The sequence below is a fragment of the Exiguobacterium sp. UBA7533 genome, from assembly GCF_002479335.1.
In the GTDB taxonomy this organism is placed as follows: Bacteria; Bacillota; Bacilli; order Exiguobacteriales; family Exiguobacteriaceae; genus Exiguobacterium_A.
The window spans coordinates 597610-655280 of sequence record NZ_DLMP01000005.1 but is presented as its reverse complement, the minus strand read 5'-3'; the positions used below and the strand labels follow the sequence as shown (position 1 = coordinate 655280).

Annotated in this window: 59 protein-coding genes (2 of these 59 only partly in view); 43 read left to right on the top strand and 16 right to left on the bottom strand. The window is 47.5% G+C overall.

All coding sequences use genetic code 11. The features are described from left to right. Nucleotides 1-803, bottom strand: the 5' portion of a protein-coding gene (locus tag B2U10_RS10990; protein ID WP_056060561.1) for a hypothetical protein. 211 nt of this gene lie to the left of the window's left edge; 803 of the gene's 1014 nt are visible here — the first part of the coding sequence; its start codon is at nucleotides 801-803; the stop codon falls past the left edge of the window. A gap of 91 nt (nucleotides 804-894) precedes the next feature. Continuing rightward, nucleotides 895-1335: an RrF2 family transcriptional regulator gene (locus tag B2U10_RS10985; protein ID WP_056060564.1), complete on the bottom strand. Its 441-nt coding sequence runs from the start codon at nucleotides 1333-1335 to the stop codon at nucleotides 895-897. Between the two features lie 140 nt (nucleotides 1336-1475). Here B2U10_RS10985 and B2U10_RS10980 point away from each other — a divergent pair, with 140 nt between their 5' ends. Further along, nucleotides 1476-2273 carry a hypothetical protein gene (locus B2U10_RS10980; protein ID WP_290787639.1) on the top strand — a complete coding sequence of 266 codons (798 nt, stop codon included), beginning with the start codon at nucleotides 1476-1478 and terminating at the stop codon, nucleotides 2271-2273. A 58-nt stretch (nucleotides 2274-2331) separates the two neighbouring features. On the opposite strand, the gene B2U10_RS10975 is transcribed toward B2U10_RS10980, so the two are convergent. Next, nucleotides 2332-3576 carry an MDR family MFS transporter gene (locus tag B2U10_RS10975; protein WP_290787636.1) on the bottom strand — a complete coding sequence of 415 codons (1245 nt, stop codon included), beginning with the start codon at nucleotides 3574-3576 and terminating at the stop codon, nucleotides 2332-2334. Nucleotides 3577-3978: 402 nt separating this feature from the next. Here B2U10_RS10975 and B2U10_RS10970 point away from each other — a divergent pair, with 402 nt between their 5' ends. The 3 genes from B2U10_RS10970 (at nucleotide 3979) to B2U10_RS10960 (ending at nucleotide 7360) form a co-directional block, all read left to right on the top strand. Then, nucleotides 3979-5559, top strand: coding sequence for a peptide chain release factor 3 (locus tag B2U10_RS10970; RefSeq protein WP_035408673.1), 1581 nt, complete (start codon nucleotides 3979-3981; stop codon nucleotides 5557-5559). Nucleotides 5560-5684: 125 nt separating this feature from the next. Then, nucleotides 5685-6152 (top strand): general stress protein, encoded by a 468-nt coding sequence (locus B2U10_RS10965; protein ID WP_290787634.1) that lies wholly within the window; start codon nucleotides 5685-5687, stop codon nucleotides 6150-6152. A gap of 119 nt (nucleotides 6153-6271) precedes the next feature. Then, nucleotides 6272-7360, top strand: coding sequence for an MBL fold metallo-hydrolase (locus B2U10_RS10960; RefSeq protein ID WP_056060573.1), 1089 nt, complete (start codon nucleotides 6272-6274; stop codon nucleotides 7358-7360). Between the two features lie 166 nt (nucleotides 7361-7526). Here the strand turns inward: B2U10_RS10960 and B2U10_RS10955 are convergent, their stop codons facing one another. Next, the gene (locus B2U10_RS10955) at nucleotides 7527-8765 is read right to left on the bottom strand and encodes a purine/pyrimidine permease (RefSeq protein WP_290787630.1); all 1239 of its coding nucleotides are present in this window, start codon (nucleotides 8763-8765) and stop codon (nucleotides 7527-7529) included. 107 nt (nucleotides 8766-8872) lie between these two features. Between B2U10_RS10955 and B2U10_RS10950 the strand changes: the two genes are divergently transcribed. Genes B2U10_RS10950 through B2U10_RS10940 form a run of 3 tightly spaced genes read left to right on the top strand, consistent with a single transcriptional unit; the run spans nucleotide 8873 to nucleotide 11542 of the window. Then, complete coding sequence (locus B2U10_RS10950) at nucleotides 8873-9694, top strand: LysR family transcriptional regulator (protein WP_035408665.1); 822 nt, start codon at nucleotides 8873-8875, stop codon at nucleotides 9692-9694. A 27-nt stretch (nucleotides 9695-9721) separates the two neighbouring features. Beyond that, the gene (locus B2U10_RS10945) at nucleotides 9722-10906 is read left to right on the top strand and encodes an RtcB family protein (RefSeq protein WP_290787627.1); all 1185 of its coding nucleotides are present in this window, start codon (nucleotides 9722-9724) and stop codon (nucleotides 10904-10906) included. 33 nt (nucleotides 10907-10939) lie between these two features. Further along, nucleotides 10940-11542: a hypothetical protein gene (locus tag B2U10_RS10940; RefSeq protein WP_035408660.1), complete on the top strand. Its 603-nt coding sequence runs from the start codon at nucleotides 10940-10942 to the stop codon at nucleotides 11540-11542. A 33-nt stretch (nucleotides 11543-11575) separates the two neighbouring features. Here the strand turns inward: B2U10_RS10940 and B2U10_RS10935 are convergent, their stop codons facing one another. Continuing rightward, nucleotides 11576-12070 (bottom strand): hypothetical protein, encoded by a 495-nt coding sequence (locus tag B2U10_RS10935; protein ID WP_290787624.1) that lies wholly within the window; start codon nucleotides 12068-12070, stop codon nucleotides 11576-11578. Nucleotides 12071-12327: 257 nt separating this feature from the next. Here B2U10_RS10935 and acnA point away from each other — a divergent pair, with 257 nt between their 5' ends. The 10 genes from acnA (at nucleotide 12328) to B2U10_RS10885 (ending at nucleotide 23633) form a co-directional block, all read left to right on the top strand. Beyond that, nucleotides 12328-15054, top strand: a complete 2727-nt coding sequence (gene acnA / locus B2U10_RS10930) for an aconitate hydratase AcnA (protein ID WP_035408655.1) — start codon at nucleotides 12328-12330, stop codon at nucleotides 15052-15054. Nucleotides 15055-15111: 57 nt separating this feature from the next. Beyond that, complete coding sequence (locus tag B2U10_RS10925) at nucleotides 15112-15576, top strand: DUF3939 domain-containing protein (protein ID WP_035408653.1); 465 nt, start codon at nucleotides 15112-15114, stop codon at nucleotides 15574-15576. Nucleotides 15577-15766: 190 nt separating this feature from the next. Next, on the top strand, nucleotides 15767-16474 hold the full coding sequence (locus tag B2U10_RS10920) for a hypothetical protein (RefSeq protein WP_290787621.1): 708 nt from the start codon (nucleotides 15767-15769) through the stop codon (nucleotides 16472-16474). A gap of 76 nt (nucleotides 16475-16550) precedes the next feature. After that, on the top strand, nucleotides 16551-18794 hold the full coding sequence (locus B2U10_RS10915; RefSeq protein WP_290787618.1) for an AAA family ATPase: 2244 nt from the start codon (nucleotides 16551-16553) through the stop codon (nucleotides 18792-18794). A gap of 12 nt (nucleotides 18795-18806) precedes the next feature. Continuing rightward, a complete protein-coding gene (locus B2U10_RS10910; RefSeq protein ID WP_035408645.1) occupies nucleotides 18807-19244 on the top strand; it encodes an acyl-CoA thioesterase in 438 nt (145 codons plus the stop codon). 238 nt (nucleotides 19245-19482) lie between these two features. Beyond that, nucleotides 19483-20541: a D-alanyl-D-alanine carboxypeptidase family protein gene (locus B2U10_RS10905; protein WP_290777506.1), complete on the top strand. Its 1059-nt coding sequence runs from the start codon at nucleotides 19483-19485 to the stop codon at nucleotides 20539-20541. Nucleotides 20542-20558: 17 nt separating this feature from the next. Then, nucleotides 20559-21173, top strand: a complete 615-nt coding sequence (plsY, locus tag B2U10_RS10900; RefSeq protein ID WP_035408639.1) for a glycerol-3-phosphate 1-O-acyltransferase PlsY — start codon at nucleotides 20559-20561, stop codon at nucleotides 21171-21173. 192 nt (nucleotides 21174-21365) lie between these two features. Further along, nucleotides 21366-22130: a DeoR/GlpR family DNA-binding transcription regulator gene (locus tag B2U10_RS10895; protein WP_056060593.1), complete on the top strand. Its 765-nt coding sequence runs from the start codon at nucleotides 21366-21368 to the stop codon at nucleotides 22128-22130. Between the two features lie 25 nt (nucleotides 22131-22155). Continuing rightward, nucleotides 22156-22818, top strand: a complete 663-nt coding sequence (locus tag B2U10_RS10890; RefSeq protein WP_290787615.1) for a copper homeostasis protein CutC — start codon at nucleotides 22156-22158, stop codon at nucleotides 22816-22818. A 185-nt stretch (nucleotides 22819-23003) separates the two neighbouring features. Next, nucleotides 23004-23633 (top strand): DUF975 family protein, encoded by a 630-nt coding sequence (locus B2U10_RS10885; protein ID WP_035408632.1) that lies wholly within the window; start codon nucleotides 23004-23006, stop codon nucleotides 23631-23633. Between the two features lie 52 nt (nucleotides 23634-23685). Here the strand turns inward: B2U10_RS10885 and B2U10_RS10880 are convergent, their stop codons facing one another. Both B2U10_RS10880 and B2U10_RS10875 read right to left on the bottom strand, forming a co-directional pair. Continuing rightward, nucleotides 23686-24567, bottom strand: a complete 882-nt coding sequence (locus B2U10_RS10880; RefSeq protein ID WP_214857215.1) for an NAD(P)-dependent oxidoreductase — start codon at nucleotides 24565-24567, stop codon at nucleotides 23686-23688. Beyond that, the gene (locus B2U10_RS10875; RefSeq protein ID WP_290787612.1) at nucleotides 24564-26309 is read right to left on the bottom strand and encodes an ABC transporter ATP-binding protein; all 1746 of its coding nucleotides are present in this window, start codon (nucleotides 26307-26309) and stop codon (nucleotides 24564-24566) included. Before B2U10_RS10875 ends, B2U10_RS10880 begins: the two co-directional genes overlap by 4 nt. A gap of 124 nt (nucleotides 26310-26433) precedes the next feature. Between B2U10_RS10875 and B2U10_RS10870 the strand changes: the two genes are divergently transcribed. The 4 genes from B2U10_RS10870 to B2U10_RS10855 all read left to right on the top strand — a co-directional run bounded on the left by B2U10_RS10870 (nucleotide 26434) and on the right by B2U10_RS10855 (nucleotide 30701). Further along, on the top strand, nucleotides 26434-26865 hold the full coding sequence (locus tag B2U10_RS10870) for a YaiI/YqxD family protein (RefSeq protein WP_290787610.1): 432 nt from the start codon (nucleotides 26434-26436) through the stop codon (nucleotides 26863-26865). Between the two features lie 83 nt (nucleotides 26866-26948). Then, entirely contained in the window at nucleotides 26949-28583 is a 1635-nt protein-coding gene (locus tag B2U10_RS10865; protein WP_290787607.1) for a sensor histidine kinase, read from the top strand. Between the two features lie 32 nt (nucleotides 28584-28615). After that, entirely contained in the window at nucleotides 28616-30370 is a 1755-nt protein-coding gene (locus B2U10_RS10860) for an EAL domain-containing protein (protein WP_290749385.1), read from the top strand. 61 nt (nucleotides 30371-30431) lie between these two features. Next, the gene (locus tag B2U10_RS10855) at nucleotides 30432-30701 is read left to right on the top strand and encodes a hypothetical protein (protein ID WP_035408622.1); all 270 of its coding nucleotides are present in this window, start codon (nucleotides 30432-30434) and stop codon (nucleotides 30699-30701) included. An 83-nt stretch (nucleotides 30702-30784) separates the two neighbouring features. On the opposite strand, the gene B2U10_RS10850 is transcribed toward B2U10_RS10855, so the two are convergent. Further along, nucleotides 30785-31750, bottom strand: a complete 966-nt coding sequence (locus tag B2U10_RS10850) for a DUF4003 family protein (RefSeq protein ID WP_290787604.1) — start codon at nucleotides 31748-31750, stop codon at nucleotides 30785-30787. Between the two features lie 54 nt (nucleotides 31751-31804). Further along, nucleotides 31805-32320, bottom strand: a complete 516-nt coding sequence (locus tag B2U10_RS10845; RefSeq protein WP_035408615.1) for a DUF1836 domain-containing protein — start codon at nucleotides 32318-32320, stop codon at nucleotides 31805-31807. A gap of 111 nt (nucleotides 32321-32431) precedes the next feature. Between B2U10_RS10845 and trhA the strand changes: the two genes are divergently transcribed. From trhA to B2U10_RS10820, 5 genes are all read left to right on the top strand, one after another. Beyond that, nucleotides 32432-33079, top strand: a complete 648-nt coding sequence (gene trhA, locus B2U10_RS10840; RefSeq protein WP_053453003.1) for a PAQR family membrane homeostasis protein TrhA — start codon at nucleotides 32432-32434, stop codon at nucleotides 33077-33079. 120 nt (nucleotides 33080-33199) lie between these two features. After that, a complete protein-coding gene (locus B2U10_RS10835; RefSeq protein WP_290787601.1) occupies nucleotides 33200-34924 on the top strand; it encodes a M3 family oligoendopeptidase in 1725 nt (574 codons plus the stop codon). 42 nt (nucleotides 34925-34966) lie between these two features. After that, nucleotides 34967-35665: a ribose-5-phosphate isomerase RpiA gene (gene rpiA, locus B2U10_RS10830; RefSeq protein WP_214729552.1), complete on the top strand. Its 699-nt coding sequence runs from the start codon at nucleotides 34967-34969 to the stop codon at nucleotides 35663-35665. A gap of 21 nt (nucleotides 35666-35686) precedes the next feature. Further along, complete coding sequence (locus B2U10_RS10825; protein ID WP_290787598.1) at nucleotides 35687-35947, top strand: hypothetical protein; 261 nt, start codon at nucleotides 35687-35689, stop codon at nucleotides 35945-35947. Nucleotides 35948-36728: 781 nt separating this feature from the next. Next, complete coding sequence (locus B2U10_RS10820) at nucleotides 36729-37283, top strand: hypothetical protein (protein ID WP_290787595.1); 555 nt, start codon at nucleotides 36729-36731, stop codon at nucleotides 37281-37283. A 143-nt stretch (nucleotides 37284-37426) separates the two neighbouring features. On the opposite strand, the gene B2U10_RS10815 is transcribed toward B2U10_RS10820, so the two are convergent. Genes B2U10_RS10815 through B2U10_RS10805 form a run of 3 tightly spaced genes read right to left on the bottom strand, consistent with a single transcriptional unit; the run spans nucleotide 37427 to nucleotide 39183 of the window. Next, nucleotides 37427-37831 carry a DUF350 domain-containing protein gene (locus B2U10_RS10815; protein ID WP_214729562.1) on the bottom strand — a complete coding sequence of 135 codons (405 nt, stop codon included), beginning with the start codon at nucleotides 37829-37831 and terminating at the stop codon, nucleotides 37427-37429. Nucleotides 37832-37844: 13 nt separating this feature from the next. Then, entirely contained in the window at nucleotides 37845-38012 is a 168-nt protein-coding gene (locus B2U10_RS10810; protein ID WP_197026221.1) for a hypothetical protein, read from the bottom strand. 55 nt (nucleotides 38013-38067) lie between these two features. Continuing rightward, nucleotides 38068-39183, bottom strand: coding sequence for a GGDEF domain-containing protein (locus tag B2U10_RS10805; RefSeq protein ID WP_056060621.1), 1116 nt, complete (start codon nucleotides 39181-39183; stop codon nucleotides 38068-38070). Nucleotides 39184-39423: 240 nt separating this feature from the next. Between B2U10_RS10805 and B2U10_RS10800 the strand changes: the two genes are divergently transcribed. The 7 genes from B2U10_RS10800 to B2U10_RS10770 all read left to right on the top strand — a co-directional run bounded on the left by B2U10_RS10800 (nucleotide 39424) and on the right by B2U10_RS10770 (nucleotide 47142). Then, nucleotides 39424-40863 carry a GntP family permease gene (locus B2U10_RS10800; RefSeq protein ID WP_290787592.1) on the top strand — a complete coding sequence of 480 codons (1440 nt, stop codon included), beginning with the start codon at nucleotides 39424-39426 and terminating at the stop codon, nucleotides 40861-40863. A gap of 24 nt (nucleotides 40864-40887) precedes the next feature. Then, on the top strand, nucleotides 40888-41589 hold the full coding sequence (locus B2U10_RS10795; RefSeq protein ID WP_029341303.1) for a CoA transferase subunit A: 702 nt from the start codon (nucleotides 40888-40890) through the stop codon (nucleotides 41587-41589). A 13-nt stretch (nucleotides 41590-41602) separates the two neighbouring features. Further along, the gene (locus B2U10_RS10790; RefSeq protein ID WP_290787590.1) at nucleotides 41603-42265 is read left to right on the top strand and encodes a 3-oxoacid CoA-transferase subunit B; all 663 of its coding nucleotides are present in this window, start codon (nucleotides 41603-41605) and stop codon (nucleotides 42263-42265) included. Nucleotides 42266-42270: 5 nt separating this feature from the next. Then, nucleotides 42271-43047 (top strand): 3-hydroxybutyrate dehydrogenase, encoded by a 777-nt coding sequence (locus B2U10_RS10785; protein WP_290787587.1) that lies wholly within the window; start codon nucleotides 42271-42273, stop codon nucleotides 43045-43047. A 13-nt stretch (nucleotides 43048-43060) separates the two neighbouring features. Next, on the top strand, nucleotides 43061-44254 hold the full coding sequence (locus B2U10_RS10780; protein WP_290787585.1) for an acetyl-CoA C-acetyltransferase: 1194 nt from the start codon (nucleotides 43061-43063) through the stop codon (nucleotides 44252-44254). A gap of 283 nt (nucleotides 44255-44537) precedes the next feature. Then, nucleotides 44538-45878: a branched-chain amino acid transport system II carrier protein gene (gene brnQ / locus B2U10_RS10775; protein WP_290787583.1), complete on the top strand. Its 1341-nt coding sequence runs from the start codon at nucleotides 44538-44540 to the stop codon at nucleotides 45876-45878. Between the two features lie 154 nt (nucleotides 45879-46032). Further along, nucleotides 46033-47142: a glycerol dehydrogenase gene (locus B2U10_RS10770; RefSeq protein ID WP_214855490.1), complete on the top strand. Its 1110-nt coding sequence runs from the start codon at nucleotides 46033-46035 to the stop codon at nucleotides 47140-47142. A 42-nt stretch (nucleotides 47143-47184) separates the two neighbouring features. Here the strand turns inward: B2U10_RS10770 and B2U10_RS10765 are convergent, their stop codons facing one another. Together B2U10_RS10765 and B2U10_RS10760 are read right to left on the bottom strand one after the other, a co-directional pair. After that, nucleotides 47185-48129 carry a peptidoglycan DD-metalloendopeptidase family protein gene (locus B2U10_RS10765; protein WP_290787580.1) on the bottom strand — a complete coding sequence of 315 codons (945 nt, stop codon included), beginning with the start codon at nucleotides 48127-48129 and terminating at the stop codon, nucleotides 47185-47187. Between the two features lie 256 nt (nucleotides 48130-48385). Further along, nucleotides 48386-49126 carry a peptidoglycan DD-metalloendopeptidase family protein gene (locus B2U10_RS10760; RefSeq protein ID WP_290787577.1) on the bottom strand — a complete coding sequence of 247 codons (741 nt, stop codon included), beginning with the start codon at nucleotides 49124-49126 and terminating at the stop codon, nucleotides 48386-48388. A gap of 316 nt (nucleotides 49127-49442) precedes the next feature. Here B2U10_RS10760 and B2U10_RS10755 point away from each other — a divergent pair, with 316 nt between their 5' ends. From B2U10_RS10755 to B2U10_RS10720, 8 genes are all read left to right on the top strand, one after another. Then, nucleotides 49443-49922, top strand: a complete 480-nt coding sequence (locus B2U10_RS10755) for an NUDIX hydrolase (RefSeq protein ID WP_052019056.1) — start codon at nucleotides 49443-49445, stop codon at nucleotides 49920-49922. A gap of 87 nt (nucleotides 49923-50009) precedes the next feature. Further along, nucleotides 50010-50885, top strand: coding sequence for an SDR family oxidoreductase (locus B2U10_RS10750; RefSeq protein WP_035408573.1), 876 nt, complete (start codon nucleotides 50010-50012; stop codon nucleotides 50883-50885). An 11-nt stretch (nucleotides 50886-50896) separates the two neighbouring features. Beyond that, entirely contained in the window at nucleotides 50897-51088 is a 192-nt protein-coding gene (locus tag B2U10_RS10745) for a hypothetical protein (protein ID WP_231496870.1), read from the top strand. A 155-nt stretch (nucleotides 51089-51243) separates the two neighbouring features. Next, complete coding sequence (locus B2U10_RS10740; RefSeq protein WP_056060644.1) at nucleotides 51244-51624, top strand: GntR family transcriptional regulator; 381 nt, start codon at nucleotides 51244-51246, stop codon at nucleotides 51622-51624. Then, nucleotides 51617-52294, top strand: a complete 678-nt coding sequence (locus B2U10_RS10735; protein ID WP_056060648.1) for an ABC transporter ATP-binding protein — start codon at nucleotides 51617-51619, stop codon at nucleotides 52292-52294. Before B2U10_RS10740 ends, B2U10_RS10735 begins: the two co-directional genes overlap by 8 nt. After that, nucleotides 52291-53106 (top strand): hypothetical protein, encoded by an 816-nt coding sequence (locus B2U10_RS10730; protein WP_056060651.1) that lies wholly within the window; start codon nucleotides 52291-52293, stop codon nucleotides 53104-53106. Before B2U10_RS10735 ends, B2U10_RS10730 begins: the two co-directional genes overlap by 4 nt. A 10-nt stretch (nucleotides 53107-53116) precedes the next feature. Continuing rightward, entirely contained in the window at nucleotides 53117-54208 is a 1092-nt protein-coding gene (locus B2U10_RS10725; RefSeq protein WP_290787569.1) for a hypothetical protein, read from the top strand. A gap of 79 nt (nucleotides 54209-54287) precedes the next feature. After that, on the top strand, nucleotides 54288-54581 hold the full coding sequence (locus tag B2U10_RS10720; RefSeq protein ID WP_290782144.1) for a hypothetical protein: 294 nt from the start codon (nucleotides 54288-54290) through the stop codon (nucleotides 54579-54581). 28 nt (nucleotides 54582-54609) lie between these two features. Here the strand turns inward: B2U10_RS10720 and B2U10_RS10715 are convergent, their stop codons facing one another. Continuing rightward, nucleotides 54610-55098: a DoxX family membrane protein gene (locus B2U10_RS10715; RefSeq protein WP_290787566.1), complete on the bottom strand. Its 489-nt coding sequence runs from the start codon at nucleotides 55096-55098 to the stop codon at nucleotides 54610-54612. 126 nt (nucleotides 55099-55224) lie between these two features. Then, nucleotides 55225-56409 carry an MFS transporter gene (locus B2U10_RS10710; RefSeq protein ID WP_056060664.1) on the bottom strand — a complete coding sequence of 395 codons (1185 nt, stop codon included), beginning with the start codon at nucleotides 56407-56409 and terminating at the stop codon, nucleotides 55225-55227. Between the two features lie 190 nt (nucleotides 56410-56599). Here B2U10_RS10710 and B2U10_RS10705 point away from each other — a divergent pair, with 190 nt between their 5' ends. After that, nucleotides 56600-57025, top strand: a complete 426-nt coding sequence (locus B2U10_RS10705; protein ID WP_290787563.1) for an OsmC family protein — start codon at nucleotides 56600-56602, stop codon at nucleotides 57023-57025. After that, nucleotides 57022-57671, top strand: partial view of a beta-N-acetylhexosaminidase gene (nagZ, locus tag B2U10_RS10700; RefSeq protein WP_290787560.1) — the 5' portion only. 571 nt of this gene lie beyond the right edge of the window; 650 of the gene's 1221 nt are visible here — the first part of the coding sequence; its start codon is at nucleotides 57022-57024; its stop codon lies beyond the right edge, outside the window. The genes B2U10_RS10705 and nagZ overlap by 4 nt, the downstream gene beginning before the upstream one ends.

Below are 57671 nucleotides of genomic sequence, written 5' to 3'. Positions count from 1 at the left end.
GGAATCAATTGTTTTTTCTCTTCCATCAACCAGGTATAGTTTGTGTCGTAATACATCTTCGCATATAAATGATAGGGCTCATCGCCACCGGTAAAGAGTGTTTCGCCACGTTTGACTTCTTCAATCAATCGTTCGCTCCAATCAAAACGTTCTTTTTTGCGACTAAGGAATAAGGGCAGGATGTATGGATGAGCCTGATCTGGCATCCGTGAACAACCGCGTTCATGTCGTAGTGCCGCATAAAGAAGTAAGGCGCGATCTTCGAATCCACGTTCGATTGCATACGTCATCCGGCTGAAGGCTTCACAGGATGGGCAATCACTGAGTTCGTCGCTTGGCGCGTCGACCCATTCCGATAAATAGTGATCGGCTTGCTCCTCGTCACCGAGCTTACTGTAAACCATGAAGCTAATATAGTCGCGTGTGCGCGCGAATCCATGCGCGTCACAAAAATCGATGAAGCGGTCAAGATCTTCTTCAAGAAGCGATACCGTCACGTCTTCTTGTTCTGCCATATAGATCAAATAGGACTTATAGTTCCAGTACAAATCAAGTTCTTGTTTTGGAGTTAGTGTCATCTCATCTTTTCGGATCCATTCCATCAAGAGCGTGAAGGACACAAGAAACGATCGGAAGTGTCCTAAATCAAATTGATTTTGTGAAAATGTCCATAAGGAGAGGAAGCGGAGTGAATCATCAGCTGTTTCCTCAAAGATGGCCCATAAGGCCTCACCGCGTGCAACGGAGGGTTCTTCTTCCTTTAAGCGAAGATATAAAAGATGGAGTTCTTCTTGAGGGTTCATCTGTACCCCTCCTTTCTTATATAAGTATACCACGAGCGTTTTGAGAAATCGCAATTGAGCGAGGACGGAATAAAAAAGATTCCGAACCGGCTCAATCGCGGTTCGGAATCATTTCAAGTATTTGGGAATGAGTATTAGCTGTCGGATGTAGCAAATCATGTACTGTGTAACCATTGAGTACTTGATGGAACGCCGCAATGGCATCATCGAAAGCATCACGTGCTGGATTGAGCGAAGGAATCTCGTGAATGCCTTCTTGCGGATCGAGAAAATGAACGGTTGGTTCAAACAGTTGTACGACGTCACCGATATGAATTGCATCCGGAGGGCTCGCTAATCGAAAACCACCTCCACGACCACGGACAGATTCGATCAGACCACTCTGTCCTAAACGATAGACTACTTTCATCAAATGATTCTTAGAAATGTCGTAACAATCCGCTACTTCCTGGATTCGGACTAAACGATCGGGATGAGCTGCTGCGAACAGCAGGGACCGAATCGCGTAATCCGTATAACGTGTCATGCGCATTTTCATCACCTACTTAACACACATACTAGGGGGGGACGCAAGCTTTTACAAATCTCAATGTGCAAAAAATAAGATGCATTTTAGAGATTGTTTTTGAGAGTGGATTCACGCATAATGGATGGTGAAAGGTAGGTTAAATTATGCATTTCGATCAGGCATTACACCTTTTGCAACAGCTCGGTCCATCGATGGAGCAAAAGGGATTGCGGATCGCGACGCGCTTCTATGACTCGCTCGAGGCGACGTACGAAGAAGAATTGCGCGCGCTTCGAGAAGCGGGAGCTCAGGACGGAACTCGGGCACTGCGGATTTTACGCCTGAGTCAATTATTGAATCAGATTACAAACCAGCATGAATCGAGTGAACTGTTTAAATTGATTTTACTGAATGAAATCGATCAGACGAAATCGTTTCTGTTGACGTACCCTGACATCATCAGTCGTGAAATTCTTCAAGCTATTCAAATCGAATATGACCTTAAAGAAAATGCACCTTTACTTCAAGCATGGGCAATTGTTCACCATCAACTCGTCGATACATGTCGGCATTTTTGTAAATACCGCCGTGCTGAAAATTGGCGGCAACAAGATATCTTATTGATCGCAGAAGAACATCATCTAGGAGCCGTCATTGATGAAGCAAGGCATGCTCTCTTAAGCGGCCGGAAAACGACCTTATTACATGTCTCAGCTGAAGAACTAGCAGAACGAATGTTAGCAAATGTCGTATCCTTGACGATGAAAGGCATGATCGTCCACCACATTCGTCAAGAAGGATGGGAACAACAGATGCACGAATTCTTGACGATGATCACAGCGAATGATCCGATCGTCTTCGTCAGTGGATCGACGAACTTCATTGCAGACATCCAGCAGCGACTCGATCCGCTACCGGTTCTGTTCGGTCCGTTCGTAGCGGCAAATCAATTACCTTCTTAATGAGAAAAGCGATGTGACAGGTTCTGACGGAAGTCGGAGCATGACACATCGCTTTTTTTTAGGCTGATTTCGTTAAACGTTTCGCTCGTTGAATCGAACGATCGAGTGCGAGATAGACCCCACCTGATACACAGCAGAGCAGTCCGACGAATCCAAGCGCAAAATCACCTTTTCCGGTATCAAGGAATAAGGATCCGAGAAGTGGGGCGGTGACGCCACCGATCAACCACTGAAGACTCGCAGCACCGTTGTACGTTCCGCGGAGATGTTCCGGGGCAATTAAGGCAATGAATGTCATCTGCACAGGGGACATGATCATCTCACCGAGTGTATAGAATGCATAAATCGCAAGCAATACTGTCACGAGCACGACATAACTCGTTCCGAGTGAGAACAGATAAGACGGCACGAATGCGAGGAAAATCATACCGATTCCGAAGATCGAGGCACCAAGCAACATGACTTTTCCGAATGCCTTCCCTGACAAGCGAGCAGCAATCGGGAACTGGAATAAGACGACCATGATTCCGTTGAGTGCCATCACGTAAGGAAACGGATTTTGCTTCGTCGGTAATCCTGGCAGTGCTTCTTTCAAGAAGACCGGTAACATACTTTCGACGAGGGCAAACCCCATCGAAATGAAGACACCCGCACCGATGAAGATTAAAAAGACGTGATCCTTCCGCAATACAGTGAGCGGTGATACTTTGACTTCGTCTGTCTTTTCGATATACTCCGGTTTCGTTTCTTCGATGAAGAAGTAAAGAACGAGTCCATATAGGAAAAAGACGAAGGCAGCGGAGTAGAAGATGAGCGAACGATCGACGAACAGGACAGCACTTCCGAGAAGTGGTCCGAACGCTGCGCCGACATTATGTCCCATCCGAAGCAGACCGAACGATTCATTCAGGCGTTCTGGTGGTGTGACGTCAGCGACCATCGCGCTTGCTGCCGGATGGAACAGTGAACTCGATAAACCGAGCAACGCGTTCAAAGCGAGCAGCGGTCCGAATGAATCGGCGAACGAGAAACCGATTAGCGCGATGACGTCACCGATGATCGAGAGAACCATCAGTGGTTTTCGACCGAATTTATCAGCGAAGTGGCCACCGAGAATGGCACCGACGAGTGACATGATCGGTCCAGTCGCCATGATGACGCCGACTAGGAAGTAGGAATCGAGTCGATCCGCGTAATAGAGAACTAAAAATGGTGCAATCATGAACATCATGATTCCGGTGATCGTTTCCCCGACGAACCGGATCCAGATGTTGCGATCAAGCTGTTTGAGTGCATTAAACATAGTGAAAACCCCTTATATTCCGTTTTTAGACAATAGAAAAGACGGATACGCACAAATATGGGCATACCCGTCCAAATATAAGAGGGCAGCATGTACGTATACGCATACGCACACCCTGCTTAATTAAAAATTAAACGATTGGGTGACGTACAGTTGTAGCCGATACAAAGACAGTGTGGACAGATGTCCGGGCTTGATGGAATACCATTGTACGTCTCCTCCTTCTGTAATAGTGAACTTCCTAGTCATCGTAAAGAAGATAGTGATGAATTGTCAACTTTAAATCTGAAAATTAAGTCAATGAAGTGAAATGGACGAGACCTTGAAAATTCGGTATGATAGACTAGTTGCGAAAAAGATTGATCGGATTTTTGAATATATCGGTGAAAGGAACTACCATACATGACAAACATTCTACAAACGGAAGTCGAAAAGCGTCGGATTTTCGGCATCATTTCCCACCCGGATGCGGGTAAGACGACACTAACTGAAAAATTCCTCCTACACGGAGGCGCGATCCGTGAGGCAGGTTCTGTCAAGGCACGGAAAAACTCGAAATTCGCGAAATCGGACTGGATGGAAATTGAAAAGCAACGGGGAATCTCTGTTACGTCTTCGGTCATGCAATTCGAATATGATAAAAAAATCGTTTCCATCATGGATACACCAGGTCACTCGGACTTCGGTGAAGATACGTACCGGATCCTGACGGCTGTTGACTCAGCAATCATGGTCATCGATGCGGCGAAAGGGATCGAGTCGCAAACGAAGAAACTGTTCCAAGTCTGTCGAATGCGCGGTATTCCGATTTTTACGTTCATCAACAAGATGGATCGTCAAGCACGTGATCCGCTCGAATTGATGGAAGAACTCGAAGAAGTCCTCGGTATCCCGTCGGTTGCTGTGACATGGCCAGCTGGTTCAGGTCAACAGTTCGAAGGAGTCTATGACCGTGTCAAAGGACAATTCCACTGCTTCAAAAATGATCGTAAGACGATCGAACTCGGCGAGGAAGGTCTCGCGAACGAAGAACTCGCGACGACGATTAACTCAGAAATGTACGAGACGTTGATGGATGAAGTCGACTTACTCGACGGCGCAGGTAACGAATACGATGAAGAATTGATCGCAAAAGGTGAACTGACTCCGGTCTTCTTCGGATCAGCACTCGTCGATTTCGGTGTCACACCACTTCTTGAACATTACTTGAACTTGTCTCCTTCACCGACACCACGTGAGTCAAACAAAGGAAAAGTCGAGCCGGCGCAAGACTTCTTCAGTGGTTTCGTCTTCAAGATTCAAGCGAACATGAACCCAAACCACCGCGACCGGATTGCGTTCGTTCGGATCTGTACAGGTAAGTTCGATCGTGGGATGGACGTCGTCCTGACACGGACAGGCAAGAAGATGAAGCTGTCGCAATCGACTCAATTCATGGCGGATGAGCGTGAAACGGTCAACGAAGCGTTCGCAGGAGATGTCATCGGGTTATATGACTCAGGCAACTATCAAATCGGTGATACGATCACGAATGGCGATCCATCGTTACAATATGAAGCACTCCCGACGTTCGCACCAGAACTCTTCCTGAAGGTCTACACGAAAAACGCCTTGAAGTCGAAACAGTTCCAAAAAGGTGTCGAACAACTTGCACAAGAAGGTGCGATCCAGGTCTACAAAACGGAATACAACGAAATCATCCTCGGAGCGATCGGACAACTCCAATTCGAAGTCTTCGAGCACCGGCTCAAAGGTGAGTATGGCGTTGACATCTTGAAGGATGCCGCGAACTTCCAAGTCGCCAAGTGGATCAAGCCAGCAGAAGTCGCTGCTGTCAAACAATTGACGGATTCACGGACGGTTCTCGTCTATGACCGCTGGGAGAATGCCGTTCTGTTATTTGCGAATGATTTCGTCTACGAGCGATTCGTTCAGAAAAACGAAGGAACGATCACATTGGTCGATTCACCGCAACAACTTTAATGTTTTCACGGACTACTTTTCGAAGTGGTCCGTTTTTTCGTTCTGGAAATCTCGTTTGATGACAATCGAACAAGGGTAAAAATAGAGCGTGTTTGAATTCATATGAAAAAGGACGGTGTCATGTGATGGCGAAACGGTTTGTTGGGATTTATCAGGATCAATCGAGTCTGGAACGAAAAATTGAAGAATTGAAACAGCAAGGACATCATGATTCGGACTTTTCTGTCGTCGGTCGAGATGACGCGGCAGAAGAAGCATCAGGTGCGAGTTGGATTGATCAAGTCAAATCAACGTTCTCTAAAGAACCACCGCTCCGTGAGACGTTAAAACGTGTCGGACATTCGGATGATGAGGCAGAACGGCATTACGCGGAAGTCGAGCGAGGTGGTCTTGCACTGTTCGTCAAGGATCGAGATCACGACCATGACCACGATCACCATCATGACCATGAGCATCATCATCACCATGACCACGATCATCGGTACGATGATAATAAAGTCGAAAATCCAGGGAACAACGCCTATGAATCCAATCACCGTGAGGAAGGTGAGAAGAGCGACCGGGCGAAATGGAAAGCCGACGATATCGACTAATACCTAGAAGTGAAGACGCCATATTGGTGATCTTCACTTTTTTTCGTATCCGAAGTCGCTGGGCAAGATATGTGAGGAATCGTGGTGCTATACTGAGAGCATCGAAGAGGTGATAAGACATGAAAAAAATAGTGACAGCTTTAGCAGGAATCGGTCTTGCCAGTGCTTGGTTCATCAACCGATACCCGGTGTTCGGGAAACGACCAAGCCGTGCAGAGCGGCGGAGTTTCGAACGATCAGATCGTTTTGTTGACGGGAAATTCAAAAATGAGATGGATTTCCAGTTGAAGATGGAATGGGACTCGATGAAAAGCATCTTAAAGGATTACGGACGAAACATTCCGAATCTGCGTCCTGTCAAAGCGTTACCGACGCTTCCGTATCAGCGACGGCAAGACGATAGTGAGGCACCACGTGTGACATGGTTTGGACATTCGGCATTTTTACTTGAACTCGATGGACAAACGATTTTCTTTGACCCGATGCTCGGGCGCGCACCATCACCGTTCCCGAAACTGGGGGGAGGACGTTTTCAAACGACGCAGACCGTTGATCTCGAACGCTTGCCGTTGATCGATGTCGTCGTCTATTCGCACGACCATTATGATCACCTGGATTATCCATCCGTCCTTGCCTTAAAAAATCGAGTCGGTCGCTTCATCGTGCCACTCGGGGTCGGGAGTCGTCTCCGTGGATGGGGCGTCTCGGCGGAGCGAATCACGGAACTCGACTGGCATGAATCGACGCAAGTCGGTGGCATTAAGCTGACAGCGGCTCCGTCGCGCCATTATTCAGGGCGAAATGGTCTTGATCAATTTTCAACGCTGTGGGCGTCATGGGTCATTGAAGGCTCGCAAAAAGTTTTCTTTAGTGGTGATAGTGGGTATGGTCCGCATTTCAAAGCAATTGGTGAACAATATGGTCCGTTTGATTTAACGATGATGGAATGTGGGCAGTATGATGTCCGGTGGTCCAATTCGCACATGTTACCGGAACAAACAGTTCAAGCACATCGTGATGTCAAAGGTCGCGTCTTGATGCCGATTCACTGGTCTGCCTTCATCCTCGCGTTTCATGCCTGGTTCGAACCGGTCGAACGGTTGCTCAAGGAAGCAAAACGCGATGAGATTCCTGTTCTGACACCAATGATTGGGGAGAGTGTGACACCCGAGAGCACGACACGGAAATGGTGGCGAGAAGTGCGTTAAATGATACAGCTTTTTGATTTTAATTAAATATGATGATAAAAAAAGTAGCCATTTCGATTTGACTCGAAATGGCTACTTTTTTAGATGAATAAACGGACGAGATGTTCATCATCGACTCCTACAGGAAAGCGAGGATGATGACATCGTCTGGATCGTACAATACTCTTTAGCTCGCCAATCGATCTGCTTGTATCGCGCGACGAGAACGTACTTTTTCGACAATTTCGAAACCGAGCACAAGCATCGTTCCGACGAGCAATCCATTACTGAGAAACGGACGAAGCGTCAAAGGCAGGACTTCAGCGATGACGGTCGATTGCAACAAAATACTGATGCCGATGACGGCACTGATTGCAAACGCATGGCGACGACGGCTGTTCTCCATGTTACTTTCCGCTGACTGCCAGGCAATTAAAAACATATGCGGCAATGTCGCAAGCAACGCTGCACTCGCGACGCTCCGCGGCAATGTTGCGATGATCCCGATCAAGCTTGGGAAGAAACCAATCAGTGCGATGACGAGTGAGGCAATCAAGAACGGGCGACGTTTCCGGCTTCCCGTTTGCGCGATGAACCCGCTCGTAATGGGTAAAGGCACCGGTACGAGCGTCGAGAACGTAGCAGCGAGTAAATGAATGACACCTTCGATCGACAAGCCTTGGTGCAGACGTCCTTGTTTTTGAAGTGTTGCTTCGACGGCGCTTAAAGCAGCAATCAAATTGACGACAAGCAAGATCGCGAACGGAATCGCGACAAGGAATGCACTGCCGTCAAACTGTGGCCATCCGAACGGTAACGCTTGCGGTGGTGCGAACAAACTAGACGATGCAGGAAGCGACGGACGGCTGACGAGCCAACCGACGATGATTCCGATCATCAAGGCAAACGGACGTAAGCGACTCGGTCCGAACTGGCTGAGTCCGAGTACGAGCAAGAACGTGATGATTCCGGCGAGACGTGTTGCCTCGACGGCAAGAACGGCACCAAGCATGACGCCTGTTAATTGAATACATAATAAAAGCAAAAATGTTCCGCTGACGAGCGGTGTGAAGACGGGTAATAAGTATTTTGTCCATCCTGTCAAACCGAGAATGATAAGAACGATACCGGCAATTACGACGGCTGCCATCGCAATCGTAAAGGCTGTTTTTGAATCGACCGGTAGTGCGGCGATGACAACGAAGATACTGACCCAAGATCCGGCAGGTCCCGATACGATTGGAAGCCGGTGGCCGAAAGCGCCGTGTAGGAAACAGGCAATCCCGCCTACAAAGAACGACCGTTGGACAAGGGCAGCTGTTTCGACTGAGGAGAGGTCGAACAGACTAGCGACGACGATCGGTAAGGCAATCGTGTTCGCAAGTAAGAAGACGATCCACTGGAAAGTAGAAGTCGTTTGTTTCATGAAAAAGCTCCTTTCTTAAACTGAAGATATTCCTGCATCATAGCATATGATTGATGTTATGATTCATATATCTTTATACATGAAAACATATGAAAGAGATGATGAGTATGGATTTACGTCAGTACCGCTATTTTTGTGCGGTCGTCGAGGAACAATCTGTCACACGAGCAGCGGAGCGCTTAAGAATGGCACAACCTGCCTTGACGCAACAAATCCGACGAATGGAAGAAGAGTTAAGCGTTCGTCTAATCGAGCGGGCAGGGCGCGGAATCCGGATCACACCAAGCGGCAACCGCTTATATGAAAGGGCGGTTTCATTGCTACAGTTTGAGCAGGAGACACGAATGGAATTAAGCGACATCGAAGCCGGACGAACAGGAATTTTGCGGATTGGTGTCAACACGTTATCAGCCAGTCGGCTTGTTGACTGGATCGAACAGATGAAACGACGACATCCTGGTATTATCTTACAAGTCCACCAAGGAGAATCGAGTGCGCTCATCGAACGGTTAAAAGAGCGGTCGCTTGATGCAGCGTTGGTCCGTTTGCCGATTGATGCGCAAGGCGTCTCGATTGAATGGATGGAGGAAGAACCGTTTCATCAAGTCTGGCATCCGGATCACCCAACTGCGGATCTTATCATTCCAAGTCAGGAAGGACTTGGTGTCTTTCAGACATTAAGTCAACGGCTCGGTGTCGTATCGCAAGAGACGTGTTCTGACGTCTTGACGCTGATCGGACTCGTTCGGAAGGGGAAGGCTGTGACCGTATTGCCGGAGAGTACGTTGCGGGAACTGGACACGGCAGGACTGCATCAGACATACCTGTCAGGTGCCGCGAGTACGACAGCCTTTGTCTGGTTGACGGAGACGGGACCGACGACACTGACGAAACAATTCATTGAAATCATGCAAGAAACAGCAAAATAATTAAATGGATAAGAAAGGAACAATCGAATGAAAACGATTCAAGGCACATATGGGGAAGCAAAGATTTTCACGGACAACGTCGACGAACTGACGATTAAGCAAGTAACAGCCATGTTGGAGGAACAATTTGCGACAGATAGTCGCGTTCGGATCATGCCGGATTGTCACGCTGGAAAAGGGTCCGTCATCGGAACGACGATGCATGTGACGGACGAGGTCGTACCGAATCTCGTCGGTGTCGATATCGGTTGCGGCATGTTATGTACACGACTTGCTGGACAGGAACCAATCGACTTTGCAGAGCTTGACGCAACGATCCAGCATCTCATTCCAAGTGGCATGTCGGTGCGTCAGCAAGCCCATCCATTGTCAGAACAGGTACCATTTGATCAAGTACTTGCACCGTTCAACGAGACACGGGCACGGTTGTCGATCGGGACGCTCGGTGGAGGGAATCATTTCATCGAACTGAACCAGGATGCAGCAGGACAGCGCTATCTCGTGATTCATTCCGGCAGTCGCAACCTTGGGAAGACGATCGCTGAACATTATCAGGCAGAAGCCGAGACGGCACGCTTCCAATTTGATGCGGGTCAAATCATTGAGGAATTAAAGCAGCAGGGGCGCGAATCGGATATTCAGGCGACCTTGCAGCAATTGAAGGAAAAACGATCTACGTTTAACAAAGATTTAGCATCTGTTTCCGGAGAAACGATGGAGCGTTACCTCCATGATCTTAAGATCGCCCAACGATACGCAGCATTAAACCGTCAAGCGATGACCGAAGTCATTTTCGAGGCGATGGGATGGACGGTAGTGGATCAGTTCGATACGATCCACAACTACATTGATCTTGATGCGATGATTTTAAGAAAAGGTGCCATCTCTGCGAAAGCCGGCGAGCGGGCAATCATTCCGATGAACATGCGCGATGGCTCCTTGATCGTCGTCGGAAAAGGAAACCCTGATTGGAATTATTCCGCGCCACACGGAGCAGGACGCATCATGTCACGATCTAAAGCGTTCAAAACAGTTGAACTCGATGCATTCGAAAAGACGATGACCGATGTCTGGTCAAGTTCTGTCGTCGCGTCGACGCGTGACGAGTCGCCTTTCGTCTATAAACCGATGGACGAAATCATTCGCAATACGAAAGAAACGGTCGATGTCGTCGAGATCATTAAACCGCTATACAACTTTAAGGCAAAGTGATATCAGGGTGTTTTCAAAAGGGGAGGATAGTGTATGCGCTATAAGCGAAACATGGCGATCCTATTTTCGAGTGTATTTTTAAGTGTAGGATGTACGGATGAGGCGGTCACGACGGAACAGAAAAAAGTAGAAGTCAAAACTACTACTCATACGAATCAGAAGACAAAACATCCTATCTTACATCCTGTTCAGTATGAAAAGCTGTTCAAGTATATGGATGAACACTTGAAGATGGATCAATTTCAGTTGCAGGCAAGTACGATAGGTTCAGATTTCACGGCTGTAGATCGATCATTGAGTTTTGGGAAGAGACGTTGGTTAACAGTTGACGGAACGATAGACACACCGTCGACACAAGAGACACTTTATTTTGAAAATCAAAAACAAGATACGCGGTTAGCGATCCATTTTACTTATACAGATCGATATATAGGCAATGACGTGATGCAGTATCAATCAAGTGATGGCTACAAAGGGCTTAATCAAAAGCTATCGAATCAGTCTGATCTTATCATCATCAGCTACAAAAACATCCTCATATCCGTGCAACAAAATGCTTTATATAAAGTCGATCCTGACACGACGCAGGAGGCAGCAAAACAGGTGATTCACGAATTAAAAAACGCTCCCGTTTAAAACGAGAACGTAAAGATGACAACTTTGATTTGATTAGACGGCACCATCCGGCAATGTCTCACCTGTCCGGCGAATCGTCGCTCCGAGTTCAGCGGCAATCGCATTGACGGCTTCTGAATCTTCGTTGACTTCACTGATCAAGATGACACCGTAATGATTGGGATTGATCTGATTCAGTGTCCGGTTAAACAAATCAAACGAATCTCGTTCGTTTTTCTCATCCCGATTCGCACCAATCAAGTAGCCAGCGACGGAACCGACGAGCATCCCGAACGGACCACCGATGACACCAATTGCCATGCCGATCAATGAACCCTTGAACGATTGATCCTGTTGCGTGAAGTCGATCGCATCGATGAAAGAGAACCCCTCTGCTTCGTCGCGTTTTGCGAGAACCATCTGCTCCATGTCGATTTCCTTGATCGCTTCGAGGTCTTTGATCATCGCGAAGCCTGTTTGCGCTTTTTCTAAATCATTGAAAATAATCGTCGTAATGACGTGCGTTGCATCGCTTTTATATTTCGCCATAATAAACGCCTCCACAAGAATCGGATATCATACTACACTTTTTAAGTACCCTGAACATTCTAAATGGAAACGCATGACTGGAAATATGGCAAGAACAGGACAACAGAATAATTTTCTAATATCGGCAATAAGTAAAACTTATCGAAAGTCTTTTGTTCTTTCAAATTGTAACGGAATCCATATTATACTATGATAGAACTGTACAAGTAAGCGGTATCAGGGGCTTGATGTCGTGAACACTTAAAGGGGGAATCACCATGAAGCAAACAGATGTGTCGCAAGATGTCTTTGGCGCACGCCGTTCGTTTGAAGCAAACGGTAAGAATTATCAGTACTACAGTCTTGAAAAATTGGAAGAACTCGGATTGACGGAAGTCAAACGCCTTCCATATTCGATTCGTGTCCTACTCGAGTCAGTACTTCGTCAACAAGATGGTCGTTCGATCACACGTGAACACGTCGAGAACTTGGCGAAATGGGGAACAGCTCAAGTTTCGAATGATGTCGACGTTCCGTTCAAACCGTCACGCGTCATCCTTCAAGACTTCACAGGTGTTCCAACGGTCGTTGACCTCGCATCACTTCGTAAAGCGATGCAAGATCTCGGCGGAGACCCATCGGTCATCAACCCAGAAGTACCAGTAGACCTCGTCGTTGACCACTCGGTTCAAGTCGATGCCTACGGTTTTGCTGGTGCACTTGCAGAAAACATGGATCTCGAATTCGAGCGTAACGAAGAGCGTTACAAATTGCTTCGCTGGGCAACGTCAGCATTTGACAACTACCGTGCCGTACCACCAGCAACAGGAATCGTTCACCAAGTCAACCTCGAGTACTTGGCATCTGTCGTCCTTGAAAAGGAAACAGCAGACGGTACAGTTGATGTCTATCCGGACACACTCGTCGGAACAGACTCACACACGACGATGATCAACGGTCTCGGCGTCCTCGGTTGGGGAGTCGGTGGGATTGAAGCGGAAGCGGGCATGCTCGGACAGCCGTCATTCTTCCCAGTACCTGAAGTCATCGGTGTTCGCATCACAGGTGAGATGCACCCAGGAACGACAGCAACAGACGTTGCCCTTCGTGTAACGGAAATGCTCCGTCAAGAGAACGTCGTTGGTAAATTCGTCGAGTTCTTCGGTCCATCACTCCACTTAATGTCACTTTCTGACCGGGCAACAATCGCAAACATGGCGCCAGAATACGGTGCAACATGTGGATTCTTCCCAGTTGATACAGAGACATTGACGTACCTTCGTTTGACAGGTCGCGATGAAGCATTGATCGAAAAAGTCGAGAACTACTCGAAAGCAAACGGTTTGTTCTACACGCCACAAAACGAAGATCCAACGTTCACGAAAACGGTCGAACTCGATCTTTCAACGATCGTTCCTGCGCTTGCTGGACCAAAACGTCCACAAGACCGGATTGATTTGACGGATGTCCATACATCATTCAAAAAAGCGTTGACGGCTCCACAAGGAAACGCTGGATTTGGTCTTGCAGAAGAAGAAGCAAACAAAGTCGCTGTCGTTCAGTTCGAAGACGAAGCGGTTGAGATGCGTACGGGTGATGTGGCGATCGCTGCGATCACGAGCTGTACGAACACATCAAACCCATACGTCATGATTGGTGCGGGACTCGTCGCGAAAAAAGCGATCGAACTTGGTCTTTCAGTTCCGAAATACGTCAAAACATCGCTTGCGCCAGGATCGAAGGTCGTTACGGATTACCTCGAGAAATCAGGACTCCAAACGTATCTCGACGAACTCGGCTTCAACACAGTCGGTTACGGCTGTACGACATGTATCGGTAACTCGGGTCCACTTGACCGCGCTGTTGAAGATGCGATCCTCGGTTCAGACTTGCTCGTTTCGTCTGTCCTCTCCGGAAACCGTAACTTTGAAGGTCGTGTCCACCCGCTCGTCAAAGCGAACTACTTGGCTTCACCGCCACTCGTCGTCGCGTATGCACTTGCAGGAACAGTCGACGTCGATATCATGAACGCGTCACTCGGGACAGGCAAAGACGGACAAGAAGTCTTCTTCGCTGACATCTGGCCTTCACGTGATGAGATCCAAACGATCATCAACACGGTCGTCACACCAGAAAGCTTCCGTGCAGAATACGATTCAGTCTTCACAGGAAACGAACGCTGGAACAACCTTGACGTGCCAACAGGCGATCAGTATGATTTCGACGGTGAGTCGACGTACATCCAAAACCCACCATTCTTCGAGAACTTGGCGAAGGAAGCGGGTCAAGTCGAAGCCCTCAACGGACTCCGTGTCTTCGGTAAGTTCGCTGATTCAGTCACGACGGACCACATCTCACCAGCTGGTTCATTCTCGAAAACGACACCAGCCGGTCAATACCTCGTCAATAAAGGGGTTGCACCAAAAGACTTCAACTCGTACGGTTCACGTCGTGGTAACCACGAAATCATGATGCGCGGAACGTTCGCGAACATTCGGATCCGTAACCAAGTAGCACCAGGTACAGAAGGTGGCTTCACGACGTACTGGCCAACAGGCGAAACGATGGCGATGTACGATGCTGCGATGAAGTACAAAGAAGATGGCACAGGTCTCGTCATCCTCGCTGGTAAAGACTACGGTATGGGTTCTTCACGTGACTGGGCAGCAAAAGGAACGAACTTGCTCGGCGTCAAAGCCGTCATCGCGGAGAGCTTCGAGCGGATTCACCGTTCAAACCTCGTCATGATGGGCGTTCTTCCACTTCAATACGTGGCAGGCACAACAGCTGAAACACTTGGTCTAACAGGTGAAGAAGCGATCAGTATCGCAATCGATGAGTCTGTTCGTCCACGTGACATCGTTAAAGTCACGGCAACAGCGGCAGATGGAAAAGTCACTGAATTCGAAGCGATTGCTCGTTTCGACTCAGAAGTCGACATCGATTACTATCGTCACGGCGGGATCTTACCAATGGTCCTTCGTGAGCGTCTCCAACAAGCATAAGTTGTCTAATCAAAGGTGGGGGAAACCCCACCTTTTTTTGACGAGAGGAGGAATTCGATGAATCGATTCAAGAAGTGGTTTCAACCGAAGGAAGACCGACCGTTGCCGATGCGTGACGTGACGCTTGATGAAGTCAAACAAGCGACGCATGCGTTTGAATCTGAACTACCGAAAGGGACGAATCGGACAGTGCTTCTGGATAATGAGCAACGGATCGACCTGAAACAGCTGGAGCCGTATTTGAAAGCACGCTCGACACAAGTGTTTTACATGTCGCGTGAGACATTCACCATCATGGAAGCAAAAGACCGGGAACTCGTCTATGAGATGGATCATGTCCAGGTTGCTGTCGATCGCTATTTTGACCGGGTGAAAAAACTTCCTTTAAAACCGTATAGCAAAACGTTTCAAGTCGACTGTGCGATGTTGTTTCAGGATGGTTATTTACGTGAAATGCCACATCATAGTTATTACTTGGTCGATGAGTCGATGATCGTCTCGCTGACGCCGAAGGAAGCGTAAACGTAATCAAGGGTGGACCGAATTCATTCGGTTCGCCTTTTTCTGTCGTCCTGAACGTTTTCTGATTTGTTCAAAAGTCTGACGAATTTACTCAGAAATCGTGAAATCTTGGACAAACCCTTTGTATTTCCCCTTTAAAACCGATACGATGATAGGGAATAGAGACTTGAGCTAGGAAGGTGTACATGGCATGACGAAACGAACGAGCACGTGGATTGCAGTAGCAATCGTGGCAATGGCGATCCTCCTTGCCTACAATTTTTATCTCTTGAACAAGACGCAGACCGCAAGCGATGAAAAAGCCGCAACGGTCAAACCGTTTTATACGATGACACGCATTCAATATGTCGAGAAGAAACTCGCAACGAAAAAAGATGAGCTCGAAGCCCGGACATATGAAGTCGTGTTTGACGACAAAGGGCATTTTCGGACAGAAGTCGTAGACGGACCGTCAAAAGGATCGCTTGCAATCTGGAACGGCACAATGTTCCGTGAGTATGATGCGACAGGGAAGTTAGTCAATGAGACGAAAGCAGGCAAAAGCGTCAGTGCGCCGCGTCCATTCCTCTCTCGTGGATTCAATGAACAGATTCTCGCCTTCATTAAAAAAGGGGACTTTGGACAAGTCGAGGGAGAAGCAGACATTGCAGGGATGGCTGCGGACGTTTACGTGAAAAAAGAACCATCGAGCACGGTTCCTGAAGAATGGATCAAACAGTATCCATCGATCTTCGATAAAGAAAACAACCAGGAACAAGCGACGTATTATATCGCATCTGACCGTTCGAAAGTCCTCGGTGCCGAATCACGCAATAATGGTAAATTGTTCTACTCTGTCAAGATGAAGAGTTTTGAGACAATTGATATGTTCGATAAGGAATGGCTAAAAGCAAAATAAACAAGAAACGACCGGCGATGACGCTACGAAACGGTAGCGGACAAAGTCGGTTTTTTCGAGACGCAGGAGGTTCAACATGGAAGCATTCTCGAAAGAGGAGATGTTCAATCAAATCAAGGCGTGGGAAGAGGGCGCGAAAGTTGAGGAGGTGCTTGCGCTACGTTATGCCCAAAGTAGTCGGCTACTTGGAGAAACGGAAGCACTCGTCCGTATCTTAGCGTTACTTGTCGAGCATCGCTATATCATGACAGGACGACTGGACGCCTTAGCTGAGAGCTGGATGCAAGAAATCCGTCAGCATGGTCGCTTGCCAGCACGTCTTGAGCAGTTATTAACGGAGCAACAACTACAAAGTACGTATCAGCGTCTCGTCGCGCATACGTTCCCGACGATTCGTGAGACGGACAATGCAAACGCGAAACGATCTGCGACAAAGGAACTGATTCTCCAAGCGAGCCAAATCGTCGAGGAGACGGATCAAATCGTCGAACTGACAGAACGACTTCGTCGGCTAGATGCCGAACGCTGGACGGAACTGTTCGATGCTGGAACGGCATTGCTACGTTCGAGTGCAACGCTCGAGCAGACGGCGCAGACATTCGTCGATAGCTTACAAGAACGCTTCTATTCCCGAGAAGCGTTCCGTGAGATGACGGAATTGAAGGCGACGACGATTCAGGATCTTAAGCGTGTCGTTGCCTTACTTCCCGTCGAAAGCAAACAAGTTGAACGATCAGCACTCGAGGAACTCGACGCGATGATTGGTCTCGAAGACATTAAACAACGGGTCCACCACATGTATCGTTTTTTGAAGTACCAACAAAAACGGTCGGAAGACGGCTATCGTTCAAGTGATCAACCATCGCTACACATGATCTTCATGGGGAACCCGGGGACCGGGAAAACGACGCTTGCCCGTTTGATGGCGAAGATCTACCATGAACTTGGACTACTCGAACGACCAGAAGTCGTCGAGACGGATCGTTCGTCGCTCGTCGGTGCCTTCGTCGGACAAACGGAAGAACAAGTCATGAGCAAAGTCCGGGAAGCTGTCGGAGGTGTACTCTTCATCGATGAAGCCTACGCCTTAAAGCGTGCCGGACAAAGTGGGAACGACTATGGGCAGGCAGCGATCGATACGCTCGTCGCTGCGATGACGAGTGGGGAATATGCGGGACGGTTTGCAGTCGTCCTCGCTGGTTATCCGGAAGAGATGCGTGATTTCCTGAAGGCAAATCCCGGACTACGAAGCCGTTTCCCGGAATCGAATCATTATCTGCTTGCAGACTATACGGATCAAGAGCTGCTCGCGATCGGACGCTCGATTGCGACGGCAAATGATTACGTCTTGACGGAACAAGCAGAGCGGGCGTTGCTCGGTCGGCTCGAGCGGGAGCGCGTCGACGCGAGTTTCGGAAACGGACGGGCGGTTCGCAATATCGTGCTTGATGCGATCTTCAAGAAGGGAGCAAGCCTTGGAGAGAGTGCCAGTCACGAAGACTTTGCCTTACTCGAACAAGAAGATTTCGAGATGGTGCAAGAACCGGACGCGACGGTGGAAGAACGGATCGCTTCGCTCGTCGGATTGTCTGATCTAAAGGATGAATTGAAACAGATCGAAGCCTTATTATCAATGCAAAAACGCCGTCGTGAAGCCGGTTATAAGGTATTACCGGTCGAACTGCATGCGGTCTTTAGCGGCAATAGTGGAACCGGTAAGACGACTGTCGCTCAGCTTTATGCCGATGTGTTACGACAATGCGGCTATTTAAAACGCGGACACTTGAAAGTCGTCAGCCGAGCTGACCTCGTCTCCGGATATGTCGGACAGACCGCGAAAAAGACACGCGACGCGATTCGAGACGCGCTGGGTGGTGTCTTATTCATTGATGAAGCCTATGCGTTAAACGGTGGAGCAAATGACTTTGGGAAGGAAGCCATCGATACGCTTGTGGATGAGATGACGAAACATCAAGACAATCTCGTTGTTGTTCTTGCTGGTTACGAGCAACAAATGAACGCCTTGCTCGCGAGTAATCCGGGATTGAAGTCGCGCTTCAAGCGGTCGTTCCACTTCCCCAATTATTCGCCAGACGAGTTGATTCAAATCATTGAAGGATATGCGGCACGATTCGGATATGAGCTGACGGAGGACGCGCGACAGACGCTTACCGAGAAAATCGATGTCGTTCCGAACGGAAACGCACGGGCGGCGATCACGATTGTCGAACAGGCGATCGCGAAACAATCGATGCGATTAATTGACAAAGTTAGCTTATCCGGTTCAGAATGGTCCTATCTTGAAAAAGAGGATTTTTAAGGGGGAAGCTACATGCATACGATTGAAATACCTGTTCGGTACGCCGAGACGGACATGATGGGCATCGTCTATCATTCGAACTATCTCGTCTATCTGGAACTGGCACGGACAGAATTAATCCAGTCCTTGGGTCTTAATTACAAGGAGATGGAAGATGCGGGTTATGTCTCCCCGGTTACGAATGTCAATCTCGATTATAAGCGCTCGTTGACGTACGGTGATACGGCGGTCGTCACGGTCTGGATTGATCATTACGATGGCTTACGGACGATTTATGGTTATACCGTCAAGCATCCAGACGGAAAACTTGCGGTATCGGCAAAGACGACACATGTCGTCGTCAAGAAGGAAAACTTCCGACCGATTCGTTTGCCGAAGGTGTTCCCAAACTGGCACGACATCTACGAGAAGATGAGTGAGACGGACGCAGCACTCTTAACGGAAGCGTGAAGATGTACAACAATAGCGGGATCGATTTTATTGAATCGGTTCCGCTTTTTTTTATTTGCACCCTGAACAGTAAAAATTAGCACTTGGTACTAACGACCGATGACAAAGTCAGAATCATTTGCGAAAATAAAGAAGCTGAAGTAAGGTAGGGTCTTAGTCCATCTGTTGGAAGTAGGCTCGACGGATGGAACAATTAGCGGTAACATAGAGAAGCATAAAAAGAAGAGGGGTCTTACTCATGAAAAAAATCGTAACCGTTAGTACGTTAGCGCTTCTCCTTGCAGGATGTAATCCTGGGGATCAACAAGCGGACGATACGACGAAAACTGAACAGAAATCAGATGAGACAACACAATCAAAAGACGAAACGAAAAAAGAAGACACAGCAAAAGACACGAACAAAGAAGAAACAAACAAAACAGACAAAACAGATGAAACAACGAAAGACGATACGTCAGAAGATGCAAAACAAGAAGACAAGTCATCTGAAGACAAATCATCAGATGAGACGACACAAGAGGACCAAGGATCTTCGGATGAGGCAACGAAGGATGAAACAGAAAAGAAAGATGATACACCTGCAGCAGAGAACAAAACAGAAGACAAAAAGGACGAATCGACGGATAAACCGGATAGTTCGTCTCAGGATCCAGAGCAGGAAAAACCATCGAAACCAGAAGATGAGACGCCAGACGTCGATAAATCAGCAGATGCCAAAGCCGATCTTTCGCTTGGAATGCTCGTCGTCGTCAACAAGAAGTATAGCTTGCCAATCGACTACAAGCCGTCGGATCTCGTCGTTCCAAACGTCAGCTTCTCCTATTCGGGTGTACTTGAACAAAGCTACATGCGAGCACCAGCTGCGAAACAGATGGAAAAGATGTTCGCTGCTGCTAAAAAAGAAGGCGTGACATTGAACGCTGTCAGCGGATTCCGTTCCGGCGCACGTCAAAAAGTATTGTATAATAATTATGTCGCACGTGACGGCAAGGCAGCTGCTGATCAATATTCAGCACGCCCTGGTCACAGTGAACACCAGACAGGTCTCACTTTTGATATTTCGGCACCAAGTGTAGGTAATGGATTAACAGCCGCTCTTGGTGATACGAAAGAAGGAAAATGGATCGCGAATAACGCAGCGAAGTTCGGCTTCATCGTTCGTTACGACCGTGGTTTCCAGTCGCGGACGGGTTATACGTATGAGCCATGGCACATTCGTTATGTCGGAGTCGATGTCGCGACACAAATTAAAAATAACGGACAGACTCTTGAGGAATATATGAAAGTCGGTCACTAAGAGGTTGGAGGTTGACTATGATTGAAATCATAGGGATTTTGGTTCTTGGCTATCTGCTTGGTTCGATTCCGTTCGCATTACTTGTCGGGAAATGGGGACACGGAATCGATATTCGTCAACAAGGTAGCGGGAATCTCGGAACGACGAATACGTTCCGTGTCTTGGGGAAAAAAGCAGGAATCATCGTCTTGATCGGTGATCTTGGAAAAGGAGCCGTCGCGAGCCTTGTTCCGATCTTGATGGGCGCGGATGTGCATCCGCTGTTTGCTGGATTAGCGGCTGTCGTCGGTCATATCTATCCGATTTTCGCAAAGTTCAAGGGCGGAAAGGCAGTCGCGACGTCTGGTGGGATGTTGCTCGTGACGAGTCCGATTCTCTTCATCTTTCTGCTCGTATCCTTTTTGACGACACTTCGCCTGAGCCGGATGGTCTCGCTCAGTTCGATCGTCGCAGCAAGTGTCGGGATTGTCGTGTCGATCACGATCGGCGTCTTGACGAACGATTGGATCGTTCCGACGTTCTTTACGGTTCTTGCGTTGTTCGTCATCTTCAAGCACCGTGATAACATCCAACGGATTCGCCAAGGAACAGAGTCTAAGATTCCACTCTTTGCAAAGAAATCATCTGAATGAACGACTAATGACGCGTCTGCATCTCACTCATTGAGAGGCAGGCGCGTCTTTCGTTTGATGAAAGAGTCGGATAACGGACGAATTCAACGACATTTCATAGGAACTACACGTTTATTTACATCGGATTTACAAGACCTTTACAGACGTTCGCTACACTAGAACTAGAACTGGTCTGTAAAGGGGGAAGCGCACGTGTCGTTGTTAGGAGAAGAGCGGAAATCACGCATCATGGAATGGCTGGAAGAGGAAGGGAAAGTCATGACGAAGGATTTGATCGAACGTCTCGATGTCTCGGGAGAAACGGTACGACGCTACTTAGAGGAGTTGGAACGCGAACGTCAATTGAAGCGTGTCTATGGCGGTGCTATCTATCAAGGAGGAAAACGGGAGACGCCGATCTCACGGCGAACGGATCAGCTATCCCGCCGTTTAGCGCGCTATGCGAAAGGGTGGCTCAGTGACTATTCCTGTATCTTTCTCGGACGGGGAGAACCGGTCGAGCATTTGTTACCTTATTTAACGGGAAACGCGACGATTGTCACGAATTCACTGATCGTCGCCAGTCACTTGGAGCAGTGCCGTAAGACGGGACCGTTCACTGGGGAAATTCGATTGTTAGGCGGAACAGTCGATGCATACGGACAGACGGTCGGGGTCGAGGTATTGCAAGCGCTGGATGCCTATGCTTTTGATGCCTGTTTCCTATCGTTTGATGGTGCTGAGATTGAGCGAGGCTTCGTCAGTGATGATATCGAATCGTCACTTATTCAAAAAGCGGTCATTAGTTGCACAAAAGATGTCTACGCCTTCTTAGCCAATGACGAGTTCCAAGGAAATCGAAAATATAAAGTGGCAGAGTTCCGGCGCGCGAAAATCGTCCTCAGCCCAGCCTCCTATCCGCCATCATGGGAGATGAAACTGTTCAACGAACGCGTGAACTGGATGGTCGTCTCATGATACACTGATGCGGGAGGGATGTATCATGTTAGAAATCATTGCATCGACCGTAGAAGAAGCGGTCGCAGCAGAACAAGCCGGAGCGGACCGGATCGAGCTCGTTTCCGCATTATCCGAAGGGGGATTGACGCCGAGCTACGGACTGATCCGTCAAGTCGTCTCGACGGTCGAGATTCCGGTTCACGTCCTCGTGCGACCACATAGCAAATCGTTCGTCTACTCGAAATCAGATGAGGAGACAATCATCACGGATATTGACTTGATCCGTGAACTCGGTGCAGCCGGGATCGTCGTCGGCTCATTGACAGCAGACGGTCGTGTCGACGAAGGTTTCCTCGGTCGCATCATCAAACATAAAGGGGAACTGTCATTGACGTTCCACCGAGCAATCGACAATAGTCGTGATATTCTTGAAGCGGCAGAAGTACTCGCTGATTTTCCGGAAGTCGACCGAATCTTGACGTCAGGTGGTCAAGCGACGGCACTAGAAGGTAAAGAGACAATCGCACGTTTGATTGCAGACTATCCGGACTTGATCATCTTACCAGGATCCGGCATCACACTTGAAAATGCAGAGGCACTTCTTGAAGCAACGAAGGCGTCCGAACTGCATGTAGGATCGGCGGTCTTACAAGACGGTGCCATTCAAAAAGAACGCGTTGAGGCGTTGACACGACTCCTAGGATGATCATCGAGTGAATCAATCCATTTTTCTGATCTGTTGAGATGAGGGAAATGGATTTTTTCATGCGCTCGTGACGACTTTTCGACGATTCGCTTCAAGCAGATGAAAAGCAGAGTGGGAGAACTAGGTTTTTCAAAGGAACTGGGCTAAAATCAAAAGTGGAAATAGTGGATATAAAGGAGTACGACATGAACCCTAAACAATTGAAACAAGCTGCTCTTGGTACGTTAAAAGGACAATGGTTGGTCGGATTAAGCATCTCGATCATCTACTTCCTTATTTTTGCGCTCGCTGCAAGCCGGATGTCATTTGATCAAGATGACATTGATAGTATGGTTCGATTCATCGCACTGAACATGGTCGTCACGATCGTCCTGGCTCCAGTGACAGTTGGTCGAACGATTGCTTACTTACGTTTCACCCGCGGGGAGTCTGCCGGAATCGGAACACTGTTCGAAGGGTTCTCTTCGTTTCGACGTGCTTTCCGGACGATTGCCGCATATGCGATCGTAACGGTATTGGTCTATGTTGGATCATTTTTGATCTTACCGGCACTATACTTTTACCTAGCATATCGTCTCGTTCCGTATATTTTAGTCGATCGACCGGAATTATCGTTTTGGCAAGTACTTGGTGAAAGCCGCCGGATGATGAAAGGGCATAAGCGTGAACTGATCATGCTTTACTTGAGTTTCATCGGCTGGGGGATCCTCGCACTACTCAGTACAGTGGGTGTCATCTTCTTGACGCCATACTTCGATACGACGATGGCACACTTCTATGAACGCTTGAAACCAACACGTTCCGTTAAGGGATGAACGTAAAAAAGCCTGTACATTACGTCAGTAGACGTAGCGTACAGGCTTTTGCTTATTCTACGGAAGCGCGTGAACGCTCAGCAAGCAATAGATAAAGCGCTTGTGTACCGGAATCGGCGTGACCCAGCTCAGCAAGTTGTTCGTATAAGTCTTTCGTGAGTGCGAGACCAGGTGTCGCGATACCCATCTCAGCGCCGCGTTCGAGGGCAAGGCGCATATCCTTGATGAAGTGTTTGACGAAGAAACCAGGTGAGTAGTTTTCGGCGATGACGCGCGGAATCAAGTTCTCAAGACTCCAGCTACCGGCAGAACCAGATTTGATCGTCTCGATGAACTGTGTCGGATCGATTCCGGATCGTGTGACGAACAACAACATCTCCGCTGTTCCAATCATCGATCCGGCGATTGCGATTTGGTTCGCGAGCTTCGCCGATTGTCCTTTACCAGGACCACCGAAGAGTGAAATCGATTTCCCCATCGCCTCGAATAATGGCTTCGCTTGTGCGAAAGCCGCTTCTTCACCACCGACGAGAATCGCGAGTGTTCCGTTCTTCGCACCGAGATCACCGCCCGTGACAGGTGCGTCAAGTGCCTGAAGACCGCGTGCTGTCGCTTCCTGCGCGATTCGTTCAGCAAGAGCCGGACTAGACGTCGTCATATCAATCAGAATCGTTCCTGGTGTCGCATGATCGAGTATGCCGTCTTCGAAGTAGATCTGCTCGACGTCTTGCGGATAACCGACGATCGAGATGACGACGTCGACATCCGTGACGACATCTTGAATCGTATCGACGATTTCGACACCATCTGCTTCAAGGACGAGTCCTTTCTCTTTCGTACGATTGTATCCTTTGACTGTAAAACCTGCCTTACGCAGATTGCGGACCATGCCTTGTCCCATGACACCTAATCCGATGAAACCGACTGTCTTCATACGTGATTCCCCCTTGCACGTTCCGTGCCGATGAATTGTTGCGTTACGAGCTTATTATACAATGGATTGTCGACGACAAGTCGATCATGTGTCCCGATACCTGAAATCTGACCATCTTCAAGAACGATGATTTGATCGGCATGACGGACCGTCGCGAGACGATGGGCGATGACAAACGTTGTCCGTCCGACCATTAATCGCTCGAGTGCTTCTTGAACGACACGTTCCGACTCGGAGTCGAGACTGGATGTCGCTTCGTCAAGCAACAGAATTTCCGGATCACGGAGGAGTGCACGTGCAATCGCAATTCGTTGGCGTTGACCACCAGACAGTTTGACACCCCGTTCTCCAATCTCAGTCGCATAACCTTCCGGGAATCGTTCGATAAACGTATCGGCATTCGCCATCCGTGCAGCCGCACAGATTTTGTCTTCACTGATGTCATCTGTCAGACCGTAGACGAGATTGTCACGAATCGTTCCTGATAAGACGGGGGAATCCTGCGCGACATATCCGATTGCCTGTCGCCAAGACGATAACGTCAAATCAGAAATGGGTTGATCTCCGAGACGGATTTGTCCTGACGTCGGTTGATAAAATCGCTCAAGTAACGCAAATAATGTTGTTTTACCGGAGCCACTCGGACCGACGATTGCTGTCGTCTTGCCGCGTGGTAACGTAAAGCTGACATTCTGTAAGATCGACGTCTCATTGTATCCAAATGACAGGTGTTCGACCGTCACGTCCGTAAACGGACGAGATGCTACAAGCGTTCCAGGTGCTTCCGGTGATTCATCGAGAAGCTCGATGATTCGCTCTGTCGCACCGCGTGCTTTCTGTAACTTCGTGATGAATTCAGTCATCGTCACGAGCGGTGTCATGATTTGGAACAAATAGAGCGAAAAGGCGACGAGTTCACCCGCCGTGATCTGGTTCGTCGCAACGCGGTAGGCACCAAAACCGATGATCAAGATCAGCATCGTCGTTAGAGTGACGTTAAAGATCGGCAACAAGAGGGCTTGAATTCGTCCTTCCTTCACACCATATCCGTATAAGTTCTCAATCCGCGTTTTTCCTCGTCCCAGCTCATAGTCTTCTGTTGCTTGTGATTTGACGAGTCGGACCTCACCGAGCATCTCGGCAAAAAAACCGGATAATCCTGCAAGTTCCTTCTGAGTCTCACGAGAAATCTTGTGTAATTTGCGGACGAGCGGAATGATGATCAACAAGGTCACGGGGACAGCGATGACCATGACGAGCGTCATTTGCCAATCGAGGAAGAATAGGATCGTGATTGCTCCGATGATTGAGACGAGTGACGTCAGCAAACGGACGAGTTGTTCCGATAGCAATTGCTGAAGTGTCGTTGCGTCACTATTGAGTCGTGAGACGAGCTCACCGGATTTTGTCTCATCATAGAACGGAATCGATAGCGTCAATAGATGCTTCCATAGAAGCGTTCGTAAATTGGCGACGATCCGTTGACCGACGATCTGTAACCAATAGATCGATAAAGCGTTCGCGACGACTTGGACGAGGAAAACGATCACAAATAGACTGATCAATTGTGGTGTCAGTCGATCGACAGTAAAACCATCAATCAACGTCTTTAAGAACCAAGGAATGGCGAGCGCAGCCAGCGCTTGGATGACGGAGACGGAAACGGCGGCAGATAATAAACCGACCGGTGGTTTCGTTTTTTTTAATAACAGGTAAAAAGATTGGAACGTCGCAGCGTTCATTTCAACACATCCTCTCTTTTCTATTGTCCGGAAGAACGAAGAGACGGTCAAATGGGAAGCGCGACTTGACAAAAAATCTTTCGATTTGTGACACTGATAGTGGAAACAATAAGGGAGGATTCAAATGTCTATTTTCGTAGATGCGGACGGATGTCCCGTTGTCGATCTTGTCATTCGACACCGACAGGGACGTGACGTCTTTTTAGTTTGTGATACGGCACACCAGATGATCCGAGAAGGAGCGACGACGATTACCGTCGGACAAGGACCAGATGCCGTCGACTATGCGATCGTCAATCGGATGAAACATGGCGATCTCGTTGTGACCCAGGATTTTGGTCTGGCAGCACTCGTCTTAGCGCGAGGGGGACTCGCAATTGATCAAAATGGTCGCCAGTTCACGAACGATAATATCGATTCATTGCTCCACACTCGCCATGTCGGACAACAAATCCGACGAGCAGGCGGGCGTACGAAGGGACCGAAAAAACGGACGCGTGATGCGGACCGTTCCTTTGAAGAATCATTTCGTACATTAGTGCAAACCAGCATGTAAGGAAGACAATGCTGGAACTGTTGATACGGTACGGACCGTGATATAATTTGAAGCATGAATGAAATCAGAAAGGAGGATACACGTTGAAACGAATTTTACGCGACCACTCGAAGGATCGCCCTTACCGATTGCGCCAAGGAACGGTTCCGGCATCAACTGAGGCACGATTCACATCACTCGATCAACGTGAAATCAATCGATTACAACAGAATTTACGAAACGTCGAAGTGAAATTGAAGCAACGCAATGAAATCATGGAAGCGTTGGCGACACAAAATGTTGAAGCAGCCTGTGAGACTGTCTTGATGATCTTGTTGCAACTGCTTGAGGTAGAAGAAGGAGCTATCCTCTTGTACCGGCGGGAGCAGTTAAATCATTTCGTCGCACAAGGGATCGACGATATGGAGCTGATCGAAAAAGATCTCGATCAATATTCGGTCTTGCGTCGCGCATTCGTCATGCGTAAATCGGTCCAATTGCCACTCGGCGACCAGTTCGAGTCAGCAATTCCCGTGCAGTCTCCAAGCAACGGACAAGTCGTCGGACTGCTATACATCCGCCATGCCTTCGCCCAGTTCAATTTAGAACAAGTCGGGGATTTACTTGATCTATCACGAAAACTTGGAATGACGCTTGAACGCCATCTTCTGTTCCATCAAATGGAGCATGAAAAAATCAAGACGTATCAGCTACTCGATTCGATTCGGGAAGCTGTCCTATATATCGAGAGTAGCGGGGAGCAGATTTATGCGAACCAGGCCTTATTGAATATGTTTCCACCAAAGCTCGTCAATCAGGCGCAAGGGTTCCGTCACGCGTATGAACGGGCGACGTCGCTGTTTGAACATGTCGATCAGCCGGAAGCACTTCATGATTACATCGGTCAACTGATGAACGGGGATATTCCGGGAGAAACGATCGAGTTATCGGCATTCAGGGGGAACTTGTTGCTCAGTGCCTACGCTGAACGGATTGCGATTGCGAACGTTGAATGGGGGATGATGCTTGTCTTACGTGACGTGACGAAAGACAAGGAGCTCGACCTTAAGCAGGCAGAGTTCGTCTCGATCGTTTCGCACGAGTTACGGACACCGCTTTCTTCGATCATGGGCTTCACGGAGTTATTGATGAAACGAGAAGTCGATCCGAAGCGGCAGAAACGCTATTTGCAGACGATTCATTCGGAAACCGTTCGATTGGCGGAATTGATCAATGACATCTTGGAAATTCAAAAAGGGGAAGACTCAACACACGGAACACAAAAAGAATTACTTGATTTAAAACAATTGATGTTCGAGATGAAGCCGATGTTCGATCTTGCGAGTCGCGCACATCGCATCAGTGTCCAATTTAGTCCGGGATCCTATACGATTTCAGCCAGCAGTGAGAAGATGAAACAACTGTTTACGAACTTGATCATGAACGCGATTAAATATTCGCCCGAAGGCGGCGCGATTCGGATCAAAGGATCAAATCAGTCAGATCAATTACGAATTGAGATTTCAGATGAAGGGCTTGGTATTCCAGAAAAAGCGCTCCCTTACATCTTTGATAAGTTTTACCGAGCAGATAACTCGGATACGCGCAAAATTGGCGGAACGGGCTTAGGACTCGCGATTTGTCGGATGATCGTCCTCGATCATGGCGGAGCAATCTCCGTCCAATCGATGGAAGGGGAAGGCAGTACCTTCATCATTCAACTTCCGATCGGCGTATGACCGACGACAGACTCAGAAAGGAGGAAGACATGGTGAATAACTCACATATTCGTTATGAAGCATTACATCCACTCGTTGAGGAAATTCTTGAAAAGCTGAGTGAACGAATTGGCGTCAATACGTTATTTTTTGCATTGAACGACTCATACAGCAACTTTGTCGTCAAGGCAATCAATCAAGAACGTCAGTTGATCGAAGAAGGCTCGACCCATGTCTTCCAACATGTCCTCTGTAAGCTAGTCGTCGATGAGACGGACGGGAAGGTCTCGATCAATGAATTGCTCAACGATCCATTGACCGTCAATCATCCGGTCACGAAAGCTCTTGGGAACGGTAGCTTTTTAGGAGTAGCGATCAAAAATGCGGAAAATGAAAAAATCGGGACATTATGTGCCTTTGATGATCAACCATTCGACTTCAAGGAGCAGGATATCGCACTCGTCGAGCGGTATGCGGATATTATTAGTAAATCGATCAACGTCGAAACGTATGTCATCAAAGATGCGCTAACAGATGTCTATAACGAACGATACATGAATAGACTGATCTCGAGTGTGACGATTCATCCTGCTTTCTTAATGGTGTTGAACCTCGACCGTTTCCATGCGATTAATGCGACGCATGGGTACCGGGCAGGGAACGAAGTGCTACGCGAAATCGCGAATCGGCTGAAATATGTTCCTTTACCGAATCATGTCGTCGGTCGAATGGATGGGAATGAATTCGTCGTCTTAGCAGCACTTGAACAGGAACAGGAATTCGAACAATATGCGGAAGATTACGCTCGCATCGTCACGGAAGCGATTGAGCAACCGATCGTTGGTGTTGCAGCCGAACCGATTCAGGTGACGGCATCATCTGGCGTCAGTCTTCTGACCGGTGACATGGCAAGTCGCCAGACACAAATCTACGCAGCAGAAGCCTTGATGCAACAAGTCAAACACGAGGGGAAACAGCGAACCTCATTTGTTAATCCAAATCGGAATGCGGAACAGCATCCATTTGCATCAGTTCTTGAATCAGAGCTTTCGCATGCACTAGAACGGGGACAATTCGAGCTCTACTATCAATGGATCGTTGATGCGAAACAAGAACGCTACGTCGCGGTCGAAGCGCTTCTACGCTGGAATCATCCTGTGCTTGGGTTCGTCAGTCCGACGGATTTTATTCCGATTGCCGAGAAGATGGAGATTTTCCCAGACATCGGTCGATTTACGATCTGTCAGGCGATCCTGGATCAACGGCGCTTGGAGGAGACATTTGGACGTAAGATTTCCGTCGCCGTCAATCTATCGGCAAGTCAGTTCGAGTCGGATCAACTCTTTTCAGAATTACTGAGACTGACAGAAGAATCGTATTTCCCGGGCGAACGACTCATTCTTGAAATCCGGGAGGAAGTATTGCAGACGCGTCGTCGTTTTGCAATCAAACGTTTGGAGCAGCTGCGCCAAGCAGGCTACCGTCTGACGGTCGATCATTTCGGTAGTCACTACGCGTCACTTAATTCGTTATTGCGTTTACCAGTCCAAGCAGTCAAGCTCGATCCAATCTTTACACGTCGACTCGTGCAAAATCAGTTAGAGCGTTCGATGATTCGCTCTGTTCATTCCTTGACGTCGACGTTAAACATCGCGCTCGTGATTCAGGAAGTCGAGACCGCGTCGCAATTGCAACAGATTCAAGTGTTGGATGAGCAACTTTATATGCAAGGCTACGAGGTTCATCACCCTCAGCCGATTGAACAATTACTCATCGAGGACATCGTTCGAGGGCGTGCTGAGGTTTAACCGTTCTTCAGTCGGGAATACATTAAAATGTGGAACAAGTACATTTTAAGGGGGATGCCAAATGGCTGATCAACATGATAAAGAGACGGACCCGATTACTTCAGGAAACCGGATGACGAAGGATGAGATTGCCGGACGTGACCCGCAAGACAATACGGAGGTTCCGGAAAAATCGAAGGATGAAAAAGAAACGAAGCATCAAGATCAAGAAGCTGAGAAAACAGAACGACCAGATGACGAAGCTTCAAGTGAAGAGGCACCGGATTTGTCGCATGCTTCTGATGAAGATGGCGATGTCGAGCCATCCGATGAAGAGAACCAACAAGGTTAAGAATGACTAAAATAAAGGGCAATCGATGTCCGGCAGAAATGCCACACGTCGATTGCCCTTTTTAATGTATTATTTTTAAACGGTTACTCGCCACTCCCACCGCCATCACTTCCACCATCGAATCCACCGTCAATTCCGCCATCTGTCGCATGTGACGTATCGGTCAAATCAACAGGGAAGAGCAAGAACGGAGTCGCATCGGCGCTATCCGGCGGAAGAATCGAAGATGGGAAGAGTTGTTGCAGGATCGTTTGTTGACTCAAGTATAATCGGATCGCCGTCAAATAGACCAAGTCCCTCCGGTACTTAAAACGTAAATCGGAGCGTAACGTCTCTGCCATCTGTTGGAGTGCCGAAGCATGAATGTTGGGGTCGCCGAGTAGTGCAAGCATTCCGTGGAATGACAGCGGGACATGATGCTTACGATGTAATTTACGGGACGACTCCAATTGCGCGATATAACGATCCCAATCGTCCTCTGGTAATAAAGAGAATAACAAGGCGACGATATACGTCTGTTGAGCGCGACCGAAACGTCGTTTCAGTCGTTGATAGACTGCTTCAATACGCGAAGCGAGTTCGTCTAAATCACCGCGTGTCGCAGCATGAAAATAGACGAAGGAGGTCAACAGCGGTGATACGATGAAACGATGCTGTTTTTTAAGAAGAGTGTATAACTGAACGGTCCGCTCGAGTACCGTGTCTTGTGGAGAAATACGACTAATGAACAGCGCAGTGGAGTAGGCATTCAGGGGATGCGACAAACGATGGGATTTAAAATAGCCGTGAAGCGACATCATCTCAGAGATGCGGCTCGGTGCATGAGCGTCAAAAGCATGGATTTTTGAAGCGAGCAGCAAAGCCTGCGTAGTTTGCGTGCGCAATCGTGTCATTAAATCGTCTGCTGTCTCAAGTAACGTGCTTGCGGATACCTGCTCCGTTCCGATCGTCCGGTCAAATGCCAATTCGATGAGAATACCGTCCTGATACGTTCTGAATTCTGGTGCGATATGATCCAGTTGTCGCAAGAAAGTCGTCGCCATCTCCATGACTGTTCCTCCTCTGTTTTTTCTTATAGTGTATCACGCAGTGAAAGCGTTATCTTATTTTTTTAGTTGGGTATCGATCAATTGTTCCGCTGCACGCCGGTACAGATTACTCATATGAGCCAGCGCTAAAATCTGTTCCAGTGGATCGGTCGTCGAGGCGGTAAGAGCATCTTGTTCGGTGATGAAACGGGCTGTATTTCGTTCTGTCAGTTCAAGGTAAGTGCGATAAAAGTCTTCCAGATCGAGTTGATTCTGTTCGATGCCTTCGTTCAAGGGCGTTAGGATCGTCTTGATATCGTTAATCGAAAACGAACTTTTCAACTGATAAATCAAGCTAATTAAAATCAAGTGCTCCTTCGTATACTTTTTATTCGTAACCGGAAAAAATAATTTTTTTTTGGCATAATTGTTGATCATCGTCTTCGTCAGGATTGTCTCATCCGCATTCCGCGTCGTTTCCTCGAATGTTCGCTCAAACAGTTGGATGACTTGATCCATATAAAGATCAATGTTCGGGATATCTGCGAGCTGTAATTGACGATCATGTCTCGTGTCGTCAGAACGTGTCATAAAAAAACCTCCAAAATCGTTAAAATAGGACTTTCTACTTCTTCATCATATGATAGAATATGTATATAACGCCATGTAGTATTCAAAACTACATATCAGGGAGGAACAAAAGTGAAAGCTTATATGAGAGAACCGATTAATGGATTAACACATTTGGGAGGGGCTGTCTTTGCTTTTGTCGGATTACTCGCACTCGTCATTAAAGCATCGTTAGAACGCGGAGCATCACTCGCCATCGTCGCAGCGATTATTTTTGGGGTCAGCATGATGGCACTCTATGCTGTTTCGGCAACGTATCATATGGTCCTTGCGAGCGACCGGGCGATTGCGATCTGGCGACGATTGGATCACTCGATGATTTATTTGTTGATTGCCGGTTCCTACGCACCGTTTTGTCTTGTCAGTCTGAATGGCCCGACGGGTTGGGTCTTGTTTAGCATCGTCATGTTGATTGCTGTTTCCGGAATTACCTTCAAATTAGTCTGGTTCAACAGTCCACGCTGGTTATCGACGACGCTCTACATCGGAATGGGCTGGATCATGGTGTTTGCGATCACACCACTCGCGCAAGTCTTATCACCGCTCGGCATCGGTCTATTATTTCTTGGTGGTATCTTCTATACGATCGGTGGCATCATCTATGGACTCAAGCCGCGTGTCTTATCGTTTAAACATCTCGGATTCCATGAAATCTTCCACATCTTCGTACTACTCGGTAGTCTAGCGCATTTCCTATGTGTCTACTTCTTCGTGTTATGATGATGTCCTCCTTTAGTCAATGACTGAAGGAGTTTTTTTGTATCTATATGGAAAATACAGGAGAAGTCGAGTGTCCTCACGAATGAAAGAACGGAAAGATCACGAAAAGGGGGAAATTACATGCAACACACACGATGGCAATTAGAAACACTCTATACGATTGATGACGTCAAAGCAGGCATCGCTTCCATACAAACAGCATTGTCGAATCGGCCGATTGATGTGGCAGAACAGGTCGAGCGTTATCAGCAAGTCGCGCGCGACGTCGAAGAATGGAGCGACTTCATTTATTGTCTGTACGCTGAAGATGTCACGCGCGTAGAAGTCCATCCATTGCTTGAAGAGATCGAAGTCGTCCAAGCGATGGTGCGCAGTGAAGTGGCAGCACTCGATACAAAGATCGCAGCTCTGTCACAAGAAGAGTGGGAAGCGCTCGTTACGGATTCACCGTACGCCTTTTTCTTAAACGAACGCCGTGACATCCAGTCCCGTCGTGCACCACTGATTCAAGAACAATTGTTACAGGATCTCGGTGTGGATGGATTCCAGGGCTGGGGACAACTCTACGATCAGCGCTTCATGGCGTTACGGGTCGACTTGAACGGAAAGCAGGTCACGATCGGTCAAGGATTGCATGAAGCGATGTTCGCGCCTGATCGTTCGGCTCGTCTAGCGGCAGCAATTGCAGTTGACGCCGCTTGTGCCAAAGAGGCTGACTTGTTTGCGACGATCTTGAACCGGATCTCCGGCTTCAGATTGCAATCCTACAAGATGCGGAACTGGGAGCAACCATTGACAGAGTTGCTTGAGCAGAACCGGATCTCAGAAGCGAGCTTAAAAGCGATGATTGAAGCACTCGATCAGCACCGAGACCTCTTTCACGCCTATTATGCCCGCAAGATTGTTCAGGCAGAGCAGGTGACGGGAGAATGGCATGATTTTGAGACGAATACGTATCGTTCCGCGCGGCATGTTCCGTTTGAGACGGCACAGGCAATCGTAAGCAAACAATTCAAACAGTTGAATCCAAAGCTCGGTGCTTTTGCTGAAAACGTGTTTAACGAGGGATGGGTCGATGCGGAGAATCGTCCCGGAAAAGCGGAAGGCGGATTCTGCGCTGCCTTTCCGATTGCAAAAGAGAGCCGGATTTTCATGACGTACCGTGACAGTTATCCAGACGTCGCGACACTTGCTCATGAATTCGGTCATGCCTATCATAATTATGTTCTGCAAGATGAACCGTATTTAAACCAAGTCAAAGGAACGAGTATCGCGGAGACGGCTTCAACATTCATGGAGAATCTCGTCCTCGATGCTGCGATCAAAGAGACGACGGAGCGCGAGGAAGTACTTGTTCTCCTAGAGGTCAAGATTCGAGAGGGGCTGAAATATGCCAGCATCGTTCCCGGAATGTTCCGTTTCGAGCAACGTTTTTATGCGGAACGTCAGCATGGTACGATCAATGCTGAAAGGTTGAGTGAACTCTTACAAGAGGAAGAGCGCTTAGCCTATGGTCCAGTGCTGCCTGAACCAGCGCGCTACAAATGGATGTATATCAGTCATCTGTTTAATCCGAACCTTGCGTTCTACAACATTCCGTATACGATCGGTTATCTGCTTAGCAATAGTCTTTATCAGACGGTTCAAGCGGATCCGAGTCAATTTTCGACAGTTTTTGATGCCGTCATGCACGATTCCGGTCAAGCGACGATCGATGAAATCGTTAAACGTCACCTCGACGCCGATCCAACATCTATCGCGTTTTGGGTCGAAGCTCAGCAACCGCTCGTCCAGGCGATTGAGCAGTATCTGACGTTAACGGAATCCTCTCTCTCCGTCGATTGAAGACGAATCGAAACGGGAACAGAAATGTAGGGAGGGATGCGGATGTATGAACAGGAGAAACAATTAGTCGCTGAGGCAGCACTAACTTACGTGAAGGATGGAATGATAGTGGGTCTTGGAACGGGTTCGACGACGGAACGGTTTATCAAGGCGCTTGGTCCACTCGTACAGGCTGGACTACAGATTCGTGGCGTGGCGACGTCGCTTGCGACGGTAAAGCTTGCTGATCAGTTACAAATCCCATTGATTGATCTGGAAGAGGGAATGGAAATCGATGTGACAGTTGACGGAATTGATCAAATCGACGGTCAGTTTCAAACCATTAAAGGCGGTGGCGGTGCATTGTTTCGTGAAAAAATTGTCGCCCTGATGAGTCGCGAATTGCTCTATCTGACCGATTCCTCGAAGTTCGTCCATCATTTAAGCGGACCGTTACCGGTTGAACTGGATCCGTTTGCCTTACCGTATGTACGACAACGGTTGCGTGATAAGCATGTCTCCGCAACGTTGCGGCTGAAAGACGATCGTCCCTTCATTACAGATGGAGGTCACGTGATTCTTGACGTTGATGTATCAGCCATTTCGGACGTTCGATTATTCGCAAAAGAAGTGAAGAGCTGGTCTGGAGTGCTTGAGACCGGTTACTTCGAGCGACAACCTGATCATGTCCTGACGGTCGAAGAGGGAAAGGTCAAACGCATCGCGCATCCTCGCCTGCGTGACGGTGGTGGGTTGGTTTAAGAAAAGAAAGAAGGAAACCGTATGGGCTTGAAAAAACGGTATTTATTTGGAGCTGGCATCATTGCCGGTGCGAGTCTACTTTTGTTAAGGAAGCGGGAACAGGGCACACAAACAGATGCACTACGTGAATATTTAGCGCATCTCGATCAGGATCCGAGTCCAGATGCTGGGAAGGACCCGGATGAGGTCGGATTGACGAAGCTCGATTCGATTTATCGAGCCGAGTGGCAAGCGAATGGTTTCCCACGTTCGCGGACGGAGCTAGAAGAGCTGGAAAAATAGAAAAGTAGTAATTAGCTAAGAAGTATTTAAACGGCTTGAGTCCAAGATTTGAACGGGCTTTAGCCGTTTTAATTATAATTGAAGTTTTTTAATAATATATCATTGTCGTCTCATGAACCTCTAAGAACTCTAGTCTATGTAACGACTGATCTGGGTCTCATCATTCAGTAGAGGTGCAAAGTAAGAGTCATGACTATTATGTAAAATAGAACTATTTTACTTCACACATTGAACAAAAGTGAAAAACAACTCTCAAACCCTCTTTTCCTAAACTGCTTTCTGATAAGATGTGGATTATATCCAATGCGATTCGAGAGGAGATTCATTGAGTGAAGACGTTTTTTAACATCAACATATCGAGCTTTTTGTATGCCGTCGCTTTATTCGTTCCGTTGCAAATCATGCTAAATATCAATCGAATCATGAGACTTACGAATATGTCTTCAGGTATGTTTTGGACTTTGAATATCATGATTGGATGGATCACTTTAATCAGTATTCCTTTTTTGATTAGACAGATCACTTTCAAATCCACTCTACATAAATCGTTTGAACGAATCACCTGCCTCTCCTGGTTCGTCTACTATGTGTTATTCACATACATCACTAGCCGAATCATTCCAATCAAAAATGGGGGAGATATGCCAAGCCCTGTTCTTGGCCTCATCTTAATCCTGGTATTGTCAAGCTATCCTCTCTATATAATAATTTCGAAATGGCTCATCGTGGATCGAGAGTCGAAATAAGGTATGAAAAATCCGTAACATCAAGGAGGCATATTTTGAAAAAACGCTATTTATACTTTTATTCGACAGCGATTATTCTGATCGGGGGAGGCATCTATTCATATAAATCAGGATACATCCCTCGCTCAACTCCCTATATAGAACGAAAGCATGAAGTGCTGATGGATGCTAAGACCGTCAATTCAGTCAATCGAAAAGACTATATCGAAAGATCGATGCGATATATGGCTAGCTTTGCACCTTATTCAACGGGGGATTCCATCACAAAGAAGTCGACAATGAGCGAATTGAGGACAAAGATTGATACGATGCACGATATCGAACAGTCCTTCCAATTCAAGTCGGATGATCCAGAATCAGAATCTTTACGGAAAGTAGCAAAGAACTATACTTCTTATATCGAGGCGCTCGAATATGTTGCGAGCAACATGCATGGTAAGGAGTCGATGAACATCGATCAAGTAAACTACTTGAAGAGCGTTTGGAATGAGGTCGTCACACCTGCACGTCATATAAAAGGTGAGGTCGGTCGTTCACAAGAAGGCGAAGCCGTCATGTTTGAAAAAGAGATCACCACAGTCTGGTCCTAATATGTTAAGAGCTAATTGATAAGAATGTAGTAATATATAAGATATATCTCTATGAGAAATCCCTTCTTTTTAATACGAAATAAGTAGTTGATTATAAACTAAACAGCCCTAGATCAATGGATCCAGGGCTGTTTTCATGCGTTTTAATATGTAAGCGACCCAGCAATGATCAAACCGATCGAAATCGATAAGAAGAGGAGCAGCAAGCCGACTGCTTCGTTGTTCGCATCAATCTCTTTCGTCATGCTCAAACGTGGGATTAGTAAATCCGCGAGATAGAACAAGACGATTTGTAAGACGATTGCGAGTGCACCCCATAAGACCATATCGAGAATGCTGACGGAGTTCGAGATACTCGAATAGAGGACGATGGCAAGACCGAGAATACGTCCACCGAATGCATAAACGGCTGCTTTCTTACCATTACGGATTAATTCCAGTTCCTTTGATTTCGTCGTTACCTCGAATAGGACGACACCAATTGCAAGGAGTACGGTCGCGACACCGATATACGTAAGGGTCGAGAGGAATAAGTCACTGAATGTCATGTTGGTACCTCCATCATGATTTTTTATTTTTTTTGCGTTGTTCGTATGCGACATACAATTCAAGCAGTGCTCCGACGAGAATGCCTGCTGATACATACAAATAGAAGTTGTCACCAATGAATCCGAACACGAGTCCTAAGAGAAGACCGATCAGGATATAAGGACCTTTTGTTAACTTCATATCAATCACCTGCCTCTACTTTAAAGGTAGCGGATTTCAGCGGTGACGTCCATCGTTATTCTTGGAAGCTGACGGCGGATTCTGCATTAGGAGAAAACAGGACGACTTGATTCCGTCCTTGTTGTTTTGCTTGATAAAGCGCGGCATCCGCATCCGGTAAGAGATGGTCGATTTGAGATGTCGTCTCATCATACGCGGCTAAACCAAATGATGCTGTAAGTGGCAGATCGGTCGTCGCTAGTCGGAACGGGCTGCAGGCGATACGTTCACGTAATTGCTCTGCTAAAGGAATCACTTCAGCGAGCGGAACGCCTTCAAACAAGACGGAGAACTCTTCACCGCCGTTACGAGATAAATACCCGCTCTCTGCGACGCCATCACGCAGTCGGCTGGCAAACTGACGTAGCACTTCGTCACCCGCTTCATGTCCATACGTATCGTTGATCTGTTTAAAATGATCAATATCGATCGTCAACAACACGATGGACTGTTTGTTCAAGATCAATCGTTGTTTGAGATCCGTGAAGTATTCGTTAAAAGCACGTGAATTATTCAATCCCGTCAAAAAGTCGAGTTGTGCTTTCTGCCGAAGCACCCGTAACGACTGTTTCGTCAGGCGGATATCACGAATGATCAAAAGGGCGAGCCAACTGCTAACGAAAGAAGCGGGAATGACGACCGACATGACCTCGAGTAAGAGGATTTGTTTCGGTAAGACGATCCATAAGACAAGGGCGTGCAAAGCCGTCGCATAGAGCGTCACGAGTGTAAAGGTCCGTTTTGCGTAAGGCGGCATTTCACGAACAATCAGACTCGTTCCGAGGGCGACAGCGACGATGAAACCAAATGCAGTGAATGCAGCCAAGTTCGTTCCCAGACTAAAGCGATAAACAATGATCGCGACCGTCACGATCGTTGTTGGAATAACGCCTCCAAAGTAGGCGGCGACAATGACCGGAACATGGCGCAAATCAATCATGACGCCGGGGGCTGCTTCGATTGTCATCTGCATGAGCAGTAAGGAGATCATGCTCAGGGCAAGACCATACAGTACGCGGGTGAGACGTGGAGATTCTCGCGTGATCGGAAGCGGTGATAATTTTCCAAGTAGATAAAAACCAGCCATTAATAGCGTCACGTTATGTAAGACGTCAAAAAGGATGCTTTTCATGAATCGTCCATCCTTTCGAAAAAAGTACGTTATTTAAGAAATATACGCCATAAACGGACTAACTCCTGTTTATAGAAAAAATAAACTCTTCCCATCAATTGTGTCTATAATGTGAACTTATGATTTCTATAAGCTATACTTATGGTTTTAGGGAATTTGATTGACCTCCTCGACACTGCATTGTTAAATGATGAAGAAGCGGTATGAAAGCGCTTACTAAATTTGAAGGAGATCTTACTCATGGAACTCGTCATCATTCTTCTTGCCTTATCTTTATTGATGTTCGTTGCCTATCGTGGTTTTTCGGTCATCCTATTTGCACCAATCTGTGCCTTGTTCGCCGTCTTACTGACGAACCCGGACTGGGTGTTACCATTCTTCTCGAATATCTTCATGGAAAAGATGGTCGGCTTCATCAAAGCATACTTCCCGGTCTTCCTCCTCGGAGCGATTTTCGGAAAAGTCGTTGAGATGTCCGGTATCGCGGAGTCGATCGCAAAGACAATCATTCGTATGATTGGTGCGAAGCGCGCTATCCTTGCCATCGTCTTACTCGGCGCCATTCTTACATATAGCGGCGTCAGCTTATTCGTTGTCGTATTTGCTGTCTATCCGTTCGCTGCGAACTTGTTCCGCGAAGCAAACATCCCGAAACGACTCATTCCGGGAACAATTGCCCTTGGTGCGTTCACGTTCACGATGGATGCCTTACCAGGAACACCTCAGATTCAGAACGTCATCCCAACGACGTTCTTCAAAACGGATATCTACGCTGCGCCGATCATGGGTTCAGTCGGTGGATTGTTCATCCTAGTCGTCGGCATGTGGTATCTCGAGTCACGCAAGAAAAAAGCCCATCAAGCAGGTGAAGGATACGCTGGATTTGAAGCAACAGCGGCAAGTGCCGCACCGCAGATGGAGTTGAAGAACGAACCAGAAATGACGCTCGAGACGGATCGTCAACCAGTCTATCGCCAAGTCCTTGCCTTCGTCCCACTCGTCCTTGTTGCCGTAATGAACAAAGTCTTTACACTCTCGATTCCGAAATGGTATCCAGAAGGATTCGATTTTTCAGCAATCGGTCTAGAAGCATTCGGAAAGATCGAGACACCCGCCGTTCTTGCGATCTGGTCCGTTCAAATGGCATTGTTGATCGGAATTCTCGCAGCGATGCTCTATGACTTCCGAAAGATCAAGACGAACTTCCAAGCTGGTCTGAACGTCAGTATCGGTGGTGCGCTCTTAGCGGTCATGAATACAGGTGCTGAGTATGGCTTCGGTGGCGTCATCGCGGCGTTACCAGGATTTAAGTCCGTCTCAAGCGGAATCTCGGAGACATTCACGAATCCGCTCGTCAACGGAGCCGTCACGACGACGACGCTTGCCGGTGTCACCGGTTCCGCATCAGGCGGGATGGGGATTGCGTTAAGTGCGATGTCGGATAAATATACGCAGGCAATCACATCGGGTGGCATACCACCGGAAGTCATGCACCGCGTCATCTCGATGGCGTCCGGCGGAATGGATACGTTACCGCATAACGGTGCCGTCATCACATTACTTGCCGTCACGGGCCTAACGCACCGTCAGTCGTATAAAGACATCTTCATGATTACGATCCTTAAAACAGTGACGGTCTTCTTGATGATTGGATTGTATAGCTTGACTGGTTTGTACTAAGAGTTTAGAAGGGGGCATCATCAGATGAAACAGGGGAAAGTATACGCATCATTCGCGGAAGCGACAGCAGACATTTTTGATGGGGCGACGCTAGTCGTAGGGGGCTTCGGACTCTGCGGAATCCCGGAAAAATCCATTACGGCGTTACAAGAGAAAGGCGTCAAGGATTTGACGGTCGTCAGTAACAATTGTGGCGTCGATGATTTTGGACTTGGTCTCCTCTTGCAGACGCGACAAATCAAGAAGATGATTTCGTCGTATGTCGGGGAAAATAAGACGTTTGAACAACAGTACCTCAGTGGCGAGATCGAAGTCGATCTCGTTCCCCAAGGTACGCTAGCGGAACGTATCCGTGCCGGTGGTGCTGGTATTCCTGGTTTCTATACACCAACAGGCGTCGGGACACCGATTGCTGAAGGAAAGGAACAAAAGGAGTTCGACGGGAAGACTTATCTGCTCGAAGAAGGAATCGTCGGCGATTTTGCGATTGTCAAAGCATGGAAAGCAGATCGTCTCGGGAATCTTGTCTTCCGGAAGACATCACGCAACTTTAACCCGATCGTCGCGACAGCGGGAAAAGTAACGATCGTCGAAGTCGAAGAACTCGTCGAGGTCGGCGAACTCGATCCGAACGAGATCCACACGCCTGCTGTCTACGTCCAGCGCATCGTTGTTGGAACGGATTATGAAAAACGCATCGAACGCCGGACTGTCCGGGAAGCTTGAGGAGGAGATTGATATGAAAACGACACGAGAGATCATCATTGAACGCGCGCTTCAGGAAGTTGAAGACGGGATGTACGTCAACCTCGGGATCGGGATTCCGACATTGATCGCCAATGCGATTCCGGACGATATGCATGTCATGCTGCAATCCGAAAACGGACTTCTTGGCATCGGACCGTATCCACTTGATCATGAAGTCGATGCCGATGAGATCAATGCTGGCAAAGAGACAGTCACGGCACAATCCGGAGCTTCTTACTTCGACAGTGCTGAATCGTTCGCGATGATTCGCGGCGGACACATCGACCTCGCGATCCTTGGCGGTATGGAAGTCGATCAGAACGGTGACCTCGCGAACTGGATGATTCCGGGCAAGATGGTTAAAGGCATGGGCGGAGCGATGGACCTCGTCAACGGAGCGAAACGCGTCGTCATTATCATGGAACATGTCAACAAACACGGCGAATCGAAAGTCAAACAGTCGTGTACCTTGCCGTTGACAGGACGCGCCGTCGTCAATCGTCTGATTACGGACCGGGCCGTCTTTGATTTCACGCCGGACGAGATGGTCTTGATCGAGACGCTGAATGGTCAAACGGTTGAAGACGTCAAACAAGTCACGGAAGCACGATTCACGGTCAGTCCGGAACTCGAGCGCGTGACGGTAGGGGAGTGAAGCAGATGGTTCAAGGAGATATCGTACTCGTCACAGGTGCAGGAAGCGGAATTGGTCTAGAAATCTCAAAGGCGTTCGCTGCGGCAGGAGCGAAGGTCATCGTAACGGACGTCCGCGCGGAAGCAGCAGAGGAAGCTGCGTCAGCGATTCGCGGAGCTGGTCATGAAGCAGTCGGCATGACGCTCAACGTCACCGATGAAGCACAGGTCGAAGCCGTCTTGAAGCAGACGGTCGAACAGTTTGGTCGACTTGACGTCTTGATCAACAACGCGGGTCTTCAACACGTCTCACCAATTGAAGAGTTTCCGACAGAGAAGTTCGAATTGATGATTAAGATCATGTTGACGGCACCGTTCATGGCCATCAAACATGCTTTTCCGATCATGAAGGAACAAGGTTACGGACGTATTCTCAACATGGCATCGATCAATGGTTTGATTGGTTTTGCTGGGAAAGCAGCATATAACTCGGCGAAGCATGGATTGCTTGGTCTAACGAAGGTCGCAGCCCTTGAAGGAGCGGAATACGGGATCACCGTCAACGCGATTTGTCCGGGTTACGTTGATACACCACTCGTTCGTAATCAAATGGAAGACTTAGCGAAAACGCGACACGTCGAGCTTGAGAAGGTACTTGAAGAAGTCATCTATCCGCTCGTTCCGCAAAAACGTCTGCTTGCTGTCGAGGAGATTGCAGATTATGCATTGTTCCTTGCGAGCCGCAAAGCAAAAGGCATCACTGGACAAGCGAACGTCCTTGATGGTGGATACACGATTCAATAAGGAGATGGAGCAGATGAGTGAAGCAGTCGTCATCGTCAGTGCGACGCGCACGGCGATCGGGAATTTCAATGGAAGTTTGAAGGACGTCAAAGCAACGGAACTCGGTGCGACAGTCATTCGCGCAGCACTCGAAAAAGTAGGTGTCGCTGGGAATCACGTCGATGAAGTCTTTTTCGGCAACGTCCTCTCAGCAGGACTTGGTCAAAATCCAGCACGGCAGGCAGCCCTCGCTGCCGGGTTACCGGAGACATGCCCCGCGATGACCGTCAATAAGGTCTGTGGATCCGGTCTCTCTGCTGTCCATCTTGCGTATCAGGCGATCAAGTCAGGCGAAGCCGATGTCATCGTTGCTGGTGGGATGGAGAACATGAGTCAAGCACCTTACGTCCTCGCGGGCGCACGGTCTGGACTAAAGATGGGTGACCAACCACTCGTCGATACGATCATCCAGGACGGGCTCGAATGTGCCTTTAATGACTATCATATGGGGATCACGGCAGAGAATTTAGCAGACGTCTACGAACTTTCCCGCGAAGCGCAGGATCAGTTCGCCGCGACGAGTCAGCAAAAAGCGCAGACGGCATTAGCGGAAGAACGGTTCGTCTCAGAAATCACGCCAGTGTTGATTCCACAACGAAAAGGCGATCCGATCCGTTTTGATCAAGATGAGTTTCCGCGCGCCGGAACGTCCGTCGAAACGCTCAGTCGTTTGCGCCCGGCGTTTAAGAAGAACGGAACGGTCACGGCAGGCAATGCATCTGGCATCAATGACGGGGCTGCGGCGCTCGTCATCATGTCAGAGGCGAAGGCGAAAGAACTCGGCGTGACACCACTCGTTGAAATCGTCGCGAACGGAACGTCCGGTGTCGACCCGAGCATCATGGGAATCGGTCCAGTTCAAGCGGTTCAGAAGGCACTCGATAAAGCGGGACTAACGCTTGACGAGATCGATGTCATCGAGGCGAACGAAGCGTTCGCGGCACAATCTCTCGCGGTCGATGCGGAGCTACGGTTGCCGCATGAAAAACTTAACCGCAATGGCGGGGCAATTGCTCTCGGTCATCCAATCGGTGCGAGTGGTGCGCGGATTCTTGTGACATTGATTCATGAGCTCGAACGGACGGGTGAGACGCATGGTCTTGCGACATTATGTGTCGGTGGCGGTCAAGGGGTAGCGACGATCATTAAAGCATATGAAGTTAGCTAAGGAATGTTAAAAGCATCAGGCGTAGAGAGAATCACTTCCTATGTCTGATGTTTTTGCTGTTCTCATCAAGTCAGATGAACTTATGAATCCGGTTTCATACTTTGACGCGAAGACGTATTAGATTCTTTAAACTAAAGTGGTATCAAACTTTCTGCCGAATTTTCAGAATATTCTCCAGATAAACTCCTAGCACGAGCTCCTAAACGTATGTTATCCTTTCGAACGAAGTACTTCATCTGCTTAGGGAGCGGATGAAGTCGGAAATCATCAGTGGGGGTTTATTATGTCTAAAACTGTTCCAACATCATTTATCATCGTCATCGGCATGATGCTCTTCGCCTTGTTCTTTGGGGCAGGAAATCTCATCTTTCCGCCGATGCTCGGACAGCTCGCAGGGGAGCATGTCTGGGTTGCCAATGCCGGATTCCTTGTCACTGGTGTCGGTCTACCATTGCTTGCGATTCTCGCATTCGCGTTTTCAGGGGAACGCGATCTACAAGCGATGGCGTCACGTGTTCATCCTGCTTTCGGAATCGGGTTCTCGGTCATCTTGTATCTTGCGATTGGACCATTCTTCGCAATTCCACGTGCCGGAACGGTCTCGTATGAGATCGGAATCAAGCCGTTCTTCAGTGAATCGACGAGCCATTTGCCGTTACTGATCTTTACGATTTTGTTTTACACGATTGCTTGTCTATTGTCCTTAAACCCAACAAAGATCGTCGATGTCGTCGGGAAAGTACTGACACCGATTAAAATCACGTTCATCGGTCTCTTGATCATCGTTGCCGTCTTGCATCCAATCGGAAGTTTTCAGAATCCTTTGAAGACATATCGAACAAATGCTTTCTTTAATGGTTTCCAAGAAGGATATATGACACTCGATGCGCTCGGTGCCTTTGTCTTCGGTATCATCATCATCGCAGCGATCAAGGAAAAAGGTGTCACTTCGAAGCGGCAGTTGCTGCTGATTTGTACGAAAGCCTCGTTGATTGCCGCAGCCTTGCTTGCAATCACATACACGGCGCTTGCCTTCATGGGCGCGTCAAGTGTCTCTGAGATCGGACAGCTCGCGAACGGTGCAGAGATTTTGTCTGCTGTGTCGGATCATTATTTCGGTGAGTATGGGGCGATTTTGCTTGGTCTGATGATCACAGTCGCTTGTATGACGACGAGTGTTGGTTTGATCACGGCGTGTGCCGCTTTTTTCTCGGCACTCGTCCCAAAAATCTCATACGTCAAATGGACGATTGGTCTATCGATCTTCAGCGCACTCGTTGCGAACATCGGTCTGAATCAATTACTCGCTGTCTCTAAGCCAGTCTTGATGACGCTTTATCCTCTGGCGATCTGTCTGATCTTCTTAACGTTCTTGCATCCACTCTTTAAAGGGAAGCCAGCCGTGTACCAAGGGGCGCTATGGATGACGTTCCTCGTCAGTTTATTTGATGGATTGAAGACAGCAAAGATCAACGTCTCAGCCGTCACAAAAGTGTTTGATGCGGTATTACCGTTTGCTTCTGTCAGTCTCGGTTGGGTCGTTCCTGCTATCATCGGTGGGGTGATCGGAGCGATCGTCGGTAAGAAAAAAGCGGAGACACGATCGTCGTCACGTGTGGCTTAAGTTGTCATGTATAAAGGGAAGCGGATTTTTGATCGTATGATCAAAGTCCGCTTTTTTTGTTCACTCGATTGTGGGTTTAAGCATAAGCGGAAACGGCAATTCCTCTACTGTATATCATTGACCATCGTGTCCCTTACAGAAAGGATGTTGAAACATGTCAGAACGTGTCTTCATTAGTCCCTCGAAGTATGTCCAAGGAAAGGATGTCATTGACCGGCTCGGTACATATGTGAGCCCGTTCGGTGAAAAAGCGCTCGTCATCGCGGACGATGTCGTCTGGAAAATCGTAAAGGAACGTGTCGAGCAGTCGCTGTCCGGCGAAAACGTCAGCATCGAGAAGGCAGACTTTAGTGGTGAAGCCTCACGGCATGAAGTAAAACGAATCGCTGAGCAAGCAAAAGCAGCGGATGTTCGTTTCGTCATGGGAGTTGGGGGTGGAAAGACGCTCGACACAGCAAAAGCCGTCTCAGATGAGCTGAACGTGTCCGTCGTCATCGTACCGACCCTTGCTTCGACCGATGCACCGACGAGTGCTCTGTCCGTCATCTATTCCGACGAAGGGATTTTCGAAAGCTATCGTTTCTATAAGAAGAATCCCGATCTTGTTCTCGTCGATACGAAACTGATTGCCCAAGCGCCAGCACGTTTCTTCGCGTCCGGAATTGCCGATGCACTCGCGACGTGGGTCGAAGTTCGAAGTGTCGTCGCCTTTGGTGGACAGACGATGGCGGGAGGTCGACCGACAATTGCGGCACAAGCGATTGCCAAACGTTGTGAGGAAGTCTTGTTCGAGCACGGACGTCTGGCGTACGAATCCGTTCAGGCACAGGTCGTCACCCCAGCACTCGAAGCCGTCGTCGAAGCGAATACCCTGTTAAGTGGGCTCGGCTTTGAAAGTGGGGGACTAGCAGCGGCGCATGCGATTCATAATGGCTTTACGGCACTTGACGGTGAGATTCACCACCTGACGCATGGAGAAAAAGTTGCCTTTGGTACACTTGTCCAGTTGGCGCTCGAAGAACATCCACAAGAAGAAATCGAGCGCTATATCGCGCTTTACACGGATCTTGGTTTACCGGTGACACTCGAGGACGTCAAGCTAAAAGATGCGTCACGTGAAGATATCGTCAAAGTCGGAGAGGCAGCAACTGCTGAAGGTGAGACGATCCACAGCGGATTCAACGTTACGGCGGACGAAGTCGCTGATGCGATCATCGCAGCCGATCGCTATTCAAAAGCGTATCAAGCAAAACGAAAACAATAAGAAAAAATAACCCTTGCCGAGACGGCGAGGGTTATTGTCATTTTACAGATAATCGAGTGGATTGACACTGCTACCAGCAGAAGTTGCGCTGTAGACGTACGATCCTTTATGGAGTTCAAAATGTAAATGTGTTCCGAAAGCGTTACCTGTCTCGCCAACTGTTCCGATCTTTTGACCTTGCGTGACGGTTTGACCGACCGAGACCGAGCGGCTATTCATATGTGCATACAGACTGATGAACGGCGATCCGTTGATCGTATGTGAAACCATGACATAGTTGCCGTACGCGCCTTTGAGCTGAGACGTAATGACCTTACCGCTAGCTGTCGCATAGACCGGAGTACCTTTTGCTGCACCATAATCGATCCCGTTATGGAATGTGTAACCATAAGCACCACTAGAAGGTCCATAACCTTGCGTGATCGGACCGCTCGTTGGCGTCGCGAAGTTCTTTGATGTCGACGTTGACGCTTTTGATGCGCCACTGCTATTCGTCAGTGTCAAAACAGCGTATTTCGAGACATAGTCCGCATGGACGAATCGTTTATCTCCACCGTATAAGAACTTGATCCAATCGCCTGTACGACCGAGGTAGCGGAACGTTTCGCCCTTATCGACACTTCCGACGACTGTACTGCTCGTTGAACTGCTGCTACGAACACGAAGGTTGTCGACACTGACTTTAATCTTATAGATACGTGTTACAGAATATTTTTTAACATATGTAGAAGAAACATAGACTTTTTTTGAACCGTACAGAATTTTCGTCCAGTTGCCTGTCCGTCCGAGATACTTATATGTATCACCTTTTTCAAAGCTCGTGACCGTACCGTATGATGTCGAAGGACCCGTTCGAGCACGCAAACCGTCCTCCATGACTTTTACCTTATAGAACGTCGTTGCTGCATCCGCACGTGGGATGGCAAACGAAGCAAAACTTGCCACAGCGATGGCTGTCGCTGAAACACCTTTCCAAAAACCATGCATGATTCATTCCTCCTGAATATGTAATCTGTGTGACTAAACCGTTATGTAAATTTCATAGATGAGTATAACATTTACGAAAATGTTTAAATGTTACATTCACATTTCGATATTATTTCAATAAATTATATTAAACAGACTTAATTTTATTCATTATCCAATTATCCATAAAATTCTTTGACAAGATTGGATGGAATTGGATATGATGAAATGCCCATTAAAAATAAGAAAGGTACCCCGGTTGAGGTACCTTAAATGCTTATAAAAAGGCGAGTGGATTGACGCTGTTTGCTGCAGAAGTACCGCTATAGACATAGTTACCGCGATGGATTTCGAAGTGAAGATGAGCACCTGTCGAGTTTCCTGTACTGCCGACTGCACCGATCGTTGCGCCTTTCGGGATCGTTTGACCGACGAAGACAGAGCGTTTGCTTAAGTGAGCGTATACCGTTGTGTACGAAATACCGTGCACTTTATGTTTGACCATGACATGGTTTCCATATGCTCCTTGGTAAGACGATGTGACAACTTTACCTGCCGCTGCTGCATGAACGGGCGTTCCGATTGGTGCACCAAAGTCGACGCCGTTATGGAACGTGTAGCCGAAGATGCCGCTAGTTTTTCCATAACCTTGTGTTACTGGACCGCTTGTCGGACGCGAGAAGCCATTTGATGAAGTCGAGAATGAAGCTTTCTTCGCTGTATGACCAGAAACGCGATATTTTTTCACATAACCTGAGTAGACGTAACGCTTATGTCCTTTATGAAGAATTTTTGTCCAGTTTCCGCGATGACCCAAGTATTTGAAAGTCTGTCCCGAATTGACGCCGTCGACGATCCGGTATTTAAGAGATGGGCCAGTACGAACGCGAAGTCCGTCTGCTTTGATTTTTACTTTGTACGTAGATTTCGTAGCTGCGTCAACCTTATCTGTACCCGTAGCTGCAAAACCTGAAACAACGAGCGCGCTCATTGCAAGTGTCGTGATTGTTCTTTTCATGAATGTTCCTCCTTGATGTAAATCGAGATCTTGTCGGAAATGACATGTATATAGAATGTGTGTGGTGTAAAGTGTGGTGAATTGAAGTAGATGATGCTGTCGTCATTTGACTAACGAGAGTATAGCATTGAAAAGTCAGACGTTTGTATTTCAATTCGATTGCTTAGATATATTTTAATAACAATTCTTGTAATGTTGAATATATATTCAATCTCAGAATCCCTTAAAATCAATATGAATCCGTGTTACAACGAGATGAATTTGATGACAAAACGCAATCGTGGGAAATGATGAGAAAGTATGGGAGTCTAATAAAATGAGAGTAGGTAATGAGATGGATTTGACGTTTGCAGTAAATCAAAAAAAGCTTAACATTCGCGCAGTGGCGCTGTTGATTCAAGATGGACATCTTTTGATCCATCGGCAAGGAGAAGATGATTTTTGGTCATTACCGGGAGGACGGGTACAATTCGGTGAAAGTGGTGCCAAAGCGATTGAACGTGAATTATTAGAAGAATTAGGACAGTCAATCGAGCCACCGGTCTTCCGTTTCCTGCATGAAAATTTCTTTAATTACGCAGACCATCAGTTTCATGAACTGGGGATGTTTTATGAAGTGACATGTCGAGAACCACTACCACTTTCAACGGAAGACTTCTATGGTCCCGAAGGTGAAGAATTGACGTACCGGTTCGTTCCGTTCGATAAACTGGATCAATATACATTGTATCCAAGCGAATTATCAAAAATGCTTCAAACCAATATATTTCCAACGCTATTGACGAATGACATCTGACTTTTCCGGAAAAACGTTTATAGATGTATCGCAAGGGAATGGTTAATCATGTAGTTCATTCCACAATGATAAGGGAGCTGATCGTTCATGAGAGAAGAGCAGTTCGAAGCGATGCATCAAGAAGCACGAGGGCAGACGCAGGAACAACAACCCGGTGTCGAGTACGCCATGAAACCGGAACCGATCTACGATGATCCGGATTATGTCGGTTCAGGAAAACTGACGGGGAAGGTTGCACTGATCACAGGTGGAGACAGTGGAATCGGTCGAGCCGTTGCTGTCGCTTATGCGAAAGAAGGGGCAAATGTCGCAATCGTATACTTAAATGAGGGGAAAGACGCAGAAAAGACGAAATCGTTGATTGAAGGCTACGGGGTCAAAGCCTTAAAAATCGCGAAAGATGTCAGTCAACCGGAAAATGCGCAAGCGATCATCGATACCGTCATTGCAGAATTTGGTCAATTGAACATTCTCGTTAACAATGCCGGAAAACAATTCCCGCAAGATGATTTCCTTGCGATCACACCAGATCAATTGAAGGAAACGTTCGAAACGAATGTTTTTTCGATGTTCTATTTGATTCAGGCTGCGCTTCCACATTTGCATAAAGAAGATGCAATCATCAATACCTCATCGGTGACAGCGTATCGCGGAGCACCGTCGCTGATCGACTACTCAGCGACGAAAGGCGCTATTACGACATTGACGCGCTCGCTTGCTTCAAGTTTGATTGAGAAAGGAATCCGCGTTAATGCTGTCGCACCGGGACCGATTTGGACGCCTCTCATTCCAGCGACGTTCTCGAAGGAGAAAGTCGAGTCGCATGGGGAAGACACGTTAATGAAGCGTCGGGGACAACCGTCAGAAAATGCACCGGCTTATGTCTATTTGGCTTCTCGTGATTCGAGTTACATCACGGGTCAGACGATTCATATCAACGGCGGCGATTACATCACGTCTTAAGGGGGGAAAACATGATGAAGAAAAATCCGAATGAAGTGCCTGAACGTGAACCGGATCATCAACCGGACGAAGTTCCGCAAGCACCACCGAGCGAGGTGCCAGACACACCACAGGAAGATCCTGTCCGTCAACCGGAACCGGATACGTTCCCAGAACCAACCGAGATTCCCGATACACCCCAGGAAGATCCAAATCCCTATTAATGAGTTGACCGTAGTCACCGTCCAAGAATCGGATGGTGACTTTTTCATGATTAAGAAGACAAACCAGCTTGACAGACAAACTGTATGGTGAGTATGATACAGAAGAGAAGTGTATTAATGTTTTAATACATTACACAGGAAAGGGAGGTCTACCGATGCAGTTCGACCAAAGAAGCCCGGTGTACCTGCAGGTCGTCCGTTGGTTCAAACAACGAATCGCGACCGAGGAATTGCAAAGCGGGCAAGAGATCCCGTCCCGCCGCGAAATCGCCGCACAGCTCGGAATCAATCCGAATACCGCACAAAAAGCATATAAAGAGATGGAGGAGCAGCAATTGATTACGACAGAACGGAATGTCCCGAGTAAGATTACACGCGATCCACAAGTCGTCCAAAAAGTACGGACCGAGATGCTTGAAGAAGCAGTCTCTGAATTCATCGATGCCGTCAAGGCGATTCAAATTCCACTTGATGAGGTCGTCTCGAAAGTTGAGACCGTCTATCAGGAAACGGAACGGAGGAAGATCGATGCTTGAAGTTCATGGCTTACAAAAGAAGTACGGAAAAAAACCAGTCCTTCAAGGCGTCTCGTTCTCGGTTCCGATGGATCAATTGACATGTCTGATCGGTTTGAACGGTGAGGGGAAATCGACGATCCTGAAAGCAATCGCAGGACTTGTTCCAGTCAACGCAGGAACGATTCTCGTCGATGGCGAGATCAACCGAAATAAGATCGCCTTCGTTCCAGATATTCAGACGATGCCCGGCTACATGACGGTCGGTGACGCACTGACGTATATGGCGGATTATTATTCTGATTGGAACCAAGAGACTGCGAATGAATTGATGCGAATTTTCCAACTACTTTCAACAGATAAGATTACCGACTTATCAAAAGGAAACCAGGCGAAGGTCAGCTTAATTCTCGGATTTGCTCTCGATCGTCCGTACTTATTACTCGACGAACCGTTCGCAGGAATTGATTTGTTTACGAAAGAACAGATTGCAGGATTATTCTCAAGCCACTTCATGGAAGGGCGCGGTATCCTGATGACGACACACGAAATTCAGGAAATCGAGCATTTGATCGACCGGGTCGTCTTCTTACAGGACGGTCGAATCATCGATGAACATGAGACAGAAGAGATGCGAGAACTGTACGGGAAGTCGGTTCAGGACCGGATGCGGGAGGTCTATCAGCGATGAAACAATACATACAATTGACGAATGAAGAGATTAAACGGAGTTTTAAGTTATATGTAATTGCCGTGCTTGTGATGGCGGCGATTGAATTGATATCAGTCATTGCACAAGTGATGCTTCATGAGCAAGAAATCAAGAATTTCATGGAGAATAATCGTGCAAAATTATCAGACGCACTTCAGCAAATCGGAAAGCTAGATTACGCGGATACGACTTCTTTTTTCGTATTTATGACCTTAATAGGAATTGTATTTGTTGTGATTTACGCATTTCAAATTTGGTATCGTGATTGGCTTGGGGAAACAAAATACATCTATCGACTATTAATGCTTCCAGGGAGCAGATATAGCATCTTCTTTTCAAAATTAACTGCTGTATTTCTGGTTATGATTAGCTTTATTGGTTTGCAATGGTGTTTTCTTAAGGTTGGATCTTATTTATTTGATTGGTGGATCCAAGCGGAGTATCAAAAAAGTTCTAATACGAATATATTCAGTAGTTCATTGGAAGAATTTTATACGACGAATTTAACTAATATGATTCTCATCATCCTTATTTCTACAATGGTTATTTGTTTAATCTTTTTGCTCGTTTTGTTGGAACGATCGTATCGAAAAGTAAAAGGAATGATTCGAATCGCGATTGAAATTACAATTTTTATAGCGTATTCGTTCATTTGTATCTATTTTTTAGATCAGACACATTTATTACTAAGTTCTGAAAAAGATGCTTTATTCATAGGGTTTGTTTTTGTCTATATGATTTACGCCTTGTGGAGAAGTTTACGACTTTTGAAATGGAAAATCTCGGTCTAAGGAGGATAATATGCGATCATATAAATATTTTATAAGTTTTATACTAATCAGTGTCGCGTCACTAGCTTTTTATGTGGGATACGTCTTAACTTTAGAAAAACCTGAATTAGTAGTTGAAACCAAGAGCGGTAGCCCGAAGCAAAGCACTCTTCAAAATCTACAAATCAACTTAATCGATGTAGTTCGTCAACCTACAGACTACTCTGTTTCGATTAAAGATGGACAAGTCTCTGAATCAAAATCATCATATCTAAATAATATGTATCTCGATCGTGTTTATTTAAACGATGGAGCGCCACGGTCATTTAAACAGTTCATGCAAGAAGAAACGTATACTCTCATGCAAGATTCTGTGACTTACGGATTAAAAGGTCGAGAAGACGGTAGTTGGGAGTTGCAATACTGGGATCTTAAAACTAAAAAATTGACGACAAAACAATTGAGCACTCCCTCAGAAGTTAATAATAAAAAGTACGCCTACTCACCCTTTCAACGAACAGAAGATCTACTTTATGTGGAGCGCTATTCGATGGATGAGCAAATCCCCAAAAGCTTTATTTATATTATTCACTTAAAAAATAATCGCGTACGCAAACAACTACTACCAATAGAATTAAAGAAAAATGAATACATTGAGTCATTTTATAAAGGACAACTTCTTTATTCTCAAACCTATTTTTCAAAAAATAACCCTGATACTGAACGGCAGCGTCTACTGATAACAGACGGAAAAATAACGAAACGTTTAAAGCAACTGGAAGGAGAAGACTTTAACACTCATATTTTAAACGAAGGAAAATTAATCGTGACGGTAAATGAAAATGATGATAAACAATTAAGTTGGAATACGTTCGATATGGAATCGAAAAAAAATACAGTACATCAAGTTCCACTTCCTGACCGTAAAAGATTCCCGGATGGAGGTGGGTTCCCAGTCTCGATTTTGGAAAATGGACGCATCTATTTTTCTTATCAGCTGAAAAACAATGATTATAAAGTGTTAGTCTTCAATCCGACATCAGCAAATATTGAATATGAAGGAAACATTTCGAATAAAAATGCGAAGGTTGAGTTATCTTTAAGCGATATGCGATTGAGGTAAAATATAGAAATTTTATTTACTTATTTGAAACCTCCCGTTTTCTTCCAACGTATAAAGACTATACAAGGGGGGAACTCACATGCAATTCTTGATTTTTGTCGTCTTCGCAGGTGCTCTGTATTGGTTCTACTACAGCTTCTTACTGGGGTACCGTAAGAAAAACATCACGCTGACGTTTGACGATCGGTTTTATTCACTCGACGAACATGTCGCAGCAATCGAACAAAAGCTTGCAATGGATGGACGTTCAGCGCGTTATCTCGGTGACCGTCGCTTTGAAGTCGATGGCAAACCTTATCTGTTCCTCGAGCGGACAGTCCCAGTCGGCGGGGTTCCGACACAGCAGACGATTCTCGAGCAACAAAAAAAATAACTCTCCCGCGTTTGGGAGAGTTTTTTCGTTAGACCGGAATCCGGTCGAGGGGATGTGGTTGTTGCGACGAACGATACCAGTGCATGATCCAGTGATCAATACCGATTTGATACGCGTAGCGTCCTGCAGCAAGTAAGACGATTGAGGTAGCTAAGAACAACGGGTTTAACGCAATCGTTCCAGCAAGTAAGTAATTGAGATTCATGATGCTCCCGACGACCAGTGCAGGAACCGTCAATAGACTGAGAATCAACAAGATCCCGACGACGAGTTCTGCGAACGGAATCAAGACGTTGATCAGCCCGACGTTTGGTAAGGCGAGTTGCTCGATCCACGTCGCGTACCACGAACTGACGAGTGCGTCTTCGCCTATCGCTTTCGTTAGCGCCCCTTCAAGAAACGGTTTTGCATCAAAGCCATTGATGTACTTGCCGATCCCGACGATGAACCACTGAATTCCGAGCCAGAGCCGGATGATCGTCACTAAACTGATGCCGATGATGTGTAATGCTTTCACTTTCAGACACTCCTCTACTACAACATAGTCCCCATCATACTGAAAAATCATCAGTAAGATAGGGACTATCATCATAACGTCATCGAACCGTCATCGACCTGTTACAAAAAAGGATAAGGTAGCCGTTCATGACCGCTGATCGAGACGATGACTGATTGCAGTTAATAAAGCAGCGACAAGCGCAACAAGCCCACCGACCAGTGCCGTGTTCATCATCGGACCGTTCGCATAAACGATGCCACCGAGTGCCGAACCGAAAGCAATCCCGACATTACTCGCAACCGGCATCAAGGAAGCGGCGAGTCCTTTTGCTTCCGGATTGAACTTTTCGGCGAGGTCAATCAAGTAGATTTGTGTCGAAGTCGTCAATAAAATCGACATCAATGACATCAAGGCGATGTTAAACAGACCAAGTGAAAGGGATACTGTCGTGAAGTATAATGCAGCAAGGACGATTGCTTGCACGACGAAGACGAACCGTAAGCGACCCATCGGATTTTTACTTGCAATCTTGCCGGCAAGGATGTTACTGAAGATCGAGACGACACCGTAAGCGAGCAGGATCGGACTAATCCATGTCTTCGCGATGCCGAGTTCCGTTTGCAGGATCGGCACGAGGTACGTGTAGACGACGTAAGTTGCTCCGAAGCCGAACGACGGAATGAAGAAGGCAATCAGGATCCGTGGATTAGCGAGCAATCCAAGCTGCTCCTTGATTGAACCGGAACCCGTCGATTGCTGGACGGGAACGATCTTCCACACAGCGAGAAACGCAATCATTCCCATGACTGTCGTCAGCCAGAACGTGGCTGCGAAGCCAGCGTGTTGACCGATGAACGTACCGATCGGAACACCGAGGACGTTCGCAAGTGTAAAACCCCCGAAAATGAATGAGACGGCGACACCGCGCTTCGCGACAGGCACGCCATCGCTTGCGACGACCATTGCGAGCGAGATCAAGACACCGGTCAGGATGGCAGTCAGGATGCGGGTGGCGAGCAATACTTCGTAACTTGGAGCAAAACTACTGGCAAGGTTCAGTAAGACCCAAACGAGTAACAGACGTAGAATCAGGCGACGCCGTTCCAAGTGACCGGTCAGCGACATGACAATCGGTGTACCAATCGCAAAGGAGATGGCAAATGCCGAGACGAGCGTACCGGCTGTTGCGATCGTGATATTAAGAGCTGAGGAGATTTCAGCGAGGATCCCGACGATGACGAATTCGCTTGTTCCGAGAACGAACGTCAGGAGCGACAACGTGGCGATCAACAGCCAATCGCGTCGACTTAAACGAGTAGTAGGTGACATGGATGATTCCTCAATTCTGGCGCTTGCGCGCGAAACTATGAGTAACAGGATAGCATGAAACGATTTCGTCGGGTATCGCAAAGCGAGAATTCGGGAAAAGAACCATTATTCGAAATAGCGTGAGAATTTCCAGGCTTGCTGTTTTTTGCGTATACTACAGATGAAGACTACTGACAAAGGAGTGGAAACGATGCAAGCGACAGTGACATGGAACAAACAGATGGGGTTTAGTGGACAGACGGAATCAGGGCATCATCTTGCGATGGATGCAGCACCGGAGAACGGTGGCGAAAATCAAGCACCACGACCGACTGAACTGCTGCTACATGCCGTTGCCGGCTGTACTGGAATCGACATCGTCTCGATTTTAGAGAAGATGCGCTTGACGATCACCCATTTCGAAATGGATATCGAAGGGGAACGGTCAGAGGATCATCCGCGGCGCTTTACGTCGATCTCGATTCATTACCGGCTTGAAGGTGATCTCTCGGAAGATAAGGTCCGTCGCGCCATCTCGTTATCAAAAGATAAATATTGTTCGGTCTCGCAATCCTTGAACGCTGAGATTTCCGTCTATTATTCCATCAATGGTGTCCGGAGCGAGGATCCTTTGTGAAGAAAGTAGCACTGATCGGTTGCCTGTTGCTTGCAGGGTGTGCGCAGGAGACGACGGAACCAACGAAACCATCACAACCAGCAACGAAGCAACCGACGGAGGCGAAGAAATCAAAGCCTGAGCCGACAAAGGAAGAACAACAACAAGCACGATTAAAGCAGCAACTTGAAGCGATGTCGACGTCAGAAAAGATCGATCAATTGCTCTATATCGGAGTTGCTGGAACGGAACTTTCAGCAGCTGACCGGAAATTGTTGCAGACGCATGCGATCGGTGGGGTCTTACTGCTTGGTGGGAATATTACGTCAGAAGATCAACTCTTGACGTTCACGCGTGCCATTCAAGAAACGAACCAAAAACCGTATGTTTTCGTCGGGGTTGATGAAGAGGGCGGACGGGTCAGCCGGGTACCGGATCAACGATTACGTCTCCCGACGAGTCAACGGATGGCGCAAGGTGCAGATGCTGCAAAAATGGAAGATGTCGGACGTACGCTCGGTCACCTGTCACGATTTTATGGGTTCAACATGGACTTCGCACCGGTCCTTGACGTCAATAGCAATCCGAACAATCCAATCATCGGCGACCGTGCGTTAAGTGCTGATCCGAAGACCGTCGCGACTCTCGGTACGGCCCTGATGCATGG

Bases quoted from the DNA above. Each gene is read 5' to 3' on its own strand.
- B2U10_RS10985 (WP_056060564.1), bottom strand. From the start codon at position 1,335: ATGCGCATGACACGTTATACGGATTACGCGATTCGGTCCCTGCTGTTC.
- B2U10_RS10980 (WP_290787639.1), top strand. From the start codon at position 1,476: ATGCATTTCGATCAGGCATTACACCTTTTGCAACAGCTCGGTCCATCG.
- B2U10_RS10975 (WP_290787636.1), bottom strand. From the start codon at position 3,576: ATGTTTAATGCACTCAAACAGCTTGATCGCAACATCTGGATCCGGTTC.
- B2U10_RS10970 (WP_035408673.1), top strand. From the start codon at position 3,979: ATGACAAACATTCTACAAACGGAAGTCGAAAAGCGTCGGATTTTCGGC.
- B2U10_RS10965 (WP_290787634.1), top strand. From the start codon at position 5,685: ATGGCGAAACGGTTTGTTGGGATTTATCAGGATCAATCGAGTCTGGAA.
- B2U10_RS10960 (WP_056060573.1), top strand. From the start codon at position 6,272: ATGAAAAAAATAGTGACAGCTTTAGCAGGAATCGGTCTTGCCAGTGCT.
- B2U10_RS10955 (WP_290787630.1), bottom strand. From the start codon at position 8,765: ATGAAACAAACGACTTCTACTTTCCAGTGGATCGTCTTCTTACTTGCG.
- B2U10_RS10950 (WP_035408665.1), top strand. From the start codon at position 8,873: ATGGATTTACGTCAGTACCGCTATTTTTGTGCGGTCGTCGAGGAACAA.
- B2U10_RS10945 (WP_290787627.1), top strand. From the start codon at position 9,722: ATGAAAACGATTCAAGGCACATATGGGGAAGCAAAGATTTTCACGGAC.
- B2U10_RS10940 (WP_035408660.1), top strand. From the start codon at position 10,940: ATGCGCTATAAGCGAAACATGGCGATCCTATTTTCGAGTGTATTTTTA.
- B2U10_RS10935 (WP_290787624.1), bottom strand. From the start codon at position 12,070: ATGGCGAAATATAAAAGCGATGCAACGCACGTCATTACGACGATTATT.
- acnA (WP_035408655.1), top strand. From the start codon at position 12,328: ATGAAGCAAACAGATGTGTCGCAAGATGTCTTTGGCGCACGCCGTTCG.
- B2U10_RS10925 (WP_035408653.1), top strand. From the start codon at position 15,112: ATGAATCGATTCAAGAAGTGGTTTCAACCGAAGGAAGACCGACCGTTG.
- B2U10_RS10920 (WP_290787621.1), top strand. From the start codon at position 15,767: ATGACGAAACGAACGAGCACGTGGATTGCAGTAGCAATCGTGGCAATG.
- B2U10_RS10915 (WP_290787618.1), top strand. From the start codon at position 16,551: ATGGAAGCATTCTCGAAAGAGGAGATGTTCAATCAAATCAAGGCGTGG.
- B2U10_RS10910 (WP_035408645.1), top strand. From the start codon at position 18,807: ATGCATACGATTGAAATACCTGTTCGGTACGCCGAGACGGACATGATG.
- B2U10_RS10905 (WP_290777506.1), top strand. From the start codon at position 19,483: ATGAAAAAAATCGTAACCGTTAGTACGTTAGCGCTTCTCCTTGCAGGA.
- plsY (WP_035408639.1), top strand. From the start codon at position 20,559: ATGATTGAAATCATAGGGATTTTGGTTCTTGGCTATCTGCTTGGTTCG.
- B2U10_RS10890 (WP_290787615.1), top strand. From the start codon at position 22,156: ATGTTAGAAATCATTGCATCGACCGTAGAAGAAGCGGTCGCAGCAGAA.
- B2U10_RS10885 (WP_035408632.1), top strand. From the start codon at position 23,004: ATGAACCCTAAACAATTGAAACAAGCTGCTCTTGGTACGTTAAAAGGA.
- B2U10_RS10880 (WP_214857215.1), bottom strand. From the start codon at position 24,567: ATGAAGACAGTCGGTTTCATCGGATTAGGTGTCATGGGACAAGGCATG.
- B2U10_RS10875 (WP_290787612.1), bottom strand. From the start codon at position 26,309: ATGAACGCTGCGACGTTCCAATCTTTTTACCTGTTATTAAAAAAAACG.
- B2U10_RS10870 (WP_290787610.1), top strand. From the start codon at position 26,434: ATGTCTATTTTCGTAGATGCGGACGGATGTCCCGTTGTCGATCTTGTC.
- B2U10_RS10855 (WP_035408622.1), top strand. From the start codon at position 30,432: ATGGCTGATCAACATGATAAAGAGACGGACCCGATTACTTCAGGAAAC.
- B2U10_RS10850 (WP_290787604.1), bottom strand. From the start codon at position 31,750: ATGGAGATGGCGACGACTTTCTTGCGACAACTGGATCATATCGCACCA.
- B2U10_RS10845 (WP_035408615.1), bottom strand. From the start codon at position 32,320: ATGACACGTTCTGACGACACGAGACATGATCGTCAATTACAGCTCGCA.
- B2U10_RS10835 (WP_290787601.1), top strand. From the start codon at position 33,200: ATGCAACACACACGATGGCAATTAGAAACACTCTATACGATTGATGAC.
- rpiA (WP_214729552.1), top strand. From the start codon at position 34,967: ATGTATGAACAGGAGAAACAATTAGTCGCTGAGGCAGCACTAACTTAC.
- B2U10_RS10825 (WP_290787598.1), top strand. From the start codon at position 35,687: ATGGGCTTGAAAAAACGGTATTTATTTGGAGCTGGCATCATTGCCGGT.
- B2U10_RS10815 (WP_214729562.1), bottom strand. From the start codon at position 37,831: ATGACATTCAGTGACTTATTCCTCTCGACCCTTACGTATATCGGTGTC.
- B2U10_RS10810 (WP_197026221.1), bottom strand. From the start codon at position 38,012: ATGAAGTTAACAAAAGGTCCTTATATCCTGATCGGTCTTCTCTTAGGA.
- B2U10_RS10805 (WP_056060621.1), bottom strand. From the start codon at position 39,183: ATGAAAAGCATCCTTTTTGACGTCTTACATAACGTGACGCTATTAATG.
- B2U10_RS10800 (WP_290787592.1), top strand. From the start codon at position 39,424: ATGGAACTCGTCATCATTCTTCTTGCCTTATCTTTATTGATGTTCGTT.
- B2U10_RS10795 (WP_029341303.1), top strand. From the start codon at position 40,888: ATGAAACAGGGGAAAGTATACGCATCATTCGCGGAAGCGACAGCAGAC.
- B2U10_RS10790 (WP_290787590.1), top strand. From the start codon at position 41,603: ATGAAAACGACACGAGAGATCATCATTGAACGCGCGCTTCAGGAAGTT.
- B2U10_RS10785 (WP_290787587.1), top strand. From the start codon at position 42,271: ATGGTTCAAGGAGATATCGTACTCGTCACAGGTGCAGGAAGCGGAATT.
- B2U10_RS10780 (WP_290787585.1), top strand. From the start codon at position 43,061: ATGAGTGAAGCAGTCGTCATCGTCAGTGCGACGCGCACGGCGATCGGG.
- brnQ (WP_290787583.1), top strand. From the start codon at position 44,538: ATGTCTAAAACTGTTCCAACATCATTTATCATCGTCATCGGCATGATG.
- B2U10_RS10770 (WP_214855490.1), top strand. From the start codon at position 46,033: ATGTCAGAACGTGTCTTCATTAGTCCCTCGAAGTATGTCCAAGGAAAG.
- B2U10_RS10765 (WP_290787580.1), bottom strand. From the start codon at position 48,129: ATGCATGGTTTTTGGAAAGGTGTTTCAGCGACAGCCATCGCTGTGGCA.
- B2U10_RS10760 (WP_290787577.1), bottom strand. From the start codon at position 49,126: ATGAAAAGAACAATCACGACACTTGCAATGAGCGCGCTCGTTGTTTCA.
- B2U10_RS10755 (WP_052019056.1), top strand. From the start codon at position 49,443: ATGAGAGTAGGTAATGAGATGGATTTGACGTTTGCAGTAAATCAAAAA.
- B2U10_RS10750 (WP_035408573.1), top strand. From the start codon at position 50,010: ATGAGAGAAGAGCAGTTCGAAGCGATGCATCAAGAAGCACGAGGGCAG.
- B2U10_RS10745 (WP_231496870.1), top strand. From the start codon at position 50,897: ATGATGAAGAAAAATCCGAATGAAGTGCCTGAACGTGAACCGGATCAT.
- B2U10_RS10740 (WP_056060644.1), top strand. From the start codon at position 51,244: ATGCAGTTCGACCAAAGAAGCCCGGTGTACCTGCAGGTCGTCCGTTGG.
- B2U10_RS10735 (WP_056060648.1), top strand. From the start codon at position 51,617: ATGCTTGAAGTTCATGGCTTACAAAAGAAGTACGGAAAAAAACCAGTC.
- B2U10_RS10730 (WP_056060651.1), top strand. From the start codon at position 52,291: ATGAAACAATACATACAATTGACGAATGAAGAGATTAAACGGAGTTTT.
- B2U10_RS10725 (WP_290787569.1), top strand. From the start codon at position 53,117: ATGCGATCATATAAATATTTTATAAGTTTTATACTAATCAGTGTCGCG.
- B2U10_RS10720 (WP_290782144.1), top strand. From the start codon at position 54,288: ATGCAATTCTTGATTTTTGTCGTCTTCGCAGGTGCTCTGTATTGGTTC.
- B2U10_RS10710 (WP_056060664.1), bottom strand. From the start codon at position 56,409: ATGTCACCTACTACTCGTTTAAGTCGACGCGATTGGCTGTTGATCGCC.
- B2U10_RS10705 (WP_290787563.1), top strand. From the start codon at position 56,600: ATGCAAGCGACAGTGACATGGAACAAACAGATGGGGTTTAGTGGACAG.